We start from the raw sequence: 57,671 nt of genomic DNA on the forward strand, positions 1-57,671 counted from the left end.
CGGAGCCGGAATAGGGTATAGCCCGTGTGCCATTCGCATTCTTCCTCTTCCCGTCGGGACAGGCGATGATTCGATAATATCAATATCGAGGTTCTCGAGTGCCAGACACACACCGATAATATCAATGATAGAATCCATCGCACCTACTTCATGGAAATGAACATCTTCCGGGCTCATGCCATGAATTTTACCTTCCGCAACAGCAATTGCTTGAAAGATTCGAATACTTCTATGCTTCACGCGTTCCGGTAATGAGGATTCCTCAATATCCTTTATAATTCCCGAAGCCTTACGATGGACATGATCGTGACTATGGTCGTGATCATGACTATGATCGTGACTGTGGCCGTGATCATGGCTATGATCGTGACTGTGGCCGTGATCCTGACTATGATCATGACTGTGGCTGTGATCATGACTATGATCGTGACTGTGACTGTGATCATGGCTATGATCGTGACTGTGGCTGTGATCATGGCTATGATCGTGACTGTGGCTGTGATCATGACTATGAACGTGACTGTGGCTGTGATCATGGCTATGATCGTGACTGTGGTCATCAGCCTCTTTTTCAAATCGGAGAACTAGCTTCTTAGCCGACATCCCTTGCTTCACAACAGTTTCAACATGCATTTCGAATGGATCAAAGGGAAGGAGTTTCAGGTGATCTCGGATATAATCGATATCTGCTCCTAGATCAATCAAGGCTGAAAGGGCCATATCTCCAGCAATCCCTGCGAAACAATCGAAATATAATACTCTACTCATTTATCGCTCGCCTCCGCTACCAGTTGTTGAATAATGGCTGCGTTATAGCCCGCGCCGAAACCGTTATCAATATTAACTACTGAAATCCCTGCTGCACAGGATGTCATCATTGATAATAGAGGCGTGAGACCTTCGAAATGGCAACCATATCCTACGGAAGTAGGTACTGCGATAACTGGCCTTCGCACAAGACCACCTACAACACTAGCCAATGCCCCTTCCATGCCAGCAACTACTATGACAACGTTAGCACTTTGAATGTTCTCGCGATGCGCAAGCAATCGATCAATCCCTGCAACACCAACATCATAGATTCGCTCTACTTTACAACCCATCCACTCGGCAGTCATGGCCGCTTCTTCTGCAACAGGCATATCCGAGGTTCCCCCACTTAGTACGGAAACTTTCCCTAAGAAAAGACGCTTCGCTGTTCCATAGGTGAAGATTTGTGGAATAGCTTGATAGACTCCCTCAGGGAATAACTCCATCAATTCAGCGCCTATACTTGGCGATAAGCGAGTAACCATAACACGACCATGTTTCTCAATGAGACGTGAAACTATGATTGTAATTTGTTCCTTAGTCTTTCCAGCGCCAAACACAACTTCGGGAAATCCCGTTCTTTGTTCACGGTCCGTATCTAGCTTACAGAACCCCAATTCTTCAAACGAGCTCATAGCTGCCTCCTTGTTCCAATACGCGATTCATGCTGCCGCTTTTATAACCGGAAAGATCCATCGTTATAAATTCATAGCCTATCTTACGCAATTGGTTCGTAATTTCAGCTCCCATCTCGATCAGATGAGTCATTTCATTGGGTTCAACTTCAATTCGGGCAATATTATTATGCGTTCGAACTCGAACCTGACGGAATCCTATAGATAGAAGATAATCTTCTGCTTGATCTACTTTGCTTATGTTCTTGAGTGTAATTGTCTCCCCATAAGCAATCCGTGAAGACAAACATGCGAAGGATGGTTTATCCCAGTTCGTTATTCCGAGCTGCTTCCCAAGCTCTCTAATCTCAGGTTTGAATAAGCCCACCTCTTGTAGCGGTCCACGAACTCCATACTCTCGAGCTGCCTTTACGCCCGGTCTATGCTCACTCATATCATCTGCTATGAGGCCGAATACTAAGTGGTCATATCCTTCTACACTGTCATTAATATAGGGAAGTAACTCTTCGAACAGATTTTTTTTGCAGAAATAACAACGATTCTGTGTGTTCTCCACATATCCCGGTATTGCTAGCTCAGACGTATATACTACTTTATGCGGTGCACCTAACTCTATAGCAATTCGCTTCGCGTCTTTCAACTCACGAGAAGGGTATGTCTCCGAATCTGTTGTGACAGCCAATACATTGTCCGTCCCAAGTGTATCCAGTGCCACTTTTAGTAAAAGTGTGCTATCCACACCACCAGAGAATGCCACTACTACTCGCTTCATTTCAGCTAATGTCTTTTTTAGTTGGTCATATTTATGCTGTAGTTCAGACATTTCCTCACACCTTTCATTCCATTTAAGAACCCACGAAGTTTTAAGTTGTCATTTCCTTAATACTAGTAGAATCCGACATTTGGAATTTGGCAATTTCCTTATAGCTATCTTTCAATTGGCTATAGACTTTCAGATATATAGGTAGTAACTGTTGATAAAGTTGATGATTCTGCTCATTAGGTACATAGCGCACGTTAGAAGAGCCTTCAGAAGATGAGATTGGATCTATTAGATCATCGATCACACCCATTGCATAAAGACCTAACTTAGCAGCACCAAGCCCTGAGCTTTCTATGACTTCAGGCACTTCAACTGGAATTCCTAGAACATCCGCCATAATCTGACAGATAAGTTCAGATTGGACAACACCACCCGAAGCTCTTATGATGGTTGGCGTCACGGAAAGCCGTTCCATCAAAGACACAATCGAACCGATTTGAAAGATCATGCCCTCCATCGCTGCTCTTAGCATATGAGATTTATGATGACTCATCGATAGTCCAAAGTATACGCCTCTTGCTTTGGCATCCCAGAAAGGTGCCCTCTCACCTGTTAATAGTGGCAGAAAGAGAAGTCCATTTGCCCCTGGAGGCGCCTGTTTCGCTATTTCTAGAAATGAAGTATATTGTTCCAAATGATGCCGACCTAATGGTGCTAGCCCATCTGAGAACAATTGATCCACTGTCCACCGAAGTGCAACGCCACCGTTGTTCGAAGCTCCTCCAATGACCCAATAGTCCTCAGTCAGCGCGTAGCAGAACAATCGACCTTCAGGATCAAGTGTTGGTTGGCGAACAACCGCACGAACGGCACTACTCGTTCCAATCGTTACAGCAGCTTCCTTCGAATCCATCACACCGATTCCAAGGTTAGCAAGTACACCATCTGACGCTCCAATAACAAATGGCGTATCCTGATTCATCCCAATCTTAGATGCGTATTCAGGATCTAATCCCTTGATCACATATGTTGTGGGAACGGGTTCAGATAACTGCTGCTTACTTATTCCTGTCACTTGAAGAGCCTGTTCATCCCAATCCAATTGATGAATATTGAACATCCCTGTGGCACTTGCAATTGAATAATCAATCTTGTATTCCTTAAACAAACGATAGAATATATATTCTTTGATACCGATAAATTTAGAAGCCTGTTGATATATTTCTGGTCGATGTTCACGTAACCAAATCAGCTTCGTCAAAGGAGACATCGGATGGATTGGGGTTCCCGTATTCTGATAAATGGATTGCCCCTTCCCATTGCTGATCAATTCTTCGGCTGCTTCAACACTTCTCTGGTCTGCCCATATGATGCTTGCGGTCAATGGTTGATGTTGCTCATCCATGACGATAAGACTGTGCATAGCTGAGCTGAATGACACACACAAGATATCATCTGGATGAACTCCCGATGCCACAATGACTACATTCATCCCATCAATCACGGCTTGAAAGATTTGCTCAGGGTCTTGTTCTGCCATATCCGATTGCGGAACATCAAGTGGATATGCAATTGAATGTACTTCCTTGACTTGCCCTGTACGATCGATCAACAATGTCTTTGCACTTGTCGTACCGATATCTACAGCAACTACAAAATTGGGTTCATTCATCATTTACTTAGATATCCCTCCTGGTCAAACTCCCATTCATAAGGTTCACTAATTATCTCTATGCGAGGGTTATTCCTCACTTCATCAAGTAAATTTTCAGAAATCTCGATTTCGCCCAAATGTAGCGTATCTCGAATTCTTGCTAATCTGCATGTGGTGAAATCAAGAATATTGCAAGTTTTGACCGCTGCTTTAATCGCATCTCGATCATTGCTAAGTGTTGTTGCCTGTTTCGTAGGAGCACATACCGTAGAAGTCAGACCATTGGCATAAGTAGCTATCCAATCAGCCTTACTCACTAAGCGTTGCGTCGTGAAATCTGCTGTACCTACACCATTCGCATTCCCCTGTGACTCTTCCGTTAAATCTAGGACAACCATCTTGTTGATCTCAGGTCCACCATGCGCATAAGGCGTTGGATAACGACCAGTCACGTTAGGATCCATACCATCTCCACTAATATTTTTACCAATATAATCTATCACTAGTACATCTAAATTAGAGAATAAAATTTGTGGCAAACGTCTTTTCGCTTCGAGAAGAAGTTCTGGTTCGCGTTCTTCCATCTCTGTTGCTGGAACGACCTCAATTCTACATGTTTCATCATAAGCATTCTCAATCAAAGCAACTCCGAATACGATCGGTAGCTTAGCAATCATTCTAGCAGCCATTGCCGGAACGTTCTCTGCCATGTATTTAAAGCCTAATTGATGTGTTGCTTCTGCACCTTTTTGTTTACCCAGACCAATCGCGATCATCTTCAGTAGTCCACTTTCAATGGTACCCCGGAATGCTGTATGCGGCTTCACACGATTAATTACGATAATGGCATCTGCCTCTGTTGCTGCTATTTTGTCCACATACACAGGTAATCCATTAGGAAGTGTATCAATCAATACAACATCCATAGATGATCGAATCGGAACGCCCATACTCTGTTCATCTATTCCTAGATGCGCAAGCACATCACTCTGTCCTTGATCTGTCGCACCGCCGTGGCTCCCCATGCAAGGAACGATAAACGGTTCTGTTCCCGCTCGTTTCAATTCATCAATCACACATTTCGTTATTTCATCAATCTTGTATATTCCTCGACTACCTACGGCAACAGCAACTTTACTCCCCGTAGCAATAGTAGGAATACATCCCGATTCATCCAACTTCAACTTTAGTTCAGCAATAGGATCAGCTAGCTTTGTAGCATCGAAATGTTGACGGATCTTCACCATGCGAGGCACAGGGATGTCCTTCAGCATTTGACTTAACAGGTCGCTACTCATATTGTCATCGCTCCAAATCCACCATCTACACGAATTAACGCTCCCGTAACGAATGAGGACGCTTTCGGAGAGGCTAAATAAATAATAGTTCCCTGTAATTCTTCAGGATTACCAAAGCGATTCATCGGTGTATGGTTCATAATAGACTCTGTCCGTTCTGGTGATAGAATCTTCCGATTCTGTTCAGCAGGGAAGAACCCTGGAATAATCGCATTCACTCTAATCTGATGCGGAGCTAGCTCACGGGCTAGAAATTTCGTCACACTGTTCACGCCTGCTTTGGATGCAGAATAGGTGAACACTTTGGATAATGGCGGATCAGACGAAACGGAAGATATATTAATGATCGATCCACCTTTTCCTTGATCAACCATTTGTTTACCAAATATTTGACTAGCCAATACGACACTCTTCAGATTGACATCCATGATCTTATCCCACTCATCCATCTCAAGTTCAAAGAATGGCGTCGGACTATTCGCCCCAGAGCAGTTCACCAAAGTATCGATACTTCCTGTCCATGCTAACACTTGATTAAGCACTTCTTTTAACTGATCTTCTACTGTTACATCCGCTTGGAATACTTGGGCTTCTCCGCCTGCCTCTTCAATTCGTTTCTTCACGTCATTTGCCTTCTCAAGATTACGTCCAACGATAGCTACTCGTGAACCTTGAGCCGCTAAAGCTTCGGACATTGCTCCTCCAAGCACGCCGTTCCCACCTATAACTACTGATGTTGTATCTGTTAGATCAAATAAATTTATAATAATAGTCCCTCCTAATTGTTATGTTGCTATACTAACGCGAATAACAACGTTGTTATTAATCATAATAACCCACTTTATATATACTGTCTACCTCTTTACAACAAATAAATTCCTTATCGTTTTGAATAGTCTATGCTATAATAACAACGTTGTTAATTGTAGGAGGGATCAATGAAGTGTCCGTTACGATTAAAGATATAGCCGAACGAGCAGGGGTAAGTTTTTCCACTGTTAGCAAAGCACTTAACGACAGTCCACTTGTACACAATGATACGAAACAAAGAATACTAGACATCTCACTCGAATTGGGATATCAACCCAATACTGCTGCTCGTAGACTTGTATCGAATAAAAGCTGGACAATTGGCGTAGTATGGCCTTCAGTGGAAAGGTTCGCTCCATCTGCTCTCATTACTCGAATCAATAATGAAATGGCCAAACATAATTATACAACACTGTTATCTATTAATCAGACAGATTTGGCTATTGAGACCTTCTTACGATTACAGTGTGATGCCATACTAGTATTCTACGATCGAGAAGGTGATGAATTACAGAACTTTACTAAGCAATCATCTATTCCAATTCTTTATTATGGCGTAAATGGATTAACCCCTTTTACAACGATTGATGCCACACGAAGTAAAGCTATTGAGCTTGCTGTTGAGCATTTAGTCGTACTAGGTCATCAACGAATTGCTTATGTAGGAAATACGAATTCAATAGATCCTTTACAATCTGAGAAGGTCGCTACCTTCACTGAGCAATTGACCAAATATCATCTACCTATAACTATGGAATCTCTTCTTCCCATGAATAGTCTGGACACTTATGAAGGTTATATGACTACCAAACAATTACTCGTCTCTCCAAATCGGCCAACCGCCATCATCAGTGGGAGTTATGATCTGACTAAGGGGATCTTGCGTGCTGCTACTGAATTACAAATTCAGGTTCCAGAACAGTTATCGATCATTAGTTATGATAATATTCAACAGATGGAAGAACTTGAAGTACCTATGACAGCGGTAGGCGTAGCTTTAGCAGAAATTGTTGATACGACGGTGCAAACCTTACTTACGATGATTGAGCATAAGGAACCTGTACTCTCCATTTATTTGGAGCCAGAGCTAGTTATCCGCTCATCCACATCAATACCTGAAAAAATTTAATTCTTGTCCGCAAACGACATAAAAATAACGGATTTCATACGTATTTTCTACGTTGAAATCCGTTATTCCTCTATTCATTTCCTTGAAGAATTCCTGCAACGGGGGTGACACCGAAAGCCTTTGCTAAATCAATCAATTGCTGGTCCGTTATTTTTTGTTTAATGGGATGATGAGCTACTAACATATATATTTGCGCAGCCTTTTCTACCGTTTCAATCAACCCAAAAGTTTCATCCAACGTAGATCCTGTTCCGAATATGCCATGTTGCGGCCAAATGACAATGCGATGATCCTTCATCTTCTTCGCTGTTTCCCGCCCGATCTCATTACTCCCAGGCACCATCCAAGGAATCACACTAACACCATCAGGGAAAATAACGATACATTCTGTACACATCTCCCATAGCGTCCGAGTAAACAGTAATTCATCCAGATCATGAATAAAAGTCATCGCAAGTGTGTTAGTAGAGTGTGTATGCATGACAATTCGATGTGTTGGATCTACTTGTAACCTTTCTATATGACTCATGAAGTGGGATGCCAGCTCGCTTGTTGGAACTGCTCCATCTTTTAGTCCCCACACAATATCAATGCTATCGCCCGTCGATGATACTCGAATAACGCCTAGATTCGACTCAGGATCCGTGATCATATTTTTAAAATACTTGCCCGATCCCGTTACTATGAAGTATTTATCTGCTAATGGCTCAACTGGAAAGGTCAAATCAATCGTCCTGCTCACTCTCTGTGTATCGATATATTGGCTAACTTCGGACTCATCTAACAAATAACTAATATTCCCTCCGTTACGTTCGTCCCAACCCAATCTCCACATATGATAAGTAATATCCGCCATTTCACGTATAAAAGGTACTTCCATTGTTGACACATAGCTCCGCGCTGGTTCATCAACCTTCAATGTTAAAGTCACAATAGTTCTCTCCTTTATAGAGGTTTATACATTTATCCTACGTTTACAAATCTTTATTGTCAACATGACAATCATAATTAATGTTGTTTTATATTTTATTTATGTATTTTTAATGACAACCAAAGAAACAATGTATCGGTAATCACTTAAAGTTGCTAAAATTAAGATGATTGTTCTATTGTAATTAATTAGAAAGAGTGGTGTCCCTAATGTTAGCAGCTGAGAGAAGGCAACGAACGATTGACCTTATTCATCAAGATAAGCGCGTATTGGTCGCCGACTTAAGTAAAATGTTTGATGTCACAGAAGAGACCATTCGTCGAGATTTAGAAAAGTTAGAGAAAGAAGGAATTGTAACTCGTACTTACGGTGGAGCAATGCTGAATCGACACACGAACGAGGATCTGCCCTATTCAACTAGGAATACGATTAATATGGACATGAAAAGAGATATTGCCTTAAAAGCTCTACATTTAATTCAAGATGGCGATACGTTAATGGTAGATCCCAGTTCAACGGCATTCGAATTTGTGAAGACATTAAATAATAAAAACAATCTCACAATGATCACGAATTCCATTAATATTCTGTCTGAATTTCCCAATACCAACTTGAATATTATTTCAACTGGGGGCTCTTTGCGTTATCGTTCACTTTCATTAGTAGGACCTATTTCTCAAGAAACAGTGCAGAAATATAACGTAGATACAGCTATTATCAGTTGTAAGGGGCTTTCCCTCGACAAGGGGATTACAGATTCCAATGAACCTGAATGTGAATTGAAGAAAACGATGCTCAAACAAGCTAACAAAGTTATTCTCCTAGCTGACCACACGAAATTTGATAAAGTTGCCTTTGTAAAGCTAACTGAACTAAATGTCATCCATTATATCATTACAGATCAGAAGCCCTCCAATCCGTGGTTAGAGCGATTGGCGGAGCTTGATATTGAAGTTATTTATTAAACTGTTAGGAGGATGAATATTATCCTCCTCTCTTTAGGAGTTCCCCCAATTTACACTTACATGTAATCCTTCCAACTATTATTGTTTGTTGACAAGATAAGTAACCATTGGTTATTATATTACCATCGGTTACTAACCAGTGGTTATACAACGTTAATTTCTCAATAGGAGTGCTTATCAGAAATGTTAACTAAACAGGAACTTCGTTCACAAGAGACGAAGAAAGAAATCATTAAGGCGGCTGGACAGCTGTTCTCTACCCAAGGGTTCGATTCGGTTACGATGCGAGAAATTGCCAAAGTCGCAGGTTGTTCCCATACTACGATTTATATTTATTTTAAGGACAAAGAAGCATTACTCCATCAGCTCTCTATGCCCCCACTCGAAGCATTAAAAACGCAACTGAAGAATATCTCGCTACAAATAAATTTATCCCCTGAAGAAAGGCTTAAAACCATCAGCCTTGAATTTATTCGTTTTTGCTTGCTTCATCGGAATATATACACAACCTTTATAGCTGTAAAGTCATCGCGTGTGGACCAAAAAGACTCAGCGAATGAAATTAATACAATGAGGATTTCTTTGTTTACATTTCTGGAGGAAGCACTTCAATATTGCTTGACCATTGAGGGGAATGATGAACTTCTCTTGATGTATACTCGCATCTATTTCTTCACCTTGCATGGCATCGTAAGTACCTATACCCATTCTGAAGAATCTCTTGAGAGCTTGATGGAAAGACTGTTACCTACTTTTGAAGAAGCGATTGAGGTGTTATTGATTGGTATGCAGGAGAAATTAAAAGGAGTGAACTAAAATGAAAATAACACAAATTTCAGATCATATTTGGAGTTTGAAAATATGGATAGTGATTCCGATTCACGTGTGGGTTGTTGTTAACGAGGAAGGAGTAACCTTGGTCGATGCAGGGATACCCTTCATGGCCAAAGGTATTCTTACATTTATAGAAAACCTGAATGCAGGACCACTGTCAACCATTCTCTTAACCCATGGTCATGGCGATCATACTGGAGCCATCCAACGAATACTAGAAGAAACACAAGTCCCTGTATTCGCCCATCCGATTGAGATTCCTTATATAGAAGGAGAGCTTCCCTATCCTCGTAGAAAAAAGGCAGCGATCACCGTTGCTAAGCAACTCACGCAAGCCCTTCCCGAGAACGAGCACGGGGTACTTCAATCCATTGGGGGATTGACACCTTACCACACCCCAGGTCACTCCCCCGGTCATGTCGTCTATTTCCATCAGGAGGATCAAGTGCTGTTGGTTGGAGATTTATTCACAGCTAAAAAAGGGGAACTCCGCAAACCAATGGCGATGTTTACCGCCGATATGGCTGAAGCCATCCGAAGCAGTTCCATTGTCCGTCAATTGAGACCACTCCGACTTGAAGTCTGTCATGGATCATCCGTTCTCCGACCTGCGGATCAGTTAGACACGTATTTAAAGTCTTAGGAAGTATCGATTTCTACACAACGTCATACTCAACAAGCCAACAGTCTCTTAATTCACCTTCATGCCATTCATGTTTCTCAAGCAGTTTCTTTTTCTCAAACTAAAATCATCCCATTTATTCTCCTATTTAGTGTATCTTAGCCGTCCAACCAAACAATTGTCGCATACAAACAATGAACGATGGATGAAATAAACCCTCAGATCGATGAGCTGGGGTGATACATCCTACTCTTCCTTGCCCGTAAGTATGAATCCAACCAGCGGGTGCCTCTCCATCTTTCGAGCTGGAACGCAAGAATACATTTGTATTGGCTTCGTCGCATTTCACAAAATAATGTTCATCGAGGAATGAGAATGATCCCCTATTCATCTCAAGCTCTGATACCAGCTCTAAACTCACTGTCCATGGAATAGACTTGTCCAAGACTGGATGATAAGTAACTTCAGCATTTTCTGCTGGATGGTAAAGAAAGAATCCACGTAACATTTGTACATATTCGGAATCCTCATCATAAGATGCCATTCCGGCATGCCACGCAATCCAAGCTCCACCTTGTTCTACATACTGTACAATCTGCTTTGAGACTTCTGGTGCCATCCAACGCAGTTCAGGTTCGTTCTGTGGATCTACTCTGTTTTCTGCAAACAGAATAGTTATATCCGGCTTGTCATTCAGCCGTTCACTTATCCAACTGGTTTCACAAAATTCAAGCTGAACCTTCCCCTCCGCGATGAGCGGAGAGAGAATTTCAGTCAACGATTGTTGGATAAGGGCAAGGTCATGGTAAAAGTCCCCCACTATAGCTAGTACCTTTTTCATATCGGCAAATCTCCTTTCTGTACTTGAATAAATATGTTAGAAAGGCATCGGTTGACCTTTATGATCAACCATCCAAGCATCATCTGGCAACTTCACTTTCCCCTCGATCATATCTAATATCCCTCCGGCAGTATCCTCCGGATCCCCCGGAGCTTGGTCTCCACCCATTTGCGTCCGTATCCATCCTGGATGAATTGAGATAACACTGAATCCTTCCGGTGTTAATGCATTCTTTAACTGAGCCGAGAAGAAAGTCAGAGCATTCTTAGATATCGCATACGGATAATCCCCACCGTAAGCACTAGTGAAGCATCCTGATTCGGAGCTTACATTGATAATACAAGCATTTTCACTTCGACGAAGTAAGGGCAAGAAATGCTTAATCATCTTCATCGGACCGTAGACATTAGTCTCCATCGTCTGTTCCATATCACTAAAGTCTAAAGATTCAATAGTCTCATCACGGGCGATAAGTATGCCTGCATTATTCACAATTACGTCAATATAGTCCATTTCAGACTCAATCGTTTCTTTTGCCTGAAATATCGAATTCTCATTCGTTACATCCAGTGGAACAATCGTAAGTGTCCCCGTGCTAGTATCTAATTCGCGTAGTTGTACATCATCCCGTTCCGGGTTTCTACTTCCAGCTATGACATCATGTCCACGTAACAATCCTTCTCGAACCGCAGCGTAGCCCAATCCTTTTCCAGCACCTGTTATTAATATTCTCATGGCGTATAATCAGTCTCCTTCAATCTATCGATTTCGTTACACTGGTGGTTAGTTATTATCATTCTCAAGCAATTCAATGAGTACCTTCAAATGATCAGAGCTATCTATGTAAGCATAGCGCCCACCTGTATATTCACCTTTCTGAATCAACGGCATGCCATTCTTCTCTAGCAACATCACTTTTTCCTTCATTCCATGGATCATGAATGCGATATGATGAACTCCTTCGCCCTGTTCATCAAGGAATTCACGCCAAGTACTCGGATTCTCATCGGGCTCAATTAATTCAATTTGCAGTTGGCCACAATCGATAAAAGCGAGCTTTGCCCGTGCTTCTGCAGGTTGACCTTTGTATTTCGTCTGTGACATTTCAAGCGGATCAGTCATAGACCACTTTGGTTTCTCAATGCCGAAGAAATCAGCATAAACTTGTGATACCTTTTCAATATCTTTGACGACGATCCCGATTTGTGTCACGACTTGAGTTCCCAATATGTTCTTTTCCATCGTTATCAATCTCCTTTAGTAGTCGTAAAAACGAAAGCGCTTGCATAAATTATCATTGATAAAGCTGATCACAGGGTGACTCGATTCTACCAAATAATCTACACCTTGTCACATCCCACAAACTCTTCACCAATGAATCCCACGCCATGCGGTGTGTAATCCGTAGAACATCTACCGATACATTGGAAGAAGAAAGGGGATCGGTATGCGATAGCCCTACATCTTCTATCCAAGAAGGCAACAGTTAGCTCTTCACAGTGAATGACTCACATTATCTTTTTTTGTCTATACCAATAAGAGTATATCTCCTCATATCCGAGTCCCGCATATAATTTTATAGCTGGCGCATTACTTTTCACTACCAACAAGTAACTGTGGCTTGCCCCATTCAACTTGGCCCACTTCCCAATGTGCAAAATGAGTTCTCTAGCATATCCTCTATTCCTATAGTTAGGATCTGTGACAATATCATAGAGTCCAACATGATTTTGTTCGATCACGCCAACGCCACAAGCAACGGGAATGTTATCATGATAGAGTGTAAAAAAGCCTTTCTTTAGATATGACTTGGACAGTAAACTCTTGGTGACTTCAGCACTAGATTGAGTGAGTTGATTCATATCCGTCACAATATTTAGCCATTCATTCGTCATTTCAACACTAACATGTACATCGTTTGTTCGAGGTTCTTCAAGCACTGACAGATCAAGAATTTGAACACTTGAATGGTCCACAACATCATAACTTAAGCCGTTCAATATATTGTCTATATTCCCTGGAGTAACAAAAGGAGTTATTTTAAAGATGGTATCCAATCCAACGCTCGCATAAACATCTTCACAATACTGGATTTTACCTAGAGTATCCTGCTCATTCTCATTGTAAATGGGGCTAATGGAATTCGATCTTTTCGTATATCCGTTAGCGAAACGTAAGAGCCACCCGTCATGAACAAAACTCTGTAATGCCGGCCAAGCGTTAAGGGCGTATTCCTCAATCTTTCTATCCATACCATTCACCACCATATATTCACTTTGAATAAATATACACGGTATTGAATGTTCATTCAATGGTTTATAATCACTTTTCATTTTGAATCCTCGATTCTTTTTCACTTCAATTTTTGCTCCAAAGCAGATGTAATTCAGTACATGAGAAAGAGATTCAATGCATTCTCCCTGGATAGTTCTAATACAAAATTATACACTAGTCTACAATTTGGTATAGTTCATGCCGATAATAAATTAAGTACATAGAATTTAATTAGGGGGATTGGATAGTGGAAAAGAGTAGTAAATCTTTTGTAGCTTCATTATTGCTATGTTTCTTTTTAGGTGGTTTCGGTATTCATAGGTTTTATGCGGGGAAAGTGGGCACTGGTATACTTATGCTCATAACATTGGGATGCTTTGGAATATGGACTTTGATTGACTTCATCATGATTGCAGTTGGTAGCTTCAAAGATGGTGAAGGTAAAGTAATTAAGAGTTAGTTTTAGACTTGTCAATGCATTCGTGATCTAAGATGCGAGTTAAAAAAGACCTCTTAAGATGTAAAGGCTATCGAGAACTCTCGATAGCCTTTTAAGGTACTCACCTAGCCACTTATCTACTCATACTCAAGTATCGCTCATCATTAATATTTTATCCAACAGCCGTCCACCTCGGATCAGCACCTGTGCAATGTCGAACACCTTGCGTAAAAAGTTCTTCTTCATTTTGTGCATCAAGCATTTTATTGAGTATTAAACCTTAATCTAGGAAATACCTCCCCCACTTAACCATCTCCTCCTTTATTACTTAAACGAAAATGGAATAATACAGTTACTTTCAAAATTCATTCTATATATGCTTCTTCAAGTTACTTTCTAATTATCTATTAACCCAATTTGGTATATGTTGTCCAAAATACTTACCAATCTTCTCTAATTCTAGCATTACTACTTTGATTTTCTCTTCTTCTAAAAACCAATTCTCTCTACTAATAGCTCTATTATCAATAACTGTCGCTACCATATACCTAATATTCATTGGAAAAACGGTCTGATAAGTCATTAATGCTCGTCTTGAGTGATGCGCTTTGCATACCAGCATGACACTCTGAACATTTAAGTCTTTTGACTTCATTACTTCCCAACAATTTCTAGCATTATCAAAAGTATTCTTTGCTTGATCTTCTCTTAATATGACTTCTTCAGGTACACCTAGATTTATTCCGATTTTTCTGAAATAATTCCATTCTGTTTCATTAATTTTCGAATTATAACCTCCTGAAGGCAGTATGTATGGTGCTAAACCTTTATGGTAAAGCTCCGCAGCTCTTTCCATTTGTTGAGGATGACTACCACCAGGCACTACAATAATATCTGCTGGTAGAATTTCCGTTTCAACAAATATTAAATCCGTAATACAACTAAAAGGATATTTCATGTTCTTCCTCTTCCTTGAAATAAATTCATTTTTCTAAATTAATTTTAATCTCTCATTTGCGTAAGTAGCCGCACCTATCATTCCTGCTCTTCCACCTAGTTGGGCCTGCTGAATCTTACATGCGTGATTGGATATCTTTAACGCGTGTTTAGCCGTTGTCTCTCGAACGATATTTAGCAATCTATCACCAGCAGCAGACATGCCACCACCTACAATAATGACTTCAGGGTTCAATAAATTGATAACGTTAGAAAGACCATAACCTAATATCCTCCCCGTTTCATGCATAACTTCAATAGCGAGATGATCTCCTAGATCATATGCTTCGGAAATCATTTTCGCTGATATTTCACTTTGATCTTGCCCGACCCATTCTTGAATAATACTTTTTTGACCTGCATTGAGTCTCTCAATACAGGTATTTACCATGCCTACCGCAGAAACATATCTTCCTAAGCATCCTGAACTTCCGCATTTACAAGGACGCCCCTCTCTGTACATATTCATATGTCCAATTTCCCCAGCACTTGAAGTTGTACCATAAATGACTTTTCCATCATTGACTATTCCCGACCCTAACCCTGTTCCTAACGTAATTAATACTAGATTTTGATAACCCATTCCAGAACCATATCGCCATTCACCGTAGAGATTTACACGAACATCATTATCAATAAAAGTAGGAAAATCAAAAAAAGTCTTCATACGATTAACAACATGAATGTTGCTCCAGTCAGGGAAATTAGGTGAAAAAATCGAAAGCCCTTCATAAGGATCTAAAAGACCTGGAATACCCATCCCCATACACTTAATATCGGTTAGAGATAAATTTGATGTAAGAATCATTTCCATGATCGTTTCTGTAATTCTATCCATTACATGGTCAGGGCCCATGGCTGCTTCAGTAGGAACACTTTTTTCTGTTAGCATCTTAAAATCATTATTAAATATAGCCGCTTTGATGTTGGTACCACCAAGATCAATTCCTATAGTAAACTGATTCATATATTTCATCCTATTCTGTAGTTTGTCAGACTTATTCGGTTGGATGTACGAACTGAACCTGCTTCTCGATATCCTTCTTGACGGCCGAGGAGCGAATCTGATGGAAGGAATGTTATGTCACTAACTTCCTGAGTTACTCTCTAGTTCCTTAACTAATATTGAATTTATCTCTCTTAATGTCCTGTCTGTCTTGAACTCATCCCTTGGATCAGACCAACTAAATCCATCTCCCACGTATCTTGGGATTACGTGCATATGGTATTGGCTCTTAAACCAGTTTCTAGTTCTCTTTCCTGCAAAAGGCTCATCTAAAAATCCCCTTACGACTAGCGGCTTCTTTAATTTCTTACTAGGAATATTCTCTATCGAGGTCTTCTTACCATAAATCTTTCAGTATTTTTTACAAATCCATATTGTTCGTACAATCCGTGAGCATCAGCTGTTCCTAAGAATCCAGATAAACCTTTTAAATCTTCGCTCTGTATAATGATTTTTACTAGATTTTTGCCAATGCCTCTACCTCTATACTCATCATCAATTACGACATCACACAACCAGTATGTGGTTGCCCAATCAGTGATAACTCGTGCAAATCCAATCTGTCTACTTCCATGATAGACACCATAACATAGTGAAGTTTCAATCGATCTATTCATTATTTCAACTGATCTTTTATTCGCCCAATAAGACGCAGCTAAAAACATATGGATAGTTTCATGATTTAAGAGTGTTTTGTCTGTGCTAATCAAATATTCTTCGAATCTAACTTCCATAAAAACATCCTCCATTTTGCTTCATCATAGAACTGGATACCTTTCTTGAATCACTTAGTTCCCCTTTAGATTATTAAATGTTAGCAGGTTGGAGGCGTCGCCTGATTCACTTATCAGAAAATTTCGCTAGGCGAGCAAAAGAAGTTCTCTGTGATGTGATGTCATATGGCATCTTTAAATTACTTACGATTGCCTTCGATATGGTTCAAATAGTATTCAATACCAGCCCTATCTACATCAGAAAATTGTCTAGGATTATCATCTATTAGAATCCTCAAATCTCTTACATTGATCCACCTGATCCCTGTTGTTTCGTCGCCTGATTTCAGTAATTCTCCGTTTGCTTTGCATCTGAAATAATATCCAACTGAATCTACCGGTCCTTTTATAGTTTGAAATGCTGCAAATGGTTTTATACATTCAACTTCAAAGTAAACTCCCTCAGTAACAATCCTTAATTCTTCTCCTTCTATTGTAATGAGATCCAATCCAGTTTCTTCTTTAACCTCTCTTCTTAGGGCTTGGGTTAGTGATTCAAACAGTTCAATTCGTCCACCAGGTAGTTCAATTGTTATAGGTTCATTCGTTTTTGTTCTATTCTGAATGACAATTTCTAATTCTCCATCCATTTGTCTTTCAATTATTGCCCTTGTATTAACATAAAACATGACATCATCCCTCTCTGTTAAAGCTGTTTCCAAGCACTGCATATGATTTCTCATAACGTTGTGCATTCTTGGTTAGACGAAGATCACTGTATCTATGCGTTACCTTCACGATTCCATTGTTCTATCATTCCTTCAAGTTCTAATAAATCTCTTACAATTCCATCTGATTCAAATCGTTCTGTATAATAAGTGTCTTCTTTCCAAATCCCCCTCATACCAGCATCTCTACTCGCAATTACATCATTTGTCGGATGATCTCCCACGTAGATACATTCTGTAGGTTGTACGTTCATCCTTTCAGCTGCTCTAAGGAATATAGATGGATCCGGTTTTCGAATTCCCTCTAATTCAGATATCAATATGACTTCAAAGTAGTCTTGTATTCCTAATGCTTGAATATTACTAGATTGAAAATCACCATATCCATTTGTAATCATTCCGAGCTTGTATCCCTTATTTTTGAGATTATTTAGTGTTTCAATTGTATTAGGGAACGACACTGCAAAAGATGAGAATCCGGTTGTGTAGTCAGATAGTAAGTTATTCCAATCTAAAGGTAATTCAAATTCTTTGATGAGGTTCTGGTAGACTTTATCCTTCCAGACATACCCACGATGATCAAGTTCAATGAAACGGTTAATATAATCTTCTTTATTAATATCCTTAGCATGTTTAATAATCCTTTCATACTGATCGTCAATAAAAAGATATAACGAATGATTGCGATCCAAGAGAGTTCCATCAAGATCAAAAATGATTGATTGAATCATATAATCTCCATCCTTTAGTAGTTTAAGTTATTTTCGTCTAACTGCGATGATGCTGAAAAATATTGTGATGTCATTCCCTTCTTGAGTTAACTAACAACTGCTCTTCGATATTCAAAATACACTTGCAAAATCCCTTAAACCATCTTTTAATATTTCAATTCCTTCAATTACACTTTTCATATTTTCTTCATCATTCATATTATTCCTTGCATGTAACAAAACGGGTCTTAATGATTCTACTGAATTACCAAATTGATACATCCATTCATATCTTGGAACCATCCACAAATGAAAATGATGTGTCGTGTCTTCATTATAAAAGTAATACACCTTATCGATTCCCAATAATCGCCTTTGTTCTTGCCTTATCTTATGTATTAAAGAGATATATTCCATTTGTTCTTCAACCGTTAGCTCATCCATGCTGTAAAAATGTCTTTTCGAAGCTAGTATCACTAAACCTGTAATCGGGTAAGCAACATCTTGATGCACATGAAAATTGGAACTTTCATAAATTGTTCCACCCGTTGGTGTGATTAATCCACTTGTTAAGGCGCAGCTTAAGCATTCTACTTCTACTGATCTACCGTCAGCCAATGTAATATGTTTTGGCATACTTCACCTCCAGGTAATAATAACGGACTTACTTAGTCATTTCATTTAACGTTCGAGTAGCTTAAATAACCGAAGGGAACGGGTCAACAGACTTAGCTGGTTGGATGTTTCGCCTGAATTCGCTTTCACTTCACATTTTGTTAAACGAATTATTAAGAATGCCTCTTAGCTCTTCTTTACACTTTTCAATATCAAATTGTGAATTATCGATCCATTCCTTATCAATTTTTAATAAATCAAAAATTTCACGTTCAATATTCTTCATTTCTTGAAGTACTTGAACAGTCCCATCAATTCCATGATATCCCTGCATCTTGCCAAATCCTTGATTTGTATAATATTCAAAAAATCCGTCGGACCATTCCTTAGGTCTTTCATTTATTGCTTTTTCAAAAGTAGACTTGATATCTTGTTGGTCAACATAAATCAATAAAGGATTCAATGACTTTACTGCATCCTCTAACTGTAATACGTAGTTAATAACATCTTCTTTTGGTTTGTTATATTTCACCGTACCTATTGTCACTGGGTTTTGTATAAAACAACATTCAAATATGTGTAATGAATTACTCTGAAGATTATCTTCCTTAAAGCCATTCCACTTTTCTGTAATCAGCCTTACGTTTTGTTCGAATGGCAACTCGTAAATATCTTTTGTGGATATCTCATGTAGTAACTCATCTGGAAAATCAGATCCATATTCATTTTTTATTTTTTGATAGGGGATTAAGAAATCACTCCCTTGTTTTACTGCTCTACTCTCTAATATTTCTTTAAATCCTTCATGGTCTGCCAATAACCTATTAAATTCTTCTTGTCTATAAAAGGAAACTCCATCGTAATCAGCAGGATGATCTAAATTTCCTTCTAAAAAAACATGTGTCTCAATACTTCTTTCATCACATATTTCAGATACTAATTGTGCGACAGTCGTTTTCCCTGATCCAGGTAATCCCTCAATAATAATCAATCGTGTATTCATAGATTTAACTCCTCCATCTTTTGTATTCAAATTAAACCATCAAGGTTTCCATTTGTCCGATTTCACTAACTTTTGGCTTTCCTAATGTACAGTACTTCCATGAAATTATAATCATTGTTCCTTATTTATTGTCTATTGTTGTTTCTCTATTTATAAAACAGTCTATTAAAAAAACCATATGAACAACAAATGAAATCCTAAGAAAGTCACAATATATTCCTGCTCAATAAAAAGCACTATAGGTACAAGTAATAAAAAGAGTAATCATTTTTTTCAATTTGCCTTTCATGATAACCCCCATCTCTCATCTCCCTCTTGGTGACCGAGAGCGTTAGCGACGCAACAGGTATGGTCTTGTTAACCCTTCATACCAGAGTATAGTAAGGTATCCAACAATGATCCCTAGAACTGATGTTTCTTCCATTTACGAATCCTAGAACGAAATGTCTTGAAGGGCGCAACTGAATTAATGTGAATCCATTTGACCATCGCCCACCTCGGATTAGTACCTGTCCATTGTCTAACACCTTGCGTAAAAAGTTCTTCTTCAAACTCAAAAATGAGAGGAGAAAATTGATGTATGAGAACTCGGATATAAAAGATATGATTCTTCAGAAAGATCCAACTGTTCCGTGTTTTGCGCTAATTTTCTATAACGTTCACACATTTCTGATGGTCATGCAGCTCAAAGAGCATAGCACCAGGTCGTCAGACTTTGCCTGGCGAATGTATCGCCTGAAATAACTTGTGTTATCCTTAGTTAAACAGACTGCCTAATTTGGGCAGCCTGTTTAACTAGTTTTTTTATCTACAATCCAAAATGTTCACTAACTAATTTAAATTGTTCATCAACACTCATGCCAGCTGTTCTTTTAATTGTTTTGATACCATTCTTAACGCAGGCAGTTCTAATTATATTTGAAAACATAATCATCGACTTATTACTGTGCATGATCGTTTCCTTTGGGTTTGATGTACAAGCGTTAATACAATCCAAAATCATCTTGTGGTCTTCTCTAAAGAAATATAATCTCTCAATTTCTGCATCAGACGTGAAAAGACATATCATTCTTTCTTTTGGAATAAAAGATAAAATGCTTTCGGGCATTATCCCTAAATCAATAATAATCGGTCTGTTACTTGGTAACTTCAACAAATCGATCACAAAGAATTCCAGCATTTCTTCGACTATTTGAAAGAGCCAATGACAATGCTCATCAACGGGTTTATTAAACCACTTATCCCAGTCTAAATTAGGATTAGGCATTTGAAGGGCAGGATAATCAACAGGGTTAGAGAATGGTCTATATTTCAGGACATCATCCGCTAAAGTTTGAAATCCTAACTCCTTAATAAATTTCTTTGTCATCGTCGTCTTCCCTGCGCAAGGTCCACCATTTAACCAATACACGTGCTTTAATTGTTCTTTTAAATATTCATCATTTATTTTCATATTTACTCCTCCTCAAATTAATTGATTTTGAGGAAGTTCACGGATCCTTATCATTCTATAGCAGTGAAAATACATAATATATAAATCCTCCTTTCTTTTTATATAATATAATTCTGTAATCCAAGTGTTCTTTCCTTCTTCATTCCTAAACACTCATTCACAAAGTTATTTCTTCATCTTCGAGTTGTCCTTCATTAATATACTGTATTAAACTTCTCACTTCTTTATCTGCCCTCTCTCTGATTAGACGTATATTCCACCAATTAGCTGGTAGTTCTACATCCGTTCCAACCATTTTAAAATCTATCCAATTAGGCATATATGTTTTAAGAGTAAGTAAACATCTCCTCAAATGTCCAGAATCACTAACTGCAATTATTCTCTTAATTTTATGTAACCCAAGAGCTCGATCCAATACTAATATGGATGCCAAGACATTTTCTTTAGTATGATTTGAAATTGTTTCTATTACTACTGCTTCTTCTGGAACACCCTGTTCAATTGCATATCGTTTCATAGAAATTGCTTCAATTTCATCTCGTTGCCCCCACTTATCTCCTCCTGAAAATAAAATAACAGGAGCTCTTCCCTCTTTATATAATTGTATAGCCTTTTTGGACCTATCTAAATTCCCGTTGCCGAATACCATGATGCAATCGCCCTTCAATTCTGATTCTACTCGCTCACTAGGATACAACAGAGTTATCATTTGTTCTGGTGTTAATTCATCAGGGTTTATCTTAGAAATAAGCATTCATTATTCCTCCTTATTTATTATTTAATGACGTCTGAGACTTTCGTTTAACTTTGCGCATTAATGACATCCAAGCAGCTTAAGGACCCTAGGTCCAGGTCGTCAGATCAGACTTATCAGATTGAATACGTCTCCTAAATCCACCTCTCCGATGTCCCTCCTGGCGACCGAGGACCATAGGTAACGATGTAAGAATGGTCTGTTATCGGATGTCCTCGATTTCTTCGAATCTTCAATATAATTGTTTTTTGACCTTGTATTCATAGAGACTTTTAATATCGTTAATGATATGTGTCACCTACGAGACTTCCTCTTTGCTTACCAAGGGAGCCTAGCGACCACTGTGGTAATATGTTGTTATGTGATGTCATTGCCATCTTGAATTACCTTCATATTATCTTGTATATGTTTTATTACATCTCTTGAACTTTTCATCTCGAATCTCTTATAAGAATACTCATTTGTGATGTCCAATACCTCTTTCAGATTGTATCCGTGGTTCCATTTAATCAACATCTTTATTAAATTATTGAAAGACTGCTTGTAATTCCACTGCTCTATTCCTGTTCTTGACCTAATAAATCTCCTGATAATTCTATAATCCCTTATATATACATTAGGATTTAAAATATATATGATATCTGCCTTTATAAAACTTTCGTTCGTCCAATTGTATTGAACTCCCTCAATAATCCACGACTCTAGTCTAACTATTCTATTGAATTCTGCATCTCTTATTGCCTCAGGAAATCTTAGATTTTCCACACTTCTGTCCCAAATCATATTATCAAGTTCATAATTGATTATCCCTAACTTCTCAGAAATTTCCTTACCTAGATATGATTTTCCACTTCCACAGGAACCAATAATACGTATTTTAATATTTTTCATCTCCTTGAGATGGCTTTCATTATCTTTTTATTTGTGTTTTTATCTTGTCATATTTCTTTCTAAAGGTCCCTCTGTTGTCAGGCAACAGATTAATATTCGATAAAGATGCTATTTGTGTTACAACATCCTCAATAGTCAATTTATTTGTATCAATATATTTCTCAAATATGCTATTGGAAAGACCTTCTATGCATCTATCGATCTGTCGCTCAGCCCACGAATTCTTTCTTTCACCTCTACTTCTTAATCTCTTTTGTAAGACTTCTTTCGTTGCACATAATACAAAATGATTGATAGAAATTCTATCACTTCTTAATCTACCTATGATTTCTTCGAAATACTGGGGATTCACTATGGTCATGGGTACTATAATCGTTCCTTCATAATGATTGTTTATGTGTTTTAACATAGTGTAATTAATCTCACTCCACATTGGATAGTCTTGAAAATCATTCTTTTTAACTTCGGCAGGAATATTCTTCCGGATAAAAAAGCCAACATTTTCAGGATCATAAATAAATGAATCGGAAATTCTTCTTTGTAATTCATACGCAGTTTGGGTTTTTCCAGATCCAAACGCACCATTGACCCATATAATCACATAATTCACCTCTATGGTTCTGGATATTTGTTCTCCTAACGTAACCCCATTTGTGGAACGATCCATACACCTATCGAATCTGAATGCTCGTTGTTTTAAGATTGACTACGCTTTTGTCTGAAACTCCTGCAACCTGCTAGCAATTGGCTCGTTGTCAGGAAATATTGCAGCTGCACAGGTCAGAATGTGGAAAGCATCCTCTTTGTGCCCATTCCACGTTAATGCTTCAGTGATGCGCATAAATTCAAAATCCACTAGATAATACTTGTCTTGTTCCATTCTAGTGATGCGATGATACTCTTCCATCGCCTTCTCCACTCCATTAGTTACGGCTAAGTCTGCAACTATGTGTGCCATTGATCGCTTTATTTGGTGAATGTTCGAACCAAGCAATAGATCAAGTATTGGATAGGTTACGCTCCCAAGCCAGACGTAGTCACAATTAGTCATCACAGAAATAGCGATATTTTCATCAGGAAGTAAAATTAGATCACTTAGAAATCCGGTATCCCATCCGGAATGTGAGACGATTCGAATACCCTTATATTCTCCCACAAACCAACCCAGACCGATTTGTGCATTTTCTTGTCCGTATCCAGTAGCTGCATGTGGCTTCCACATTTCATCATAGCTGCCAGACTGCAAGGAATTATATCCATCCTTTGCAATTCCCTGTTTAAGATGCATTAGCATATACTGGCACATGTCATCAACATTGGTATATAGAGTGGAACTAGGTCCATGCGCCCTATTGTAAGGAAATATATCACTGATATACCCGCCGTACCCATCGGAAGTCCTGAGCACATGAGGTGCTGCAAGATGAGCTTCTACCTCCTTTTTTAAAAAGGAACTGGACTGCATTCCTGGCGGTTCAAGAATATACCTTTTGATATAATTCTCGAAGCTCATTCCGCTAACCTTTGCTATCAAGTCGCCCAATATCTCGTAGCCAATATTACTATAAGCATATTTAATTCCAGGCTCGCTCAAAAGCTTGTGATGACGGATACTTTTTACGTATCTTTCAAGACTTTGCTCGTCGTATTCGGGCCGATCCCATGCATAATCTTCTTCATCTGGCATGCCAGAAGTATGGTTCAAAAGCTGCCTTATAGTAATATATTGATACCTCTCGTCCTCCAACTTAAAGGTAGTAAGATATTTCGCGATTGGTGAATCCAGATCTACTTTTCCACGCTCAACCAATTGCATAATGGCCGTTACTACGAATGTCTTTGAGACGGAAGCTTGGTGAAACAAAGTGCTACGAACAACAGGATCACCAGTCGATAAATTGGCTGTTCCATATTCACCAGCAAAGAAAATTTGGTTGTCCTTCACTATCCCGACGGCTAATGCCGGAAACTGTCCATTTTCAACAAAATCGGTTAACATCGCGTGCAACGGACTCTCAGTTTTCTGATATTTGTACATTTTGTCCTCCCTAATATCCAGCATCGGCATTCCATGTGTTCACTATCAGAGGTTCACGACGGAAACCCACCTACTACTTGCTCTCGCATTCATCAGTTGGATTTCTGTGTTGGTGTATATACTTCTATGTAATTGCTTCTCCCAACCAAGGGCGTATGCCCGTCGAATGAAACTTGTGTTATAGGATGTCAGCGTCATCTCCCTCTGGAATCTCAACCTTCCCATTTTTCCATGCAAGATCACTAGTTTTACGCCAAATACAAAAAGTAACATCCTCATTATCTATTGCTTCATCCACCAGTTTTATCTCGATCCAAGAAAGTTTACCTTTTTCACTTCGAGCAACAGGAGGTTGGTGCACAATTTTATTTGAATATATCTTCAATGCCGAACAAACCAGTATCTTTATTAATAATCCACTTAATAGTCTCAATCACCCCCCTAGAAAATCCTTCTCGCGAATATATTTTGTGTGAAATCTCAATTCTTTCGTTATCACTTGTCGTAAACAAAACGCTATGTTCTCCGATAATGTTTCCCGCCCTTACACTATGTATATTAATTTTCTCTTCAAAACCTGATTCTCTTATAGTGTTGGCTATCGCAATTGCAGTTCCACTTGGCTTATCCTTCTTAAATTTGTGATGGTACTCTAATATATCGATATCCGTATTTATGCTAAATTCAATAGATGCCAGTTTGATTAATTTCAGGAATTTGTACACTCCAATACTGAAGTTGGGACATATAACTACAGGAATTGATTCTGCAAGCATAGTAATTCTCTCCATATGCTTAGACTCAAACCCTGTAGTTGCTACTATGACAGGTTTATCACCAAGGATATATGCGTCATAATTCTCCATAAATGAATCAGCATTCGTACAATCAATATATACATCACATTTTTTGCTAGCTGCAAGAATATCATCATCGATCATGATATTTGCAATCTGATTATCAATTAATAAGCCTATATCTTTACCCACAAAAGGGTTGTTCTTCCGGGCTATAACGGCACCTAATGTAATTTCTTCATGTTCAATTAATAACCTGATTATATCCCTTCCCAGTTTACCGGTTCCTCCAACAAGGCCTACTCTAATCATACAATACCTCCAAATATAATAATAAAATACTTCTAACAACAGGTCGTTGCGGAATAACTGCTTACATAATCTTGGGGGGGAAATCTTTCATATAGCGTTGCGCATTTCTGACGTTCAATTGGTTCAGTCCAATCCCGACCATATCTCCTAGACAAAAAATATGATCTATTTGTTTACTTGATATATCGTCTAATACTTCTTTTAATGCAGGACTGTTGCCATGAATATCCGTCAAAATGGCAAAGGTTTTCATATTAATCATCCTCAAATGTACTATATTTGATATTGTGTTAATTTCACCTAACGTTTCCAAACAGCTTAAGGACCGTAGGTCCGGGTGGCTCTGCCACTTAGCCGGTTGGATATCTCGCTAGATTCCACTTCTCATAAAATCCATCTTGGCGACTAAGGAGCGCCAGCGACGATGTAGAAATGTATAGTTATCTGAAGGAACTGCCTTGCTTCCTCGAATAGAGACAGGACGTAAACCAAATAAATTATTCAATATTCATCTTAACGTAAATTTTTGTATCCGTTTCCAGTTTAATGACAGAATTAATTGTCCCTTTAATGCTTGTTCTTCTATTAATTTCATATCCAAATCATCATGATTACCAATACCATAAACAATTTTAAACTCTCTTGTATTGTTTGCTTCAAAGAAACCAGGTCCGTTATATCCGAGTCTGTCACTGAATACCTCTTCTCCAACCAACAATAATAAATCTTTTGATGGAATAAAATCTAATTGAACAAAGTTGCTAGAATTCCCATATTGCTTATTGTTCTTGTTTTTAATAATAAAAGTATATTCGATAAATCGACTTGGCCGACTTGGCCCCTCATCTCCTTCTTTTACAGCTGATGCTGTAGCTATGGAAGGATTATTTGTAATTTGTGCTTTTGCACTAATTAATTCAAAGTCCTTGGTATTGCCAACAAGCATTAGCAATACTACCGTGAGAAAGGAAATAAAAATGATGGTGATGGTAACTTTTTTATGTTTAAGCACCTTAAACTTTATTTTTTCAATGTTTTGCCCTACAAGATCATTCGATGTCAGCGTACTGTACAAACTAATAATCAATATAAGAAAGGCAAGAATATGTATTACCATTTCAAAGATAGCAAAGCGCTGTGATATATTGATAAAATAAGATCCTGTTTGAAAACTCAAATGGTTATCCATAAGATTTTGTACGATATGGGGGTACACTAACGAATAAATTTGATTGATCAGCAAAAGAAGAAAAAAATAAAATCCACCTCTAAATTTGTACTTCTTACAAAGTATGATTCCCATCAATAGGACTACAGGATACAATATTATGTTTAGTAAAATAGAAAGATAATGTAACACAGGATTAAGCACCTTTATTATCACCCCCTTATCAATACTTATATGTTTTACAACTTTTGAATTGGGTGAGTTAAATCCGCTTCTTTGCCCAACACTTCTCCTCGCGAACCAAAGGTAAATTCCGCAGCGTAGATACGTTGTTATATGGCGTACTTGCCTACTTGAATAACCTTCAAGCTGCAAACTTTCATTAGTTATTCTCTGAATAATACTCATCCTTTAAAAGACCGTAATACACAAGGTCTTCATATTCATCCCATCTTCTAACATGTTGTCTTAATAGCCCTTCGTATTTCATACCCAGTTTTTCCATAACTCTTCCCGATGCAGGATTTTTTCCTAAATAACGCGCATATATTCGGTTTAAATTCATTTCTTCAAATGCATATTTTATTATTCCTTTTGCTGCCTCAGTGCAATATCCATTATTGTTGTACTTTCTCCCAATCCAATAAGCCAATTCACCATGTTCAAACTTCATATTACTTCCTATACATATTGCTCCGATTAAATACTTTTCTTCATTATGTACAATTGCTAATTCAAGTGATCGATCTTCATTAAAATTAACTGTATGTGTTTTAATCCATTCTTCTGCCATTCCATCCTCATATGGATGTGGGATATATAACGTCATTTCAGCAATATATTTATCACCTGCTAGTTCTTGAACTACCTTTGCATCATCTAAACTAAAAGGTCGCAATATCAATCTTTCTAATTGAATTGTCGGCAATTTTTTCATATACTATCTCTCCTTGAAATCAATAATATTTGAATCAAGCCTGTACTTTCATACGACGCAATTTATTCGATCTTGATACAGCCTCATTAGGCCTACCCACAACACTTAATGATGCATCTGTCCGGACCGAGGGGGAAATGGCCCGAAGCGTGAACAAATTGTTATCAGAAGGACCTGCCTTCTATGAAATTTCTTTCAATGTTATCAATCTATCTTCTGTTCTCATTCATCCACTCTAATGCGAAATCAACCATTTCTTTCTGTGGTATTAAATAACTCACCGCTTCTCCTATTAAGCCCTCTTTTACCAAAGTAGTCTTGGATTTAAACGCATCAAGAATCATGTTGAAATCGTCAGATTCATTATTAATATCATCATAAGTAGTCCATTGTTCTTTTCCATCTACACTCATTTTCACTTCCCAAACTTTAGGCTTTATATAAGAGTTTTTCTGGCTATACTCAGCCAAATGTAATGAAGTATTACTTTTCGTAGAAGCTCCAAGCAATAGAATATATCCTTCTAACTCATAGATTTTCCCCAAAGGAGAATCCTCGCCTAACGCATATTCTAGTCTATGATTCATCGTAATACTTTTAGCATCTTTCCCCCACGCAGCAAATGACATATGAGGATGTGAACTTCTTAACACTCCATCTTGTTTTCGAAATGTTTCAGGAATGAATCCCATATACGAAGTTGGTGTTAGGTCAGGGTAATATATTGGCATATTTTCTTTTATTATTTTTATTTCCTCTAAGGTTAAGTCATCTTTGTTTTCCGTCGGAGCACACAAATGTTCAGATTGAGTCGGCATAACGATATTTCCATTCATCCCGACCGCCTCTTCCAATGCTAATATAACAGTAACAGGTCCCCCTACAACTTTTCCTAAAGATTTCAGAGAGGAGTGAACGATCAAAGTCATTCCCTCTTTTACGCCAAGTCGTTTTAAATCATCAATCATTGACTTTCTTGTTTGTAAAGTACTAGATGCTTCCATTTTAATCTCCTTAGAAAAATTTATAGTTTATTTTAACTTTAGTTTATATATAATCTCGCCATCTTGGTTCTCTTTATCTTGATTGACAAATCCTAATTTCTCGTAAAGCTTTCTAGCATGATCGTTACTTTTTTCGATTGTTAGAGAGATTACTTCACATTGTCTGTGCGTTTCCTGAATGAATTCTAATATTCTTTTAAGAGATTGTGTTCCTAACCCCATCCCTTGATATTCCTTGTCTATTTGAAAGCCACCGATCCAGTAATTATTCGAACTATTAGGTGTATAGGAAAGATAGAAAAATCCAAATATTATATCATCCTTGTACAAAATATATGGATCAAAAGCCTCATCCCATGGTTTTATATAAGCCCATGCTAAAGATTCGATAACAGAAGGCACAAGTTTCTCTTGTGATTTGAGTAAAGATATCGAGAGAGCGTCTTCCCAATTATGTTTATCAATGGGTTCTATGCGAATTAGATTCATTTTTTTATTCCTTTCGAATTTACCCCAACCAATAAATAACTTAACGGTAAATGATTTTCTTCTGACTCTAAATGACCCGAAACGCATGAGATATCTTTGGATAACTCTTCAAACCATTCAATATTCATTCCTTGTTTGATAAGCCCTTGAATTATATTCGACATAGTATGTGGAAACCAATATTTTGTTTTTGATTCATAGTCTACTTCGCCCATATAATCCAAGCCAGTATTATCAATGACTGGTGTATCTTTAAAATATGAATATTTTATTTCTTTAACATTCTCATCGAAGATATCTATGATCGGATGCATTTCGTATATGAACACTATTCCATCCTCTCTCAAAAGATTATAGACCTTTTGGAAAAACAACTCTAAATCTGGCATCCATCCTAAAGTACCCACTGATATGTATACAATATCAAATTGCCTTTCAAAATGGCTGGGTATTTCATATATATCTGTTCTTACAAATGTTACTGGAATATTAACATTCTCAGATAATTGATTAGCCTCTTCGATAGCCTCATCTGAAATATCAAATCCAACACAATATTCTGCCCCAAGTTTTTTCAGTGATATGGTTTCAATACCATTGTTGCAACATATCTGAGCAACATTTTTTCCTGAAATTCCATATTCCTTCAATTTATTAATTGCGAGTTCATCTATTCCATAATATTCCGGCTTTTTAAATTTACTAATAATTGAATCACCTCTTGCTTGTTGATGTAAAGGTGTCACTTCATTCCAAGCTTCTCTGTTTGATTCTGTATAATATTTAATATCCATTATAGTCACTCCCTAATATATTTTTAGAATGCCTTTCAGCTAATGCCATTGCCTTCTTCGAGTGGACTTCCCCATATTCTCGTCGAGTTTTTTAATCTTTTCTCTTCAAATCTTAGTTTATAAATATCTGGCATCGATGTGGACTGCCAAAAATCAAATCCATATTGTTTATCAAAGTGATTCATCATTAACGTCATAATATCTCCATGGGTTCCAATTACGATCTTCTTACCTTCGTATGTTTCTAATATGTCTTCCATAACTTTCACAGATCTTTTTTGTGCTATTAAGTTAGATTCCCCTTGTGGAAATGCATAATGAATGTCTTCATATACTTGGTACTTTGCTTCTTTGAATGATATTGACGAGAATTTACCAATGTTTCTTTCCCTTAAATCTTCTTCAATTTTAATATCTTTCAAATACTCAATTGCCGTTGGACGAATGGTTTCTATTGATCTTTCATAAGGACTTGATATGAAATAATCAATTTCTTCTGTTTTTAATATGTCTTTTATGATTAATGCATCAGCCAATCCTTTTTCTGATAAGCTTCTACTTCTTTCAATGCCTTCTACATAAATAGACTCAGCATGCCTTACAAAGTATATAAGGGTCGTCATTTCTATGTCACCGCTTTCTTATATCAGTATTGCAATGATTTCAGCTATCGCTCGTACATTCTTGACGTTCAAGCGGCTTAAGGTCCGTGGATTCAGGTCTTAAGACTCAGCCGGTTGAAGGTGTTCCTTGAAATTACTTCTTAATGACCAAGTGAGGATAGCGACCGCTGTGGTAATGTAATGTTATCAGATATCTTGTGCCATCTTCGATTTCCTTTTACATCTTATCAAGTTTAAGTTCTTTATAATTTCTTAATATATAGTTAAATCCTGAGTATAAAGTCAGGCCCACAGCTATTAGCATAAGAATATAATCTATCTCAATGCTAGTTAGCAATTCGAATGGGTAATTGTCTAATAATATTGCAACAATGGCAACCACTTGCATAACCATTTTCACTTTACCAAACTTGTCCGCCGACAGAGCAATTCCTTGTCCCGATGCTATCATTCTTAGTCCTGTAATTACAAATTCTCTTCCGATTATAATAATCGCTATCCACGCAGGAATCATATTTGATTGGACCATCATAATTAATGCAACGGATATCAATAATTTGTCGGCTAAGGGATCTAACAGCTTACCTAAATTAGTTATTTGATTATACTTCCTTGCAATATAACCATCTAACTTGTCTGTTCCCGAAGCTACAAGAAATACCACAATTGCAAAATAAATTCCGTATTGATTAATAAAACTAAAGAATCTACTTTCATCGGCCAGCCACTCAGGATATTTAGAAAAGAACACCATAAATAAAGGTATTAAGAAAATTCTTGCAATTGTAATCTTATTCGCAAGGTTCACGCTAACTGCCCCTTTCAGATTTTAATAACGAGCACAAGTTTTCAGCTAACTTTGCGCATATCTGACGTCCAAACGGCTTAAGAACCATAGCTCCGGGTGGCTCTGCCACTTAGCTGGTCGAATGTGTCGCCTGAATACGCCTCACTGAAATCCCTCTTGGCGACCGAGGAGCGTAGCGCCGGGTCCAACGGACTTGGGCGGTGCAGGGTTGACTGCCTGACTCCACTTCTCCGAAATCCTCGGGCAGACCAAGGGGCGTAACCCCACAGCGGGAAATCGTTATTAGATGATGCAGCTGCCTTCTTCGAGTTGACTAATAAAATCAAGGTATGTTGGCTTTCCATATGTATTTATATTCTTTCAATCCAATTTTTCCGTTTATGATATTCTCTTGAATTTTTAATTCTAATTCCTTCTTTAACTCAGGCATAGTATAATCGGGATTTCCAGGTATTCCTGAAATAAACTTAGCAAATTCAATCTCATTAGGGAAAAAGATAATCGCACTATTAAATTCTTCAATTTCAATGTTTATAAATCCATTACTGTTTAGTCTATCTTTAACAGTTTCCAATGCTCCTGAATGAATTCCGAATACAGTACCTCCAGAAATAAGTACTCTACTATGGTTTAATATAGATGTTGGTCCTCTTCTGTCATAAATTAAGTCAAATTGTCCATCACTAAAAGGTAAGTCAGTCTTAGTGGTAGCGAATATAAATCTTACATTATTCATTTTACTTTCTTGTAAAATTGACTCAGCAATCCTAATCATTTCAACTGAGTTGTCAAATCCTATTATCGATTTAGCATATCTCGACATCTTTAATGTAAAATCCCCATGTCCGCAACCAGCATCTAAGACTGAATTGAAATTAGGTAACATGTTCATTAGTCTTTCTTCAAATATCTGCTCCGCTGAAATTCCCTCAATATTAAATACAGCATTGCTTTTATATCCGCCATTTCTTCTAGCGATCATGTCATACCATTCGACTCCCATGAATTAACCTCCGAGAATAAGTATTTTAGTCATTAATATTGGTTGCGGCCATTTCCTCTAACGTCCGCCATTCCTGACGTTCAAGTAGCTTAAGTGAGCGAAGGGAACGGGTCGTCAGACTTAGCTGGTTGAATGTATCGCCAGATTAACCTCTCTGAAATTCCTCCTAAGCGATCAAGGGCGAATACCCGCAGTAGGAATACTGTGCTATCGGATGGATACGTCCTCTTTGATATACTTCGAAATGCTTGTGACATTATTAATCTATCATTTCAACTTCTTCTTCAAAAAAAATTGTTTTATTCCATCTGGATATTCATCATTAACTCCAAAGATCTCATATCCCATATTCTTATAAAATTCCGGAGATTGATATGAAAAAGTACAAGTATGAGCAAATGTACATCCGAGTTCTTTTCCCAGTCTTTCAGCTTCAGTGATCATGACTTTTCCATATCCTTTATGTCTATATTCATCAGCTATCCAAAAAACATCAAGATACAAGCCGTATAACCAAGTTTCACAAAATAAACCGCCCATAGCTTTTCCTGATTCATCTTTCAAATATAAATTTATATCCTTGCCAGGTTTTTTTAGTAATTCATTGGTTGCGCGAATATTATACTGATATAAATTATTACAAACCTCTTTATAATCAGTATCATTCGAATCTAATGTGATCTTAATATTCTCTAAAATGATATCAGACATATTAGTCTCCCTCATTAAACATAAGTGATTTTATTAATATTCCTTGCGTATCTTTCCGATAACGTTTGGCATTCCTGACGTCCAAGCAGCTTAAGGACCGTAGGTTCGGGTGGCTCTGCCACTTAGCTGCTTGGATGTGTCGCCTGATTTCACTTCTCCGAAATCCCTCTTGACGACCAAGATGCGAACGCGACGATGCAGGAATGTAATGTTTATAGGATGTCAGGGCCATCTGTGAATCACATTCAATCATTTTTTTCTTGCTGGTCTTTTATTTCCCTTTTGTTTTATCCAGTATCTGATTCCTTTCCCTGCGTATGGTTCATCATTAAACCTTGGAATTACATGGAAATGGGCATGGTTGATGGTTTGATTTGATACTAATCCTACGTTCCAACCTAAAATATATCCATCAGGTACATGCTTCTTATCTAAATATTTCTTTGCTTTTTGTAACAAGTCATAAGTAGAATTCCATTCATCTTTTGATAATTCAAACACGTTCTCTTTATGAGCCTTCGGAATGATCAGCCCGCATCCTTCCAATATCTCTTGTTCCGAGTCCTTTTGTATAAAGAGACAGAAATCATTCTCAAAGACGATTCTTTGTTCTACATCATCATTCAAATTACAAAATGGACATGGTTTCATTAATATACCCCCAACAAATTAATATTTTTAACGAATTTATTGTCTTGATAATCAACTGCCTTGATTTCCTATAACGTTTGGCATTCCTGACGTTGATTTCCCTTAGATAGCTCTTATCTTAGGGAAATCAATGTGTCGCTTGAATCCTTCTTCCTCGAAATGCCTCCGGCGACCAAGGGGCGAATGCCCCGCAGTAGGAATGCGATGTAGATGATGTCCCCGGCTTCAATGAATTTCAAGCCTAGGATCTTATATATATTTTGGTTGTCCTAGCCACACTTCTGTATCGTACATTACTGTAATTACACCATCTCTTGCCAAATCATTGAATCGTTGTTTATGTGCTTCTTGAAATGTTACGAACCATTCCTCTCTCTCATGCGGTGATTCCATGCTAGAGATAACTGCCCCCCAATATTCATCCCATGTCTCATTATGCTCTTGTTTAAACAAATATCTATTTGGTGTTGAATCTCCGTAGAAATATTGAACTGGTTTAATGTGCCTAGACTCAGTCAATCGCTTAACATATTGTTCATCGTTAAATACTCGCAATGTATCCCTGAAAAAATTTGAGTCATCATAATATGAAAAAACAGCTAACATTCCATTAGGTTTAAGTATCCTTTTAAATTCTTTAATTGTACTTTCTGGTTGAAATCTATGATAAGCATTGGCTGCTACAACTAGATCTATAGAATGTGCAAGCAGATTTGTGTTCTCAGCTAATCCATCTTGGAATTCTACATCCTCTCTTTCCCCAATCAGTTCCTTTGCAAGTTCACGCATTTCAAAATCAGGTTCTATTACAAATACCTTCTTTACATTACCAACAAAATGTTTTGTCAAAAGTCCAGTTCCTGCACCAATATCGGCAACTACACCTTGACTTACATTCGCTATATCAATAACATATTTACTCGCTTCTGTTGAAAAGGGTAATCGATACTTAGCATATTGCATGGCTTTATCACGAGTCATTCTATTCATAATTTAAGCTCCTTTGTATGGACCTAATATTTTAAGGGGATTTCACCTAACGTTGCGCATTTCTGACGTCCAAACGGCTTAAGGACCGAAGGTCCCGGTGGCTCTGCCACTTAGCCGGTTGGATGTGTCGCCTGATTCCACTTCTCAGATACTCCCTCTTGGCGACCAAGGGCGAATGCCCGCAGTAGGAATGCTCTGTTATGTGATGTCACAGTCCTCTTCGATAAACCTTAGGAAATCTAATCATTCCACATTCTTGTTATTTCTTCTAATTCTAAGTCCTCGAATTGCATTTTATAGATATCTGGTTTCTTTAATTGATTCAAAAACTCCAAGCCAAAAGCTGGATCAAAATGATTCATCTTCAAAGTCATTACAAGACCATGAGTCCCGATTACTATTTTCTTCCCTCTGTGCTCTTTTAATATGGGTTTTAGAACTGAGATTGCTCTTTTCTGACAATCAGCATTAGACTCTCCACCCGGCAAGGTATAATCAGGGTCATTAAAACTCTCTCTGATACTAGACATTAACTCTGTATTTTCAATAATATAAGATGCAAAATGACGTTCTCTAAGATCTTCAAATACTTTAATATCTAACTTTAAGTGCTCGGCCAATCCCTCAACACTAAGAATTGCTCGAGTATAAGGACTTGATATAATCATGTCTATTCCTTCACCTATAAGTAACTCCGTTACTTTTTCAATATCGATCTTTCCTTTTGGGGTAAGCCCTCTTGTTCTTTCATTTCCTTCATTATATGGTGATTCTCCATGCCTAACCATATAGATAATTGTCTTCATACAGGCCTCCTATAGATGCTTTCATTAAATATCACACTGTGATTTCACATAACGTTGCGTATTTCTGACGTCCAAGCGGCTTAAGGACCGTAGGTCCGTGTGGCTCTGCCACTTAGCTGCTTGGATGTGTCGCCTGATTCCACTTCTCAGAAATCCCTCTTGGCGACCAAGGAGCGTCAGCGACGATGCTGAAAAACATTGTTCAACGTGTTAGCTGAAGCACGGAACTTCCTAGAGTTACTCATACAAATGTTTTTTCAGGAAATTTAGAGTATTCTCAAATGCACTTTGGACCTTTGGATTATTTAAGTCTTGATCAAAAACATGATCAGCACCTTTAATGGTAATTAAATCGGTTTGAATTCCAACTTTGCAAAGCGCTTCGTACATTATCAATGATTGATTGTAAGGTACATCAGTATCATTGTCACCGTGCAAAAAGAGTGTTGGGGGAAAGCCCTTAGAAATATTATCGATAGGATTGTATTTTCGTAGTTTTTCGCCGTCCAATACTCGATCTAGACCTGTTACTGTCTCTACCCATGTTCCGTGTTGCCGACACCATAGATAATAATTAAACCTATCCCAGGAACCTTCTGATACTTCTGAGTCACTAAGATACTGTTCCGCTTCTAGAAAGTTAACAATTGGTCTTTGGCAGTAGTATTCGCTAGGCTCAGAATACCATTTACCTAAGATATCACCGTAGCCATAAAAGGAAACAATTGCATTTGGTCTAAAATCCATCGTTCCGGTTAACAAACTAAGATAAGCTCCAGCTGAACTACCAATCACTGCAATCTTGTCTGTATTAAAATCGTACATCTTTGATGCAGTTTCTCTAACCCAGAATAAAGCATCTCGAATATCATCAATAATTAATTCGAATTTCGTTTCAGGAGCAAGCCGATAATCAATACTGATGACACTAAAACCCGCTTTCTTATAAATTTCAACCTGATCAAACTGCAACCACTTTCTCGTTCCAAATATTAATGCTCCCCCATGGAGATAGATAATTACCGGAGTTCTACTTCCATGATAATAGATATCCGCATAAATCGAAGTTTGCCCTGTTTCTTTATAGACTATAGAATCACTTATTATCTTCATGCTCTACCTCCTTTTCCGTATTTCAGCTAACGTTGCGCATTCATGACGTTCAATCGGCTTAAGAACCGTAGGTTCGGGTGGCTTTGCCACTTAGCCGGTTGGATGTGTCGCCTGATTCTACTTCTCAGAAATCCTTCTTGGCGACCAAGGAGCGCATGCGACGATGCATGAATGTTTTGACGTAGTTGCTTCTTCTTGAATAACTCACAGCTTTCTAGCATTTTCAAATCTATGTATTCCAAAATCTTTAATAGAAGACTTTAATAAAGCTTCTTTTAATGGGTTCAAGTTTGGTGTTAATCTAATTTCTATATTCAGTTCTGCAATTCTTTCAATTAAATTATCTAGAGGTGTTATTTCGATTGGTTTTACTGTTTCTTCAGATATATAATAGCCTGCAAATTCATCAAACAAATTAAAGCTTTCACTCGGTAATTCATATCTGAAGGTGGTTGTCTCTTTAATTCTCTTGTACCAATCAATTTCAACTGTGATAACAATATTGGAATCCGTAAGCCCAAAAAACGTATGATTGTCTTCGTTACTCATCCCTTCGGTTTTTGTATATACAATTCTGGGACAGTCCCGTGGGAAGTAAAAAGTAAATTCATGTTGCTGGTCTATCGCCCAAACAACTGGAGGCATGTTTTGTCTATTATGTTTGACTCTTGGCTTAAAAAAACGTATATCAAATTCCTCACTAAAATGATAAAGCTTCATCCGCATGCCTCCTGTACTTACTTCCTTTTTAAGCAATTGCGTCTAACGTTTAGTATTCCTGACGTTCAAGCAGCTTAAGTGACCGTAGGGAACGGGTTGCCAGACTTAGCTGGTTGAATGTGTCGCCTGAATAATCCCCTTGAAAGTCCTTCTTTGCGATTAAGGGCGAATGCCCGCAGTAGGAATGCTGTGTTAGCAGATGTCAGTACCTTCTTCGAATAACGTTCGACGACTGTTTATATTTGTTTGGTCAAAATCACTTCAAGAGGCTCGTTCTCTTGTAACAAACATCCCACATCACGATATCCAAGCTTCCTGTAAAAGTGCTGTGCCCCTTCATTAGATTGAGTAGACGTCATTACGGTTGTGAATCCTCTTTCGCTCATTAATTCTTCCCAATAAAGTACTACTTCTTTGCCAATACTTTGTCCTCTATATCCTTCATCAATCCATATCATATTCATAAAGGGAGTATTATCCCAAAAGTATCCATACCTCATCCAACCAATTTCTTTGCCCTCATCTCTAAGTATAAATATCTCTTTTTCTTTAATTTTTGATCTGATCAGTGTTTCAACTATGTGCTTATCTCTTTTTAAAATGTACATATAATCTGTATCCTTTGCAAAATCAATCTTCATAACTGACCCTCCGATTTTTTTCTGAGATTTTTTCCTTCTTTATGATAATCTGTACTGATTTCTGCTAACTTTGCGCATTTCTGACGTCCAAACGGCTTAAGGACCGAGGGGCGAATGCCCCGAAGCTTGAATATGGTGTATCAGATGGATCAGCCTTCTTTGATATTACCATCAAGATGTTTTGTACAGTTATGCAGTTCACATGTCCATTGATTATCTATTTTCTTTAAAATAGTTATTGATGTATTGCCAAAATCTTTTGTAGGAAAATCAGGAACTAAATTGATAAAGTTAAATTGAATTAAGGCACCATGAGAAACCACCAACACCTTTTCACCTTGGTGCTTCATCATTATTTCTTCTAAAAACTCTTCACCTCTCTTTTGGACTATCTCAATTGGCTCAAGTCCAAGATCTAATTCTATCCAACCTGTTCCCCACTTTTCTATTCGTTCCTCTTCAGTAGTACCTTCAATCAATCCTCCGGACCTTTCCCGAAGACGATCATCAAGGTGAATATCTACTCCGATAGCACTCCCTACAATAAGAGCAGTTTGCTTTGCTCTTGCTAAAGTACTTGAATAAATATGATTCCAATCTTCTGATCTTAATCTCGTTGCTAAAAGTTCTGCTTGATTAATCCCATCCTGATCCAGCGAAATATCAGAGTTACCCTGTGCTCGTCCTTCTTTATTCCAACTGGTGCTACCATGCCTTATCAGTGCTATAGTCGCCATATAGTGCTCCTTCAATGTTTAAAATAGATTTGCTGATCTTTCTGATAACGTTCGCACATTACTGACGTCCAATCGGCTTAAGGACCGTAGGTCCGGGTGGCACTGCCACTTAGCCGGTTGGATGTGTCACCTGAATTAACTTCCACGAATCTACCTCTTAGTGACCTAGGGAGCGTAGCGACCGCTGTGGTAACGTAATGTTAACTGATGCTCCTTCTTCTTCGGTTTACCCACCAAAATCACTTGTTCTGTTCTTTACGTGTTTCCTTCTTTAACGTTCTTATTTTTTTATTTTTCTACCGAATCGGATATATATGGGCAAGTTAGAATAGCCCATTCAACCACTCTACGAATCGTTCTTTTTCCTCGAATTGCGGATAATGAGCCGACTCTTCAAATACAACGAAATCTTTTACTGGTGCATCTAGTATATCAAAATAATCTCGTGCCGCATTCACAGATGTCATATAATCATACTTTCCCATAACAAAATAAGTAGGAATATCTAGGTGGTCAACAATGTCGGGTAAATGGTTTGCTAATACTTCTCTCAGCAAGATTTCTTCTGAAGCTAGAATCCCCTTATAAAAGCGAATCACATCCAGCCCATTATATTCAGGATTTAAAAGAAAACCTAAATTATAATCCCTATCTTCGTTGATAAGTCTAGCTGTGCCACCATACTTTTGAAGTAGAATTCTAGGTGATAACCTCTCTCCTCGCTCAACCGAGTCTCGAAATAGCTCTAAGCTTTTCACGTCCTCTGTATTATCAGCTTGTTTCGCCTGTTCTATCGTATATTCCAAGCCTTCCAACTCACTCTGAACCATATCTGCCATTTGTCCAATTCCTATATAAGCATAAAATTGATCAGGTGCCTTAGCCGCAGCTTTCATCCCAATATATGTACCAAACGAATGACCGATCAACACAACCTTATCTTGTCCTAACTCCTCAGTAACATAATCCGTTAATGCCAACAAATCATCTACTAGCAAATCTGTTGTCAAATTCGAATAATCCTCAAAGAAATGATAGGACTTCCCGCTCCCACGTTGATCATAATGTACAACAGTATAATGTTGCTCAAGCTCCTGCTGGTACTTCCTCACGTAAGGAATCTCGGAGCAGCCAGGTCCACCATGTACAAAAATAATGATTGGATTGTTCCGATCAACTCCCCTAATCATGACCTCATGTCCTTCACCGTTGATCTCAACCTGCCCTAACGTACTGATGCTGTTCTCACCTTTAATTCCAGGTGTCCATGTGGGAAATATCAAAGCTAGTATAGCTATTAAAACGATAATAAGCATGGTGCGTTTGAGTATTTTAATTAATTTTCTACGCATGTGATGGCTCCTTAAGAGGATAGTTCACCTCTATTTCTATTAAAGGCAACGGAAACATATCAATATTTCGTACTATTGTTCTTGGCACTACCAAATCTATTATATTTTCAAAAGGAGTTTCAGTTAACGTTACGTATTCCTGACGTTCAAGCGGCTTAAGTGACCATAGGGAACGGGTCGTAAGACTTAGCCGGTTGGATGTGTCGCCTGAACCCACTTCTCTGAAATTCCTCTTGGCGACCAAGGAGCGTCAGCGACGCAGCAAGAATGCATTGTTATCGGATGTTGCTGACATCCTTGAATTACAATACAAATTAATATCTTGAGTATTTCCTTACTTTATAGAAGGGTTTTTATCTCTTTTGTCTCATTAATACTCCAGTTTATAAACGACTTCCCCATCTATCACTCGGCCATCTACTTCAAATTCTAATTTTTCGTATAAACGTTTTGCCCAAACATTCTCTGGTTCAAAGCTTATGTATATAACCCGATGCTGTATATCTTCTTTAATCCTTTCGATGAGGTTCTTCATAGCAACTTCCCCATAGCCTTTTGACTGATACTTAGTATCTATCATTAACCGATAAATCCAATATTCATGATCTTCTTCATCTATACAATACATCGTAAATCCCACTAGAACATCAGCGTGATAAATAGCCAAGCAAACACACTCTGGGAATGCTTTAGCCTGTGCGAGTGAAAACAAATTTGTCGCTACAAACTCTCTTTGTTCATCAGTTATACTCAGCTTAATGACATCAAAAAAATTGTTTCTATCTATTTCCTTGAGTACGATCATAATTGCTCCCCCTGTCTTTATTATGCCAATCTTGAATAATATCCCCACTCCTCCGGCTTCTTGAAGATACTCACCATCTTCATAATTACATGGATATTCAAATTCTCTTCTCATTACTTCACCTACATACGCACTCCAAATCTGTGACATTGGCCATATTTGATTTTCTGTTGGTGTTTTATAGCTGAGACTCAATAAATCGTTGGAATAATAGTTAAGAATTTATTCAGACTATCTATAGTCTCATCTGAAAGTCTAAGTTATGTCCGAACGATCTAGCATAATCAACTTGCGTAATCACAAAGATGCATTATTCGATCAGTTAATTCAATTGCTTTCTTAGTTACCTCTATCTCTCAGCAATTTCCGATAACGTATTTGTGTTCAAGACGACCATTCTCCTTAGATAGCTCTTATCTTAGGGAAATGGTTGTGTCCGGCTGATTCTTCTTCCTTGCCCATGTAATCTCATCTCCGAGACTTCCTCAATACTTCTGCCCGGACCAAGGAGCACTAGAGACGATGCTTGAACACTTTGTTAGGCGATGCCATTCCTTTTGATTATTCAAAATTATAAATTAATTCATCAATTTTACCTGGTATTTCTGCTGTTCCATTTGATTTATTACTCATGACATGTGCTCTAATACTACTCTTGACATATACTGAAGAGACCATCATTGCACCTGGTTCACCACCCATAACATAATACTTAAATATTTCATCACCAATAATAGTCATCCAAACGCCGTAACCATAATTTTGACAATCATCTGTTTCGACTTGTGGCGACAACATTCTTATGGTTGTTTCCTCCTTTAATAATTTATGACCCATAAGTCCTGACCAGAAGTTATTTAAATCATAAGTTGTAGTATATGCCCCTCCATCCGCTCCACCGATGATAGGCACTGAATATATATTCGTTCTCCATTCTTTGCTTTTTTGATCCTCAATGTATCCTATTGCTGTTCGATTAGGTAACTGATCCATTCGGAAGTATCCAGAATCTGTCATGTCACACACATCTAAAATATTTCTTTGGATATATGTTATAAAATTCATACCACTTATTTGCTCAACGATTAGGCCAAGCAGAATAAATCCAGCATTACAGTATGAGAATCGTTCGCCAGGTTGAAACTTCATTTCTTTTTCTTGAAATAAGGGCAAAAAGTCTTTAGAAGTAAACACCCGATACATCGGATAATTCTCCCACAACTTTTCATAATCCGTCATCAATTCTTCATCAAAATAGTCAGGTATACCCGAAGTGTGGGTGAGTAAATGATGGATTGTAATATCACTACTGAATATTGGAAATGAAATATCTATGCACTCTTTAATTAATGTGTCAAAAGTAATAAATCCTCGTTCCACAAGTTGGCATATCGCTACTGCTGTAAATATTTTAGAACCTGAAGCCACTGTGAATCTGGTTTCCTTTGTGTTTTTAATATACTCTCTTCGATCTGCATAATCGTAGCTAGATTTATAAAGATCATTTCCATCCTTCTTTATTAATATTGAACCTGAGAATTTAGAGATTTCTGTTTCAACATCTAGTAATTTTTCTAATTCTTTTGAAATTATCATTTGAAGTTTCCTTTCTATGTTTAAAGGTGGTTTCGCCTAACGTTGTGCATTCCTGACGTTCAAGCGGCTTAAGGCAACAAGGTTGCCGGGTCGTCAGACTTAGCCGATTGAATGTGTCGGCTGAATTCGCTTCTCTGAAAATCTTCTGGCGACCGAGGAGCATACGCGACGCAACAGGAATTCAGTGTTATAGGATGTCAGCGTCTTCTAAGTAATATCCTAAACATCATGAATTTACTTTCTTATTGAAATTGAGCTTCTAAATCTTACTAACGAAAAACAAGTCCAACTACCAATAAAATAGCAAAATTGATCAGTACCCATCTTTGTTCTCATAAGTAATTGGTTAACTCACGTCAGCAATTTATAGCATTTAGAAGAAATATAAAACTAATCAAATGCAGTTATGGAGGAGATTACAATTATCAGAAAGCTAAACATTTGTTAAATAACAAATTCAATTATTTTTTCACTTTTTGTTATTTTATACCCAAGCTTCTTATAAATATTTAGAGCATGTTCATTATTGGCCCGGAGTTCAAGATGGGCCTCGTTCATCCCCTTGGCTGCTAAATAATCCAACCCTTTGCTAATTAGATACGTAGCTAATCCCTTTCCACGCCATTCAGGCAACACGAATATTTGTTCAGTAAAAGCACTATTTTTCTCTTCATTTTTATTCTTTTCATCATCCCAATGAAGCATAACGCTACCCATCAATCGACCATTATCAAAAGCAGACAATGTTGTGCCCACTGCCCACAAATCAGATAACATAAAATGTTTTAACCCCTCTATATTCCATGGCTTCTCAGGAAAAGCTGCATTGTATGCTTGAACATACTCTTCTATATCTTTATCTTCTTTCATTTTCCACTCGATAACTTCGATCTGATCAGGAGAAGGACATAACTCTATGGGGTGATCAAGTTTTCTTGACATATGATAAATCCCTTCACTAACAATAAATCCATTAGCAAGCAAAAATTCTGAACTTTTTTGCTCTGATGGGAACAATGTAAAGCAAATTTTAGTATCTTTATTGAGTGTATTTCCCTTTATTTCACTTGCTCTTTTCATTAAATGTTGAAATAACGTTGCTCTTAATTCATTACTGTCCGCAGTTAATGGATTGAATTTAATTTCCACCCATAATACATTTTCTGCACTATCGTTACTATCTGTTGCCATTACAGGATAAATAGATGCATATCCACCCAACAGTCCTTGATGGTTCATTGCACAAAACACATTGTTTCCGTTATCAAATTCAGGGGAAAGATAAGCTTCCCCTGGAATTACTGATGTTTCCGGGTAGGCTTTATTGTACTCTAGCTGAACATTATAGATGCTGGAGATGTCTTCCGTTGTAAAGTTTCGAATCACATAATTGTTCATTCTATTAACTCCTTTTCTCAAATTAATATTAACTGCCCATTAGCTGAATGTATCCTTAAAATAGATACTCAATGCGTATAGAGAATATTAATGGTATTCGCTGATTTCCTATAACGTTTCGCATTCCAGACGTTCAAGCAGCTTAAGTGACCGTAGGGAACGTGTCGTCAGACTTAGCTGGTTGAATGTGTCGCCTGAATTGACTTCTACGAAACTTCCTCCTGGTGACCTAGGAAGCATAGCGACCGCTATGGTAATGCATTGTTAGGTGATGTTAATGTCTTCTTCAATTTATCCAAAAAATGTATTCGGGTATTTCAATTCACCTTGTATTTCTCGTAGTTTTCCTTCCTCTATTTCATACACCATAAATACTTCATCTGGAACTTCAAATTGTTTTAATTCTAATCCAAACTGTCTAGCTGGTTGAAATCCAAGTCTTGGATAGTAAGTAGGGTGTCCAATTAACAATATGATGCTATATCCTAAAGATCTGCATCGTCTTATTCCTTCCTCGATCAGCCTGCTTCCTACTCCTTGCTTTTGATAATTTGGTCTTACTGCTATTGGAGCTAGGACAATTACTGTATATTGTTTATCTTGATCTTCTACTGTTGCTTTACTCAATAAAATATGACCTACTATTTCATTCTCCATCTCTGCAACTATAGACAATTCCGGTATAAATTCTTCGGATAATCTAATTCGTTCTATCAATTTCGATTCATCTTCTCGATTACCGAACGCTAAGTAATTCAATTTATACACTTTTTCGAAATCCTTATTTGTTTCTGTTCTCATTATCATGAATATTCTCCATTCATATTTATTAGGTATTACATGTGTTGCATTAATTTCGCCTAACGTTCGCGCATTAACGACGTCCAAACGGCTTAAGGACCGTAGGTCCGGGTGGCTTTGCCACTTAGCCGGTTGGATGTGTCGCCTGAACCACTTCTCTGAAAATCCCCTTGGCGGCCGAGGAGCGAATGCGACGATGTAGGAATGCTTTGTTATCGGATGTCAGCGTCTTCTTTGAAATATCCCTCAACTTTAGTTATCTTTAACTATCGTGTCCCGTTAGTTCAACGGAGGCAGTCCCTTTGGCAGTGAGATTGTTGAGTATTATATCGATTTCTTACATTCGCTAATATCGCAAATAGTAGATAATTTCTATCTGTCCAGTATCTTTTTCGAGCCTCTATTCCCCAATGTATCCAACTTAATTATTGAATTTAAAAACTTTGGAGAATCCGACATCATTCAGTTCTTTATCTTCTTCGGTAAATTGATTATTTGTGTACCCAGATAATGTTTTTCTCCAGAAACTTATAGTGTTCAAATTCTTGTCCGTTGGTGTAGTAAAGAGCATCCATTTTCCTCGATGTAAATTGAAGACTTCTCTTACAGCGTTTTCGCCTATTCCTTTACCTCTATAAGGTCTTAGAATAAATATTTCGTTTATCATAAAGTCACAATTATCAAACAAATATGGTGCCGTTGTAACCAAGATAAATCCTGCTGGTAATCCATCGACTTTTATTAGATAAGGAAACAGAACTCCCTCTTTTTCCCACCATATATCAAATACAGGTATTTGTTGTTCAAGTGTATGATATTTTTCATCATCCTCGAAAACACCATATTTATTGGGCAGTACATTCCGAATTTCGGCTAAATCGTGTAAGTACAGCGGGTACAGGTTATTGATGATAAATTTGTTTTTACGTTCGCACAATTCGATTGTTAGATTATTCATAATATCCCCCTATGAAATTGACCCTCTAAGAATACCGTCCATTCATTACCATATTAGGGCGGCGAGGGAACTAAAACAAGAGTATATTTTATTTAATTTGTTTTGTACTGAAGTTTGAATTATCCTGCCCGTTAGGTGAATATCTTCTAGGCACTAGATAATCAATGGAATTTTAAGGGCTTTCATGGTGTTCGCTGATTTCCGATAACGTTCGGGTATTCACGACGTCCTATCGCCTTAAGGCAGCGAAGCTGCCGGGTGCGCGTCAGCGCACTTAGTCTATTGGATGTGTCCGGCTGATTCCGCTTCCTCGCTACTGAAAATCCATCCCCGAATATACTTCTAACTTCTACCGGACCGAGGGGCGAATGCCCCGAAGCTTGAATATGGTGTTGCGATGTCCCCGCCTTCGAAGCCATATCTCCCAAAATATATCTTCATTACTTTAATATTTTTTCTTCAAGCTATTAGTTTTAATTTGCTATTTCGATAATCCTTATAGAGTTAGGGTCGGTAACTATACTAAAGAGTTTATAAGAATAATAGATATGTACTAAAAGTAACGCCCAGAAAATTACACGTTTCTTACGATATACCCATACATTAATTACACAGATCACAATAGTAAGTACAGTTCCAATTATATAATATGTAAAAAAATACGAATCAGTGATTTCTATTCCAAATATACTAACTAATCTTCCTAAATAAACGGCACTACACATTGTTATAAACATCCAATAAAGTAAAAACAAGTATAAATAAAATCCACTACTAATTATCCAAAATATGCCCTGTTTTATTCGCTTCACTTCGTCACCTATTTCTATTGATGTTATTTATTATAAGCACGTAATCTCTTAAATGAATTTACCATAGCGGGGATTTCTCATAACGTTGCGTATTTCTGACGTCCAAACGGCTTAAGGGCCGTAGGTCCGGGTGGCTTCGCCACTTAGCCGGTTGGATGTGTGGCCTGAATCCTCTTCGCTGAAAATCTTCTTGGCGACCAAGGAGCAGCAGCGACGATGCTGAAATATATTGTTATCCGAAGTGCTCCCCTCTTCGAAAATACATTCAACCTCCTTCTTACCTACTCATTAAAATAAACATTAATTGAACAGTAACAATGACACCATTGAGCAAATTATGTGCAATCATGCAACCGACAATGCTCCTAGTCTTTATAAATATTACTCCGTAGAATAACCCCGCTACTAAACAAGTAAGTTGTTGTAATATATTGAAATGAATTATTCGAAATGGTAACATGACAAAATTAATATGAGCAGTCATAAATATTGCTGTAGAAGCTAGAATTACAAGGCCAAATAATTGTTTATCGTTCCTAAAAAAATTCTTCCATAAAGTCGCCATTACTGTAATTACCAATGACCTAAACATAATCTCTTCACTTGTTCCTGACATTAGGATCTCGAATAAAAAATAACCTATAAAATTGCTATTGTTCATCGGGAAGGAAAAGTTCGGTGATACTCCATAATGGATTATTAATAATCTACTAACCCCCACCTGAATTACTACCCATATCATAATAAAAATCAAAACAGACTTAAGAGAATATCTGAAACTGTTAAAATTAAAACCGAAATATTCAAACTTGATATGCAACGCTTTGGAAATCACTATAATAACGAGTAAAGTGATAACAGCCTGGCATATATGGTGTACTGTTAGGACTAAAAAAACATTATCTGGGTCTAACTCTTTAAATATGGAATAAGCCTTTCGTGAAACAAAAAATGAAAATAGCTGATTAACTTCACATAGGCAGTTAAACATATAATTGTTATAAAACAAATAATCAATTTTTTCATAATCAACTTCCTCTGAATGACATTCAAAAAAAATTTATTAGAGCATTTCGGATAACGTTTAGTATTCATGAACCCGAGAGGTTTAAGGAGCTTCAGCTCCGGGTCGCTAGACTTAGCCTCGCAGGGTTGTCTGCCTGAATCGACTTCCTCGAAATGCCTCTAGCAGACTGAGGACGTCAGTCCAATACATGAATACTTTGTTAGGTGATGTTATTGCCTTCGTTGATATACCTACAAATCTTCAATGTTTATTACGTTTTCAAATTTAGCTCCAAAATTTCCAATACCTATATGGGGTTCAATTGCCCATCTCTTTCCCTTTAGCATTACATTCGAATTTTCGGGGCTAATAAATATTCTCTTATTTTGGTTATCATAGTCTTCTATTGAGTGCCCTATATTTCCATAAGGATCAAGTAATCTATAATCACTTTGTTCTATTAATTCATTACAATATTCAAATAGTTCGCCGACTGTCCTACATTCTTTGGCATAACTATATGTTTGTTCAAATATATACTTTGCGTCCTCAGCTAATTTCTTGAAGATTTGATCTTTTCCAATTACTATTGTTTCGGAATAATCACCCCATTTACCCTTTACCATCGGGCTGAAATCAATGAGAACTATATCAGAATCTCGCAAAATAATTTCATCTGAAGGTAAATGATTGCCACGCGTACAGTAAATAGAATTAGTATTAAAATTAACTAACATTGGGTACCAAAGATCATCTGCTCCTAGAGAATACATGATTTCTTCACAAATATTTGAAAACTTTTTCTCTGATATACCAGGAACTAAGTATTTTTTAGATTCTTGGCATGCCTGAATTGCAATTTCTTGTGCATTCATAATATTCTCCTTTGAAAATGGTTTATAATAAATGTTTGCGATAATTTCACATAACGTTGCGCATCTGCGACGTGATCTGGCCTTAGATAGCTCTTATCTTAGGCCGGGTCATGTGTTGTCTGAGTTTACTTCCATGATTTCACTCCCGACAACCAAGGTGCGAATGCCCCGAAGCGAAGATGCTTTGTTATCAGATGTCGTGTGACTTCATTGACTTACTTTCAATTGCATTGTATCTCCCTATTATTCGAACTTCATGCCCTAATGTCTCTAATATAGTTACTGCCCTTTCAATCGTCATTGTACTACAGTTATTATTTGCTTCCAGAAAAAATCTATAGACTCCTAATTTCCTTGCAGTTGGACGTGATTCAATCCATGATAAATTTATTGCAAGAGCAGTAAATACATTCAATATTGAAGATAATACCCCTGGTTGATCTTGGCCTGGTGTTATTACAAACATAGTCTTCTTTAAATCTATTTCAGTAATTAATTTGTTACTGATAATAATAAATCGTGTTTGGTTGTCAAAATTATCTTGGATATTCCGATCAATTATGTTTAGGTTCAATATATTTGCCAATGATCTCGAACCAATTGCAGCCACATCCGTTCTTTCGCTATTTTTTAATGCTGTAGCAGCTGTTGCGGAACTATCGTACTGTAAGCTCTTAATACTACGTTTTCTTATGTATTTTCTACATTGAGTTAGTATCGGAGAGATTGACCATACTTCTTTAATTTCAGCGAGATCCGTTTTCTTATTCGCAAGAAGATGTAAGGAAACGGGCAATGTGTATTCTCCTTCGATAAACAAATTATCAAAGGAGATTAACGAGTCAATTGTCATATTAATTGTTCCTTCAATTGTGTTCTCTAAAGGAACAATTGCTTTATCCACTCTATATTCTCCGACTGCTTCAATTACATCTGGAATTGTATCGTACATAAAGTATTCCACTTCATCTTCATTGAAATATTGTATAGCTGCTTCTTCTGAGAATGTTCCCTCTGGTCCTAGATAAGCTACTTTCATATTAATCTATCTCCTTGGATGTTGTAATTAATTTTTCATTCACACGATTTCTGATAACGTTTGGCATTCCTGACGTTCAATCGGCTTAAGGACCGTAGGTCCGGGTCGTCAGACTTAGCTGGTTGAATGTATCGCCTGAATAAGCTTCTCCGATATCCCTCTTGGCGACCAAGGAGCGTCAGCGACGATGTAGGAATGCAGTGTTGGTATTCTCAGTTCATACCCGACTGGCTCGGGGATGGACTTTTTCTTTATACTGGAGGAAACACTGGGCTGAAAAACGTATGCATTGTTGGGACATAGATCCCGTCACATAAAGTGTTCTAAGCCCTCGCCTTTTGTTCATACCCCGATTCAGCTGGTTGGGCCTTAGAGCCCGTATCACCGTGCCAACCTGTGGAGGGCAAAAGTGCTGGCCCCAGTGAAACTAAGGAGGTTATATGAATATACCTGTTCTAAGTATCGATGTCGCTAAGGGTAAGAGTGTTGCTGCTGCTTTTCTTTCTTACCATGACTGTATGTACAAACCTTTTCCATTCTCTCATACTCACGACGATCTCAATCATCTCCTATCGATCTTGCTGCAGATGAAGGAAGCTACAGGCTACGAACCCAATGTTGTTTTAGAAGCTACCGGGAATTATTCCAAACCTCTCGTATCTTTCTTTTCTTCGCATGGATATTCTGTCATTGTTCTCAATCCATTACTTACTCATCAGCTGAATCAAAAGGCGGTTCGGAAGATCAAGACCGACCCTATCGATGCTATTCGTATTGCTCATGTCTTCTACCTCCAATCTCCTGAACCTCAAGTTGAGCTAAGCGATTCTGTTCAACAGCTTCGTGTTATTTGTCGGCAATACCAGCATTGGACAGGCCTCTATGGCGAGACACAGCTTCATTTTCGTGCCGTTCTTGATCTTATCTTTCCAGGGTATGACAAAGCCTTTCACAAAGTCTGTAACCGTACTTCTCTTGAACTATTATCTCGTTATCCGACTCCCAAGGAACTCTTAGAGGCAGATCAAGAGGAGATCATGATGGTACTTATTTCCAATCGAAAAGGTCGGGCTTGGAACGAATCTAAACTAGAGCAACTACTTGCCATTGCTAACAACAGTCTTCCTGATCTCCATGCCATTCAAGCCCAGAAGATTGTTCTTATGCACTATATTCAACTGCTTAAGACCTATCAGGACTGTATGAAAGATCTCTTGGTAACCATGCAGTCGATGGCTGAGTCTATAGAAACCTATCACCTACTCCGAACGATTCCAGGAGTGGGTCCGTTAACAGCTGCCATGCTCATCGCTGAAATTGGAGATATAAAAAGGTTCCCAACCGTTAAACAACTTACAGCTTTTGCAGGGCTTGACTCAGCTGTTCACGAATCGGGAACCTTCAAATCCAAGAAGAATCGAATATCTAAACGGGGCTCTTCTTACCTACGAACTGCTCTTTATCAGGCTACTGTTGCCGCCATTTCCAAGCAAATTCATGGACCAAGAAATTCGATTCTCTTCCAATTCTATCAGCAAAAACGGACAGAAGGCAAACCGGCAAAAGTCGCCATTGTCGCTACTTCTCACAAGCTTTTACGCATTGTTTTTGGCATGTGGAAGTCTGGTCAGGCATTTAACTGTAGTTAATACTAAAATTAGTAATTAAATTCCAGAGAAACTCACTCTTGTGGGTAGGTTTGTTTAAGTATGTCTATCTTATTCCTATGAAAATATTATTAATGATAGGGTTGACTTTGATTAGCTGGTTTATACGACGGAATCCCTTCTTCGATTAAACAAAATAATTTTCTTGTTATAAAACCAATTTGTAATACAAATTCCAGAATCGGCTATTCAAAGTTCTATCTTACATCTTTCTTTGTACCACCTATCTTCAAATCCTTCATTATTCCACCCAACGACAGCACATCCAAAAAATAATTCCGTGTTATATCTGATATGGTTTTTATCAAGAGCATCTAATGCAAATCGATAACACACTTGAGAACTTAAATTTTCTATTCTATTATTTATCATATCTATTGTGGGTAACATGTCATATATATATCTACATTCATCTAATACAAACATATCTGTATACATGACTGTTTCTTTTGCCTTATAACTCCACCCAACTGACTTTAATACATTAATATGATATGGCACTGACAATTGACCAATTAAAAGGCCGATGACACTTTGAAATGTAAAGACATCACAAGCTTGAGGTGCAACTCTCTGCCAATCTATGTTATAAACATTTTTTAATTTTTCAGAATAACATTCAGTTCCATGTGACCCACCTAAAATCAGATACAACATTATACTAAACTTATCAAGTAACTCGCCTGAATTAAAACTCATTTGATTAATAAGGCTACGAGAAGCTTTATGAAATTGTTCATCATAAAAGTTCATGTAAAATGTTTGTAAGCGTTCTTTCTCATTTTCATCATCACACCAGTCATACAATTCTTCAATATTTTTATACTGAGCCATTTTCAAAAACCACGGTATTGAGAAAAACGACATATCACTCTCTAAATACCCTCCAGAATCACCTTCCAATTTAAAAGACAATTCTTCGACAAAATATTTTTGATCATCATAAAAAAATAAATTTTTTTTGCATAATTCCATTTGCTTTTTATCTAATTTAAAAAACATTTCAAAGTATTCTTGACTTTTGCAAATTCTTATAAAAGGTATCACCACGGCAGTAATATCCATCATAAACCTTCTTATAAATTCAGAATAATAGTATTCTAAATTATTGTTAACTTTATAAAACCATTCATGAAATAATAAGCCGTGCTCTTCAGCAGATTCTCCATTGTCAGCGTATGCTTTAGGGTAAAGGTATAGCGATACAATTTTAGCCAGTAACTTCTTTGTATCGGGATCATTAGACTCATCAATATATGCAAAATTAGTAATTATAACACCAGGAGAGCTTAACCTATGGTTATCTATCAAAGAAACAATATTAGAAATATTACGATTTTTCTTACTAGGTGAAACCAATGCTCCACAGAAATCTAAATATACTATATCGAATTTTATTGCAGAATTTGAGAAGAAAGAACTTATCTTTCCGAGATGAATTTTAACTTGAGGAAAATTAATTTTCAGTCTTACCACTGCTTCTTTATAAATATCATTATCAGATTCAAATGCCCAAATGTTTTCTGGTAATATTCCTTGCTTTAAAAGTTCCATTAGGTCATTCTCTGGATTAGGACCAGCTAAGTATGCAACTTTTAATTCACTCGGCCTTTTGTTTCCAAGGGCTGATTCAAAGTGTATCTTCCAAGATTGTTCTGTGGATTTATCCAAATTTCTAGCAAGAATACGATCACTACTATAATCTGAATCAAAGAACATAAAGTCTCTTAAACTATCAAAATAACCTAATGTAGTTATCGTACTTTGTTTTCTATCTACAGTTAATATATTAATAGCGTTACTCAATGCTTCTGATCTAACGATGTTTTTTTCTCTCTCTTGATACACCTTATCAGCTCCTCAAATACAGTTCACAAAGAATATTCATAATTACATAATTATATAAATTAATACGGAACTAAATGTTTATATATTAATTTATTATCATATTAAGAAAATAAAGGATTTTATAATTCTCTTTTCTATTGTTCTTGATTCTGTCGTATAACTGCTAATCTACGAACTCGTTTATCACTCTCATCTAGCTAGATAAGCGAATTCGCTTACTACCCCCTCCTAGGGGGATAGACGAAGCTTTTCACTCTTACCCCAAATTATACCATCTGGTGGATGTAAAAAGCAGTACCTTATTTAGATACTTACTAAAAACAAGGGAATTACACTAGTCACCAATACTGCGAGAATGCAATTAGATTTCCCAAGAATGAAGGAACGTAACTTTAGGCGAAACGCAAACTTCTTGCTCGACACTTACTCCCTTCTCCTGTTTCATTTTGAAGATCCTTCTACTCCAATCCAATACTAGAAACAACGAGAGAATGCCTACGATTATGCATCTTTTTTCTTCATTATCTATTCTGTCATGGGATATTCCTACAATTATACATCCTTTATCTTGTCATACCCTCAAATCCAAAAGCTAATGGTTTAATTCCTGTACAATCGTAGGCATTTCGCTAAACAATCAGTTTTAAAAGAAAAAGCCTGTATTTTCGAAGTAATAAGTGCCAGGAGCAGGTGATAGAAACTCTACATCCTTCTTTCCTAAGATCTTTTATACTGTCTCCTATACAAAAAGAAACCGATCAACATCTCTGTCGAACGGTCCTCTAATGCCTTTCACCCCACTATCAGCGCAAACACCACACCAGGCCCATGTACCCCAATGGTTAGATCGTTCTCAATATCTGCCGATCGGCTGGGGCCGGAGATGAAATGAATACCAGCTGGGAGCTGCTCCCTCCCCGCTTCATCGAAATCAATCAACACCTCACCTAAACGAGTCTTTAATCGTTCCAATGGGATGATCGCGATAAGCGCGGTCGGTAGTAGACTAACGGATCTTCCCTTGTCCTTGGAAGATACCACAACGATCGAGCCCGTATGTGATACGGCATAGTCTGCCATCACAATCCCGATGTCCGCTTCTGCAGCTCGAGCTATCCAATCTTCATCGGACCCGCTATTCCACTGCGATACTACGACATCCTCTAGCTTTTCTTTCAGTTGAAGATGATTCAGTTCAACCTCATTCTGATGAATTATATATCGTGCAGATAATTCAGTAGCTTTGCTGCAAATAAAGGACTGCACTTCTTGCATATCAGTTAATCTGTGTACATGCCCACCTGCGGCTTCGAAATTTCCTGTGAAATGTTGGACTCGTTCTTCAGAGGACCATTCGAAGGACTTCCAGAAATCTGGTGCCCCTCGAAAGGGATGTGGCGGAGCATTCGTGAGACGTGGATGCCCTAATCGTCCGGCAATCCCCTTCATGAATTGCTCCTGTTTCGCACGGGATTCTGATTCCATTTGTGCCAACCACTCTTGATGTGCCTCAGCCATGGTCTTTCCCTCCCGCTTCCCTATTTCTTACGATCTCTTCCATTCGATTAGAGACCGATGGATCCATCTCTTGTAATCCGTGGCGAATCTCTTCTTCCATCGTGCCCCACTGATCACGAAAGGATTTCTTCGCTAAGCTCGGAGCGACACGATAGTTATTCCAGCCTTTCAGCGGACCCAGTTTCGAGCTGATTTCTCCATCCTTCACAACAAGCTTCTGCGCAATCCTCCCAACTTTTAAAGCGTTCTCATATCGTTTCGAATTAGCCATAATGGCAGCGAAGCTACGCATCCCGATGGATTCCATTTTATCTCCGAGTCCTCGTTCAACCTTGCGCCTACGCAAATATATCAACATATCATGCAATGGTATTTTCACCGGACAAGCTTCATAACAAGCTCCACAAAGCGTCGATGCACTAGCAATGTCATCCCATTGGTCAATATTCTTATTCAATGCGGGTGTCAACACTGCTCCGATTGGACCGCTGTACGTCCCGCCGTATGCATGCCCACCAATATGACGGTACACAGGACAAGCATTTAGACAAGCACCACACCGAATACAGTTCAGCAGTTCCTGAAATTCCGGATCACCCAGTTGTAAAGAGCGGCCATTATCCAGAATAATAATATGCATCTCTTCCGGACCGTCCGCATCTCCCTGTCTACGAGGTCCCGTAATGCCAGACATATACACCGTTAACTTCTGCCCTGTAGCGGAGCGTGGAAGCAGTGTTGCCATAACTTCTAGATCACCCCAGGATGGAATAATCCGTTCCATTCCCATTAATGTTATTTGTGTTGAAGGTACGGTGGACACCATTCTTGCATTACCTTCATTTTCAAATAAGACCATAGAACCTGTCTCTGCAATCGCGAAATTACATCCCGTCATCCCAATATCTGCTTCGAGGAACTTCTCTCGTAATTTCTTGCGTACAAATCCAGCTAGTATGGCGGTATCGGGTGGTAACGTCTCCCCAGCTTCCTTTGATAAAAGATCAGCAATCTGATACCGATTCTTATGAATAGCAGGAATGATAATATGAGAAGGCGTCTCTCCAGCCAACTGGATAATATATTCACCCAGATCACTCTCCACGACATCCACACCAATGGATTCAAGTGCTTGATTCAAATGGAGTTCTTCCGTCACCATCGACTTGGACTTCACGACGGATGATGCTTGTTTCCGCTCAGCTATAGCCAGTGTGATCTTCACAGCATCCTCAGCAGTATCTGCAAAATGTACATGAACCCCATTCGATCTTGCCTGATTCGCAAATTGGTTCAGATAATAATCTAGATGAGCAATGGTATGTAATCTGATTTGTCTACCACGTTCCCGCCATTCCTCCCAATTTCCGAGATCATCTGAAGCTTTCCTTTTGCCATCACGTAATCGTTCGGTCGTGAATTTAACCGCCTTACGCAGAAAATCATCATTTAAAGCAAGCTCTGCACGCCCTTTGACAGTCGTTCCTTTGATGTCTGCCTTACTCATGCATGCTCCACCCCTTCATATAGCAACTCAGCTAAATGCATCACACGGATTGGCTTATTCCTGTAACGTAGATTTCCCGCAATGTTCATAAGGCAAGCCATGTCTAGACCGACAAGCACTTCTGCTTCACTTTCTAGCACATGATCTGCCTTCTCTACCACCATAGCTCCAGATATATCCGACATTTTAATAGCAAAGGTTCCCCCGAACCCACAACAATCCTCGGCAAAAGGGAGGGGGATGAGTTCCATTTCTTTGACATTGCTCATGAGGATCATCGGTTCTTCCTTAATCCCTAGTATCCGGCTTCCATGGCATGATGGATGATAAGTCACTTTATACGGGAAAGTTGCCCCTACATCAGTAACGCCTAGCACTTGCACGAGAAACTGTGTGAACTCATAGGATTTTCTTTTTAATCTCTCCGCTTTAGCACGTAAGATAAGATTATCTTCAAATAACTTTGGATAATGATGAATCATGCCTATACAAGAGCCTGAAGGTGCGATGACGAAATCACTATCCTCAAATGCTTCCAGAATCGTCTTAGCCGATGCTCGCGCTTCTCCCCAATAGCCACTGTTAAAAGCAGGTTGTCCGCAACAAGTCTGAATAGTGGGAAAGTGAAGTGCAACACCATATTTAGCCAACAATCGAGCCATCGCCTCACCAATTCGAGGATACACAGCATCACTTATACAAGTTATGAACATACTTACCTTCATCTTCCCACCTCACTTTCCGACCTTCTACTAATAGAGGCTTTTCAAAAAGTCATCTCATTGTTCTCTATGTTAAACCGTTGTTACTACGATGGAGCGCTCATGTAATTGCTCCTGAGCTGTGTGATCAAGATTCTGATCCGTAATGATCTCACTAACGCTATCAAGCTCTCCTACATGTGTAAAAGATTGCACACCGAACTTACTAGAATCCGCCAATAAGAAAACTTGATCCGCTATTCCAATCATCCGCTGTTTCACCTGTGCTTGCAATTCATTAGATTCGCTAATGCCCCGCTCCAAATGAACGCCCTTGCAGGAGAAGAAACATTTGTCCACATGATAAGTGTCCAACGTTCGTTCAGCTAATGGCCCTACGAATGACAACGATCTTTGAGACAGCAAGCCACCTGTGGATATAACCTGAATCTTTTCTTTTACACTTAGCTCCATTGCGACCTTGATTGAATTGGTAAGAACCGTTAGTGGAATATCAGGTAGAATGGCAGCCATGTACCAAGCTGTTGTACTCGCATCAAGTAGGATTCGAT

63 protein-coding genes and 1 pseudogene (2 of these 64 only partly in view) are annotated in these 57,671 nt (G+C 38.1%); 6 read left to right on the plus strand and 58 right to left on the minus strand.

Features of this window, described 5'->3' with window-relative positions:
* The 6 genes in view from larC to AC1TO8_RS03010 are tightly spaced (at most 40 nt apart) and all read right to left on the minus strand, a layout consistent with a single transcriptional unit that may run on beyond the window.
* Positions 1-768 carry the 5' portion of a nickel pincer cofactor biosynthesis protein LarC gene (larC, locus tag AC1TO8_RS02985; RefSeq protein WP_482054114.1) on the minus strand. It extends 666 nt beyond the left edge of the window, so 768 of the gene's 1,434 nt are visible here — the first part of the coding sequence; the start codon lies at positions 766-768; its stop codon lies off the left edge, out of view.
* Complete coding sequence (gene larB, locus AC1TO8_RS02990; protein ID WP_482054115.1) at positions 765-1,445, minus strand: nickel pincer cofactor biosynthesis protein LarB; 681 nt, start codon at positions 1,443-1,445, stop codon at positions 765-767. Before larB ends, larC begins: the two co-directional genes overlap by 4 nt.
* Entirely contained in the window at positions 1,432-2,268 is an 837-nt protein-coding gene (gene larE / locus AC1TO8_RS02995; RefSeq protein ID WP_482054116.1) for an ATP-dependent sacrificial sulfur transferase LarE, read from the minus strand. Before larE ends, larB begins: the two co-directional genes overlap by 14 nt.
* Before the next feature lie 40 nt (positions 2,269-2,308).
* A complete protein-coding gene (locus tag AC1TO8_RS03000) occupies positions 2,309-3,883 on the minus strand; it encodes a gluconokinase (protein WP_482054117.1) in 1,575 nt (524 codons plus the stop codon).
* The gene (locus tag AC1TO8_RS03005; RefSeq protein WP_482054118.1) at positions 3,880-5,160 is read right to left on the minus strand and encodes a nickel pincer cofactor-dependent isomerase, group 22; all 1,281 of its coding nucleotides are present in this window, start codon (positions 5,158-5,160) and stop codon (positions 3,880-3,882) included. The genes AC1TO8_RS03000 and AC1TO8_RS03005 overlap by 4 nt, the downstream gene beginning before the upstream one ends.
* Positions 5,157-5,924 (minus strand): SDR family oxidoreductase, encoded by a 768-nt coding sequence (locus AC1TO8_RS03010; RefSeq protein WP_482054493.1) that lies wholly within the window; start codon positions 5,922-5,924, stop codon positions 5,157-5,159. The genes AC1TO8_RS03005 and AC1TO8_RS03010 overlap by 4 nt, the downstream gene beginning before the upstream one ends.
* A 179-nt stretch (positions 5,925-6,103) precedes the next feature.
* Here AC1TO8_RS03010 and AC1TO8_RS03015 point away from each other — a divergent pair, with 179 nt between their 5' ends.
* A complete protein-coding gene (locus tag AC1TO8_RS03015; RefSeq protein WP_482054119.1) occupies positions 6,104-7,099 on the plus strand; it encodes a LacI family DNA-binding transcriptional regulator in 996 nt (331 codons plus the stop codon).
* A gap of 70 nt (positions 7,100-7,169) precedes the next feature.
* Here AC1TO8_RS03015 and rhaD read toward each other — a convergent pair whose 3' ends face one another.
* Complete coding sequence (gene rhaD / locus AC1TO8_RS03020; RefSeq protein WP_482054494.1) at positions 7,170-7,979, minus strand: rhamnulose-1-phosphate aldolase; 810 nt, start codon at positions 7,977-7,979, stop codon at positions 7,170-7,172.
* Positions 7,980-8,239: 260 nt separating this feature from the next.
* On the opposite strand from rhaD, the gene AC1TO8_RS03025 reads away from it, so the two are divergent.
* From AC1TO8_RS03025 to AC1TO8_RS03035, 3 genes are all read left to right on the plus strand, one after another.
* The gene (locus AC1TO8_RS03025) at positions 8,240-8,995 is read left to right on the plus strand and encodes a DeoR/GlpR family DNA-binding transcription regulator (RefSeq protein ID WP_482054120.1); all 756 of its coding nucleotides are present in this window, start codon (positions 8,240-8,242) and stop codon (positions 8,993-8,995) included.
* Positions 8,996-9,178: 183 nt separating this feature from the next.
* Positions 9,179-9,811, plus strand: coding sequence for a TetR/AcrR family transcriptional regulator (locus AC1TO8_RS03030; protein WP_482054121.1), 633 nt, complete (start codon positions 9,179-9,181; stop codon positions 9,809-9,811).
* Between the two features lies 1 nt (position 9,812).
* On the plus strand, positions 9,813-10,472 hold the full coding sequence (locus AC1TO8_RS03035) for an MBL fold metallo-hydrolase (RefSeq protein ID WP_482054122.1): 660 nt from the start codon (positions 9,813-9,815) through the stop codon (positions 10,470-10,472).
* Positions 10,473-10,599: 127 nt separating this feature from the next.
* Here the strand turns inward: AC1TO8_RS03035 and AC1TO8_RS03040 are convergent, their stop codons facing one another.
* From AC1TO8_RS03040 to AC1TO8_RS03055, 4 genes are all read right to left on the minus strand, one after another.
* The gene (locus AC1TO8_RS03040) at positions 10,600-11,292 is read right to left on the minus strand and encodes a ThuA domain-containing protein (protein WP_482054123.1); all 693 of its coding nucleotides are present in this window, start codon (positions 11,290-11,292) and stop codon (positions 10,600-10,602) included.
* A gap of 36 nt (positions 11,293-11,328) precedes the next feature.
* Positions 11,329-12,027, minus strand: a complete 699-nt coding sequence (locus AC1TO8_RS03045; RefSeq protein ID WP_482054124.1) for an SDR family oxidoreductase — start codon at positions 12,025-12,027, stop codon at positions 11,329-11,331.
* Between the two features lie 48 nt (positions 12,028-12,075).
* Positions 12,076-12,534 (minus strand): VOC family protein, encoded by a 459-nt coding sequence (locus tag AC1TO8_RS03050; protein ID WP_482054125.1) that lies wholly within the window; start codon positions 12,532-12,534, stop codon positions 12,076-12,078.
* 266 nt (positions 12,535-12,800) lie between these two features.
* Positions 12,801-13,649, minus strand: coding sequence for a GNAT family N-acetyltransferase (locus AC1TO8_RS03055; RefSeq protein ID WP_482054126.1), 849 nt, complete (start codon positions 13,647-13,649; stop codon positions 12,801-12,803).
* 164 nt (positions 13,650-13,813) lie between these two features.
* Between AC1TO8_RS03055 and AC1TO8_RS03060 the strand changes: the two genes are divergently transcribed.
* On the plus strand, positions 13,814-14,026 hold the full coding sequence (locus AC1TO8_RS03060; RefSeq protein ID WP_482054127.1) for a TM2 domain-containing protein: 213 nt from the start codon (positions 13,814-13,816) through the stop codon (positions 14,024-14,026).
* Between the two features lie 379 nt (positions 14,027-14,405).
* On the opposite strand, the gene AC1TO8_RS03065 is transcribed toward AC1TO8_RS03060, so the two are convergent.
* The 42 genes and pseudogenes from AC1TO8_RS03065 to pheA all read right to left on the minus strand — a co-directional run bounded on the left by AC1TO8_RS03065 (position 14,406) and on the right by pheA (position 49,858).
* Positions 14,406-14,963 (minus strand): YdcF family protein, encoded by a 558-nt coding sequence (locus AC1TO8_RS03065; RefSeq protein ID WP_482054128.1) that lies wholly within the window; start codon positions 14,961-14,963, stop codon positions 14,406-14,408.
* Between the two features lie 33 nt (positions 14,964-14,996).
* Entirely contained in the window at positions 14,997-15,968 is a 972-nt protein-coding gene (locus tag AC1TO8_RS03070; RefSeq protein WP_482054129.1) for an ROK family protein, read from the minus strand.
* Positions 15,969-16,330: 362 nt separating this feature from the next.
* The gene (locus AC1TO8_RS03075; protein ID WP_482054130.1) at positions 16,331-16,741 is read right to left on the minus strand and encodes a GNAT family N-acetyltransferase; all 411 of its coding nucleotides are present in this window, start codon (positions 16,739-16,741) and stop codon (positions 16,331-16,333) included.
* Positions 16,742-16,920: 179 nt separating this feature from the next.
* Positions 16,921-17,442, minus strand: coding sequence for an NUDIX hydrolase (locus AC1TO8_RS03080; RefSeq protein ID WP_482054131.1), 522 nt, complete (start codon positions 17,440-17,442; stop codon positions 16,921-16,923).
* 59 nt (positions 17,443-17,501) lie between these two features.
* Positions 17,502-18,179, minus strand: coding sequence for an HAD family hydrolase (locus AC1TO8_RS03085; RefSeq protein WP_482054132.1), 678 nt, complete (start codon positions 18,177-18,179; stop codon positions 17,502-17,504).
* A gap of 111 nt (positions 18,180-18,290) precedes the next feature.
* On the minus strand, positions 18,291-18,794 hold the full coding sequence (locus AC1TO8_RS03090) for an HIT family protein (protein WP_482054133.1): 504 nt from the start codon (positions 18,792-18,794) through the stop codon (positions 18,291-18,293).
* 130 nt (positions 18,795-18,924) lie between these two features.
* Positions 18,925-19,776 carry a P-loop NTPase family protein gene (locus AC1TO8_RS03095; protein ID WP_482054495.1) on the minus strand — a complete coding sequence of 284 codons (852 nt, stop codon included), beginning with the start codon at positions 19,774-19,776 and terminating at the stop codon, positions 18,925-18,927.
* 402 nt (positions 19,777-20,178) lie between these two features.
* Positions 20,179-20,322: pseudogene (locus AC1TO8_RS03100) on the minus strand (ClbS/DfsB family four-helix bundle protein); the annotation flags it as partial.
* Between the two features lie 262 nt (positions 20,323-20,584).
* Positions 20,585-21,229, minus strand: coding sequence for a hypothetical protein (locus tag AC1TO8_RS03105; protein ID WP_482054134.1), 645 nt, complete (start codon positions 21,227-21,229; stop codon positions 20,585-20,587).
* 157 nt (positions 21,230-21,386) lie between these two features.
* Positions 21,387-21,983 carry a YdcF family protein gene (locus tag AC1TO8_RS03110; RefSeq protein WP_482054135.1) on the minus strand — a complete coding sequence of 199 codons (597 nt, stop codon included), beginning with the start codon at positions 21,981-21,983 and terminating at the stop codon, positions 21,387-21,389.
* 357 nt (positions 21,984-22,340) lie between these two features.
* Positions 22,341-22,874 carry a P-loop NTPase family protein gene (locus tag AC1TO8_RS03115; protein WP_482054136.1) on the minus strand — a complete coding sequence of 178 codons (534 nt, stop codon included), beginning with the start codon at positions 22,872-22,874 and terminating at the stop codon, positions 22,341-22,343.
* A gap of 19 nt (positions 22,875-22,893) precedes the next feature.
* Positions 22,894-23,475 carry an AAA family ATPase gene (locus tag AC1TO8_RS03120; RefSeq protein WP_482054496.1) on the minus strand — a complete coding sequence of 194 codons (582 nt, stop codon included), beginning with the start codon at positions 23,473-23,475 and terminating at the stop codon, positions 22,894-22,896.
* A gap of 105 nt (positions 23,476-23,580) precedes the next feature.
* Positions 23,581-24,912 carry a serine hydrolase domain-containing protein gene (locus AC1TO8_RS03125; protein ID WP_482054137.1) on the minus strand — a complete coding sequence of 444 codons (1,332 nt, stop codon included), beginning with the start codon at positions 24,910-24,912 and terminating at the stop codon, positions 23,581-23,583.
* A 365-nt stretch (positions 24,913-25,277) separates the two neighbouring features.
* A complete protein-coding gene (gene dapB, locus AC1TO8_RS03130; protein WP_482054138.1) occupies positions 25,278-26,021 on the minus strand; it encodes a 4-hydroxy-tetrahydrodipicolinate reductase in 744 nt (247 codons plus the stop codon).
* 61 nt (positions 26,022-26,082) lie between these two features.
* Complete coding sequence (locus AC1TO8_RS03135; protein WP_482054139.1) at positions 26,083-26,274, minus strand: metallophosphoesterase family protein; 192 nt, start codon at positions 26,272-26,274, stop codon at positions 26,083-26,085.
* Between the two features lie 117 nt (positions 26,275-26,391).
* Positions 26,392-26,526, minus strand: coding sequence for a hypothetical protein (locus AC1TO8_RS03140; RefSeq protein ID WP_482054140.1), 135 nt, complete (start codon positions 26,524-26,526; stop codon positions 26,392-26,394).
* A gap of 3 nt (positions 26,527-26,529) precedes the next feature.
* Positions 26,530-27,597 carry a hypothetical protein gene (locus AC1TO8_RS03145; protein ID WP_482054141.1) on the minus strand — a complete coding sequence of 356 codons (1,068 nt, stop codon included), beginning with the start codon at positions 27,595-27,597 and terminating at the stop codon, positions 26,530-26,532.
* Positions 27,572-28,126, minus strand: a complete 555-nt coding sequence (locus AC1TO8_RS03150; RefSeq protein WP_482054142.1) for a GNAT family N-acetyltransferase — start codon at positions 28,124-28,126, stop codon at positions 27,572-27,574. The genes AC1TO8_RS03145 and AC1TO8_RS03150 overlap by 26 nt, the downstream gene beginning before the upstream one ends.
* Before the next feature lie 209 nt (positions 28,127-28,335).
* Positions 28,336-29,130, minus strand: coding sequence for an AAC(3) family N-acetyltransferase (locus AC1TO8_RS03155; RefSeq protein ID WP_482054143.1), 795 nt, complete (start codon positions 29,128-29,130; stop codon positions 28,336-28,338).
* Between the two features lie 27 nt (positions 29,131-29,157).
* Positions 29,158-29,619, minus strand: a complete 462-nt coding sequence (locus AC1TO8_RS03160) for a GNAT family N-acetyltransferase (RefSeq protein WP_482054144.1) — start codon at positions 29,617-29,619, stop codon at positions 29,158-29,160.
* Positions 29,616-30,413 (minus strand): class I SAM-dependent methyltransferase, encoded by a 798-nt coding sequence (locus tag AC1TO8_RS03165; RefSeq protein WP_482054145.1) that lies wholly within the window; start codon positions 30,411-30,413, stop codon positions 29,616-29,618. Before AC1TO8_RS03165 ends, AC1TO8_RS03160 begins: the two co-directional genes overlap by 4 nt.
* 35 nt (positions 30,414-30,448) lie before the next feature.
* Positions 30,449-31,036, minus strand: a complete 588-nt coding sequence (locus AC1TO8_RS03170) for a histidine phosphatase family protein (RefSeq protein ID WP_482054146.1) — start codon at positions 31,034-31,036, stop codon at positions 30,449-30,451.
* Between the two features lie 217 nt (positions 31,037-31,253).
* Complete coding sequence (gene pgsA / locus AC1TO8_RS03175; protein ID WP_482054147.1) at positions 31,254-31,844, minus strand: CDP-diacylglycerol--glycerol-3-phosphate 3-phosphatidyltransferase; 591 nt, start codon at positions 31,842-31,844, stop codon at positions 31,254-31,256.
* 322 nt (positions 31,845-32,166) lie between these two features.
* On the minus strand, positions 32,167-32,847 hold the full coding sequence (locus AC1TO8_RS03180) for a class I SAM-dependent methyltransferase (protein ID WP_482054148.1): 681 nt from the start codon (positions 32,845-32,847) through the stop codon (positions 32,167-32,169).
* 267 nt (positions 32,848-33,114) lie between these two features.
* Entirely contained in the window at positions 33,115-33,558 is a 444-nt protein-coding gene (locus AC1TO8_RS03185; protein WP_482054149.1) for a GNAT family N-acetyltransferase, read from the minus strand.
* Positions 33,559-33,807: 249 nt separating this feature from the next.
* Positions 33,808-34,209 (minus strand): HIT family protein, encoded by a 402-nt coding sequence (locus tag AC1TO8_RS03190; protein WP_482054150.1) that lies wholly within the window; start codon positions 34,207-34,209, stop codon positions 33,808-33,810.
* A gap of 249 nt (positions 34,210-34,458) precedes the next feature.
* Entirely contained in the window at positions 34,459-35,199 is a 741-nt protein-coding gene (locus AC1TO8_RS03195; RefSeq protein WP_482054151.1) for a class I SAM-dependent methyltransferase, read from the minus strand.
* A gap of 239 nt (positions 35,200-35,438) precedes the next feature.
* Positions 35,439-36,005: a histidine phosphatase family protein gene (locus tag AC1TO8_RS03200; protein ID WP_482054152.1), complete on the minus strand. Its 567-nt coding sequence runs from the start codon at positions 36,003-36,005 to the stop codon at positions 35,439-35,441.
* Between the two features lie 237 nt (positions 36,006-36,242).
* Complete coding sequence (locus AC1TO8_RS03205) at positions 36,243-37,118, minus strand: alpha/beta hydrolase (protein WP_482054153.1); 876 nt, start codon at positions 37,116-37,118, stop codon at positions 36,243-36,245.
* A gap of 204 nt (positions 37,119-37,322) precedes the next feature.
* The gene (locus AC1TO8_RS03210; protein ID WP_482054154.1) at positions 37,323-37,838 is read right to left on the minus strand and encodes a DUF6886 family protein; all 516 of its coding nucleotides are present in this window, start codon (positions 37,836-37,838) and stop codon (positions 37,323-37,325) included.
* 236 nt (positions 37,839-38,074) lie between these two features.
* Complete coding sequence (locus tag AC1TO8_RS03215; RefSeq protein WP_482054155.1) at positions 38,075-38,479, minus strand: GNAT family N-acetyltransferase; 405 nt, start codon at positions 38,477-38,479, stop codon at positions 38,075-38,077.
* 149 nt (positions 38,480-38,628) lie between these two features.
* Complete coding sequence (locus tag AC1TO8_RS03220; protein ID WP_482054156.1) at positions 38,629-39,216, minus strand: histidine phosphatase family protein; 588 nt, start codon at positions 39,214-39,216, stop codon at positions 38,629-38,631.
* 323 nt (positions 39,217-39,539) lie between these two features.
* Positions 39,540-40,568 (minus strand): alpha/beta fold hydrolase, encoded by a 1,029-nt coding sequence (locus tag AC1TO8_RS03225; RefSeq protein ID WP_482054157.1) that lies wholly within the window; start codon positions 40,566-40,568, stop codon positions 39,540-39,542.
* 370 nt (positions 40,569-40,938) lie between these two features.
* Positions 40,939-41,523, minus strand: a complete 585-nt coding sequence (locus AC1TO8_RS03230) for a GNAT family N-acetyltransferase (RefSeq protein ID WP_482054158.1) — start codon at positions 41,521-41,523, stop codon at positions 40,939-40,941.
* Positions 41,524-41,934: 411 nt separating this feature from the next.
* Positions 41,935-42,969 (minus strand): serine hydrolase domain-containing protein, encoded by a 1,035-nt coding sequence (locus tag AC1TO8_RS03235; protein ID WP_482054159.1) that lies wholly within the window; start codon positions 42,967-42,969, stop codon positions 41,935-41,937.
* Between the two features lie 444 nt (positions 42,970-43,413).
* Complete coding sequence (locus tag AC1TO8_RS03240) at positions 43,414-44,367, minus strand: GNAT family N-acetyltransferase (RefSeq protein ID WP_482054160.1); 954 nt, start codon at positions 44,365-44,367, stop codon at positions 43,414-43,416.
* A gap of 291 nt (positions 44,368-44,658) precedes the next feature.
* Entirely contained in the window at positions 44,659-45,168 is a 510-nt protein-coding gene (locus tag AC1TO8_RS03245) for a GNAT family N-acetyltransferase (RefSeq protein ID WP_482054161.1), read from the minus strand.
* 421 nt (positions 45,169-45,589) lie between these two features.
* On the minus strand, positions 45,590-46,126 hold the full coding sequence (locus AC1TO8_RS03250; RefSeq protein WP_482054162.1) for a GNAT family N-acetyltransferase: 537 nt from the start codon (positions 46,124-46,126) through the stop codon (positions 45,590-45,592).
* A 182-nt stretch (positions 46,127-46,308) separates the two neighbouring features.
* Complete coding sequence (locus AC1TO8_RS03255; protein ID WP_482054163.1) at positions 46,309-46,545, minus strand: hypothetical protein; 237 nt, start codon at positions 46,543-46,545, stop codon at positions 46,309-46,311.
* A 670-nt stretch (positions 46,546-47,215) separates the two neighbouring features.
* Entirely contained in the window at positions 47,216-47,929 is a 714-nt protein-coding gene (locus AC1TO8_RS03260; RefSeq protein WP_482054164.1) for a CPBP family intramembrane glutamic endopeptidase, read from the minus strand.
* Positions 47,930-48,195: 266 nt separating this feature from the next.
* Entirely contained in the window at positions 48,196-48,819 is a 624-nt protein-coding gene (locus tag AC1TO8_RS03265; RefSeq protein ID WP_482054165.1) for a M24 family metallopeptidase, read from the minus strand.
* Positions 48,820-49,009: 190 nt separating this feature from the next.
* Positions 49,010-49,858 carry a prephenate dehydratase gene (gene pheA, locus AC1TO8_RS03270; RefSeq protein WP_482054166.1) on the minus strand — a complete coding sequence of 283 codons (849 nt, stop codon included), beginning with the start codon at positions 49,856-49,858 and terminating at the stop codon, positions 49,010-49,012.
* A gap of 440 nt (positions 49,859-50,298) precedes the next feature.
* On the opposite strand from pheA, the gene AC1TO8_RS03275 reads away from it, so the two are divergent.
* Entirely contained in the window at positions 50,299-51,507 is a 1,209-nt protein-coding gene (locus tag AC1TO8_RS03275; protein WP_482054167.1) for an IS110 family RNA-guided transposase, read from the plus strand.
* A gap of 207 nt (positions 51,508-51,714) precedes the next feature.
* Here AC1TO8_RS03275 and AC1TO8_RS03280 read toward each other — a convergent pair whose 3' ends face one another.
* From AC1TO8_RS03280 to AC1TO8_RS03300, 5 genes are all read right to left on the minus strand, one after another.
* Positions 51,715-53,373, minus strand: coding sequence for a hypothetical protein (locus AC1TO8_RS03280; RefSeq protein ID WP_482054168.1), 1,659 nt, complete (start codon positions 53,371-53,373; stop codon positions 51,715-51,717).
* Positions 53,374-54,165: 792 nt separating this feature from the next.
* Positions 54,166-54,891 carry a LutC/YkgG family protein gene (locus tag AC1TO8_RS03285; protein ID WP_482054169.1) on the minus strand — a complete coding sequence of 242 codons (726 nt, stop codon included), beginning with the start codon at positions 54,889-54,891 and terminating at the stop codon, positions 54,166-54,168.
* Entirely contained in the window at positions 54,884-56,398 is a 1,515-nt protein-coding gene (locus AC1TO8_RS03290; RefSeq protein ID WP_482054170.1) for a LutB/LldF family L-lactate oxidation iron-sulfur protein, read from the minus strand. The genes AC1TO8_RS03285 and AC1TO8_RS03290 overlap by 8 nt, the downstream gene beginning before the upstream one ends.
* Positions 56,395-57,123 (minus strand): (Fe-S)-binding protein, encoded by a 729-nt coding sequence (locus tag AC1TO8_RS03295; protein WP_482054171.1) that lies wholly within the window; start codon positions 57,121-57,123, stop codon positions 56,395-56,397. Before AC1TO8_RS03295 ends, AC1TO8_RS03290 begins: the two co-directional genes overlap by 4 nt.
* Before the next feature lie 69 nt (positions 57,124-57,192).
* Positions 57,193-57,671: the 3' portion of a DeoR/GlpR family DNA-binding transcription regulator gene (locus AC1TO8_RS03300; protein WP_482054172.1), read on the minus strand. The gene runs 280 nt beyond the window's last position; the window shows 479 of its 759 coding nt (coding positions 281-759); its start codon lies off the right edge, out of view; the stop codon is at positions 57,193-57,195.

The organism is Paenibacillus sp. Y859 (assembly GCF_056786405.1).

Excerpts from the sequence above, each read along its gene's own strand:
- AC1TO8_RS03220 (WP_482054156.1), bottom strand. The coding sequence starts at position 39,216 with ATGGCGACTATAGCACTGATAAGGCATGGTAGCACCAGTTGGAATAAA.
- AC1TO8_RS03265 (WP_482054165.1), bottom strand. The coding sequence starts at position 48,819 with ATGAATGCACAAGAAATTGCAATTCAGGCATGCCAAGAATCTAAAAAA.
- AC1TO8_RS03070 (WP_482054129.1), bottom strand. The coding sequence starts at position 15,968 with ATGAATCAGTTTACTATAGGAATTGATCTTGGTGGTACCAACATCAAA.
- AC1TO8_RS03215 (WP_482054155.1), bottom strand. The coding sequence starts at position 38,479 with ATGAAGATTGATTTTGCAAAGGATACAGATTATATGTACATTTTAAAA.
- larB (WP_482054115.1), bottom strand. The coding sequence starts at position 1,445 with ATGAGCTCGTTTGAAGAATTGGGGTTCTGTAAGCTAGATACGGACCGT.
- AC1TO8_RS03165 (WP_482054145.1), bottom strand. The coding sequence starts at position 30,413 with ATGGATATTAAATATTATACAGAATCAAACAGAGAAGCTTGGAATGAA.
- larE (WP_482054116.1), bottom strand. The coding sequence starts at position 2,268 with ATGTCTGAACTACAGCATAAATATGACCAACTAAAAAAGACATTAGCT.
- AC1TO8_RS03110 (WP_482054135.1), bottom strand. The coding sequence starts at position 21,983 with ATGCTTATTTCTAAGATAAACCCTGATGAATTAACACCAGAACAAATG.
- AC1TO8_RS03240 (WP_482054160.1), bottom strand. The coding sequence starts at position 44,367 with ATGAACAATTATGTGATTCGAAACTTTACAACGGAAGACATCTCCAGC.
- dapB (WP_482054138.1), bottom strand. The coding sequence starts at position 26,021 with ATGATTAGAGTAGGCCTTGTTGGAGGAACCGGTAAACTGGGAAGGGAT.
- AC1TO8_RS03025 (WP_482054120.1), top strand. The coding sequence starts at position 8,240 with ATGTTAGCAGCTGAGAGAAGGCAACGAACGATTGACCTTATTCATCAA.
- AC1TO8_RS03085 (WP_482054132.1), bottom strand. The coding sequence starts at position 18,179 with ATGATTCAATCAATCATTTTTGATCTTGATGGAACTCTCTTGGATCGC.
- AC1TO8_RS03205 (WP_482054153.1), bottom strand. The coding sequence starts at position 37,118 with ATGAAGATAATAAGTGATTCTATAGTCTATAAAGAAACAGGGCAAACT.
- AC1TO8_RS03245 (WP_482054161.1), bottom strand. The coding sequence starts at position 45,168 with ATGAGAACAGAAACAAATAAGGATTTCGAAAAAGTGTATAAATTGAAT.
- AC1TO8_RS03250 (WP_482054162.1), bottom strand. The coding sequence starts at position 46,126 with ATGAATAATCTAACAATCGAATTGTGCGAACGTAAAAACAAATTTATC.
- AC1TO8_RS03275 (WP_482054167.1), top strand. The coding sequence starts at position 50,299 with ATGAATATACCTGTTCTAAGTATCGATGTCGCTAAGGGTAAGAGTGTT.
- AC1TO8_RS03255 (WP_482054163.1), bottom strand. The coding sequence starts at position 46,545 with ATGGCTTCGAAGGCGGGGACATCGCAACACCATATTCAAGCTTCGGGG.
- AC1TO8_RS03295 (WP_482054171.1), bottom strand. The coding sequence starts at position 57,123 with ATGAAGGTAAGTATGTTCATAACTTGTATAAGTGATGCTGTGTATCCT.
- AC1TO8_RS03075 (WP_482054130.1), bottom strand. The coding sequence starts at position 16,741 with ATGGAAGTTAGATTCGAAGAATATTTGATTAGCACAGACAAAACACTC.
- AC1TO8_RS03045 (WP_482054124.1), bottom strand. The coding sequence starts at position 12,027 with ATGAGAATATTAATAACAGGTGCTGGAAAAGGATTGGGCTACGCTGCG.
- rhaD (WP_482054494.1), bottom strand. The coding sequence starts at position 7,979 with ATGGAAGTACCTTTTATACGTGAAATGGCGGATATTACTTATCATATG.
- AC1TO8_RS03135 (WP_482054139.1), bottom strand. The coding sequence starts at position 26,274 with ATGAAAACCTTTGCCATTTTGACGGATATTCATGGCAACAGTCCTGCA.
- AC1TO8_RS03235 (WP_482054159.1), bottom strand. The coding sequence starts at position 42,969 with ATGATAATTTCAAAAGAATTAGAAAAATTACTAGATGTTGAAACAGAA.
- AC1TO8_RS03050 (WP_482054125.1), bottom strand. The coding sequence starts at position 12,534 with ATGGAAAAGAACATATTGGGAACTCAAGTCGTGACACAAATCGGGATC.
- AC1TO8_RS03170 (WP_482054146.1), bottom strand. The coding sequence starts at position 31,036 with ATGACGACCCTTATATACTTTGTAAGGCATGCTGAGTCTATTTATGTA.
- AC1TO8_RS03260 (WP_482054164.1), bottom strand. The coding sequence starts at position 47,929 with ATGTTTAACTGCCTATGTGAAGTTAATCAGCTATTTTCATTTTTTGTT.
- AC1TO8_RS03190 (WP_482054150.1), bottom strand. The coding sequence starts at position 34,209 with ATGAAACCATGTCCATTTTGTAATTTGAATGATGATGTAGAACAAAGA.
- AC1TO8_RS03195 (WP_482054151.1), bottom strand. The coding sequence starts at position 35,199 with ATGAATAGAATGACTCGTGATAAAGCCATGCAATATGCTAAGTATCGA.
- AC1TO8_RS03035 (WP_482054122.1), top strand. The coding sequence starts at position 9,813 with ATGAAAATAACACAAATTTCAGATCATATTTGGAGTTTGAAAATATGG.
- AC1TO8_RS03040 (WP_482054123.1), bottom strand. The coding sequence starts at position 11,292 with ATGAAAAAGGTACTAGCTATAGTGGGGGACTTTTACCATGACCTTGCC.
- AC1TO8_RS03065 (WP_482054128.1), bottom strand. The coding sequence starts at position 14,963 with ATGAAATATCCTTTTAGTTGTATTACGGATTTAATATTTGTTGAAACG.
- AC1TO8_RS03145 (WP_482054141.1), bottom strand. The coding sequence starts at position 27,597 with ATGAGTATTATTCAGAGAATAACTAATGAAAGTTTGCAGCTTGAAGGT.
- AC1TO8_RS03180 (WP_482054148.1), bottom strand. The coding sequence starts at position 32,847 with ATGGGAGTCGAATGGTATGACATGATCGCTAGAAGAAATGGCGGATAT.
- AC1TO8_RS03125 (WP_482054137.1), bottom strand. The coding sequence starts at position 24,912 with ATGTACAAATATCAGAAAACTGAGAGTCCGTTGCACGCGATGTTAACC.
- AC1TO8_RS03115 (WP_482054136.1), bottom strand. The coding sequence starts at position 22,874 with ATGAAAAATATTAAAATACGTATTATTGGTTCCTGTGGAAGTGGAAAA.
- AC1TO8_RS03150 (WP_482054142.1), bottom strand. The coding sequence starts at position 28,126 with ATGAAAAAATTGCCGACAATTCAATTAGAAAGATTGATATTGCGACCT.
- AC1TO8_RS03210 (WP_482054154.1), bottom strand. The coding sequence starts at position 37,838 with ATGAAGCTTTATCATTTTAGTGAGGAATTTGATATACGTTTTTTTAAG.
- AC1TO8_RS03090 (WP_482054133.1), bottom strand. The coding sequence starts at position 18,794 with ATGCCAAAACATATTACATTGGCTGACGGTAGATCAGTAGAAGTAGAA.
- AC1TO8_RS03225 (WP_482054157.1), bottom strand. The coding sequence starts at position 40,568 with ATGCGTAGAAAATTAATTAAAATACTCAAACGCACCATGCTTATTATC.
- AC1TO8_RS03005 (WP_482054118.1), bottom strand. The coding sequence starts at position 5,160 with ATGAGTAGCGACCTGTTAAGTCAAATGCTGAAGGACATCCCTGTGCCT.
- AC1TO8_RS03285 (WP_482054169.1), bottom strand. The coding sequence starts at position 54,891 with ATGGCTGAGGCACATCAAGAGTGGTTGGCACAAATGGAATCAGAATCC.
- AC1TO8_RS03160 (WP_482054144.1), bottom strand. The coding sequence starts at position 29,619 with ATGAATCTAATTCGCATAGAACCCATTGATAAACATAATTGGGAAGAC.
- AC1TO8_RS03230 (WP_482054158.1), bottom strand. The coding sequence starts at position 41,523 with ATGTCACAGATTTGGAGTGCGTATGTAGGTGAAGTAATGAGAAGAGAA.
- AC1TO8_RS03155 (WP_482054143.1), bottom strand. The coding sequence starts at position 29,130 with ATGGAAGCATCTAGTACTTTACAAACAAGAAAGTCAATGATTGATGAT.
- AC1TO8_RS03105 (WP_482054134.1), bottom strand. The coding sequence starts at position 21,229 with ATGAAAATAAATGATGAATATTTAAAAGAACAATTAAAGCACGTGTAT.
- AC1TO8_RS03000 (WP_482054117.1), bottom strand. The coding sequence starts at position 3,883 with ATGATGAATGAACCCAATTTTGTAGTTGCTGTAGATATCGGTACGACA.
- AC1TO8_RS03200 (WP_482054152.1), bottom strand. The coding sequence starts at position 36,005 with ATGAAGACAATTATCTATATGGTTAGGCATGGAGAATCACCATATAAT.
- AC1TO8_RS03290 (WP_482054170.1), bottom strand. The coding sequence starts at position 56,398 with ATGAGTAAGGCAGACATCAAAGGAACGACTGTCAAAGGGCGTGCAGAG.
- pheA (WP_482054166.1), bottom strand. The coding sequence starts at position 49,858 with ATGAAAGTAGCTTATCTAGGACCAGAGGGAACATTCTCAGAAGAAGCA.
- AC1TO8_RS03095 (WP_482054495.1), bottom strand. The coding sequence starts at position 19,776 with ATGAATACACGATTGATTATTATTGAGGGATTACCTGGATCAGGGAAA.
- AC1TO8_RS03185 (WP_482054149.1), bottom strand. The coding sequence starts at position 33,558 with ATGTCTGATATCATTTTAGAGAATATTAAGATCACATTAGATTCGAAT.
- AC1TO8_RS03030 (WP_482054121.1), top strand. The coding sequence starts at position 9,179 with ATGTTAACTAAACAGGAACTTCGTTCACAAGAGACGAAGAAAGAAATC.